This window comes from Caldisericia bacterium, from assembly GCA_030018355.1.
Taxonomy (GTDB): domain Bacteria; phylum Caldisericota; class Caldisericia; order B22-G15; family B22-G15; genus JAAYUH01.
Map to the genome: position 1 here is coordinate 47631 of JASEFN010000003.1, position 57671 is coordinate 105301.

The 57671-nt window shown below is 27.7% G+C and carries 55 protein-coding genes, 2 tRNA genes and 1 riboswitch (1 of these 58 only partly in view); of the genes, 33 read left to right on the top strand and 24 right to left on the bottom strand.

All coding sequences use genetic code 11. From position 1 onward, the window contains the following. A partial coding sequence (locus QMD25_03560) for a YCF48-related protein (GenBank protein ID MDI6861078.1) occupies nt 1-513 on the bottom strand: 513 nt, incomplete at its 3' end. Between the two features lie 72 nt (nt 514-585). Beyond that, on the bottom strand, nt 586-3924 hold the full coding sequence (locus QMD25_03565; protein MDI6861079.1) for a stalk domain-containing protein: 3339 nt from the start codon (nt 3922-3924) through the stop codon (nt 586-588). 142 nt (nt 3925-4066) lie between these two features. On the opposite strand from QMD25_03565, the gene QMD25_03570 reads away from it, so the two are divergent. Continuing rightward, nucleotides 4067-4471 (top strand): NUDIX domain-containing protein, encoded by a 405-nt coding sequence (locus tag QMD25_03570; protein ID MDI6861080.1) that lies wholly within the window; start codon nt 4067-4069, stop codon nt 4469-4471. Nucleotides 4472-4497: 26 nt separating this feature from the next. Here the strand turns inward: QMD25_03570 and QMD25_03575 are convergent, their stop codons facing one another. The 9 genes from QMD25_03575 to QMD25_03615 form a co-directional block, all read right to left on the bottom strand. Beyond that, the gene (locus QMD25_03575; GenBank protein ID MDI6861081.1) at nt 4498-5247 is read right to left on the bottom strand and encodes an SIMPL domain-containing protein; all 750 of its coding nucleotides are present in this window, start codon (nt 5245-5247) and stop codon (nt 4498-4500) included. 60 nt (nt 5248-5307) lie between these two features. Next, nucleotides 5308-5991, bottom strand: coding sequence for a hypothetical protein (locus QMD25_03580; protein MDI6861082.1), 684 nt, complete (start codon nt 5989-5991; stop codon nt 5308-5310). Nucleotides 5992-5996: 5 nt separating this feature from the next. Beyond that, nucleotides 5997-6557, bottom strand: a complete 561-nt coding sequence (locus QMD25_03585) for an RNA polymerase sigma factor (protein MDI6861083.1) — start codon at nt 6555-6557, stop codon at nt 5997-5999. A gap of 77 nt (nt 6558-6634) precedes the next feature. Further along, nucleotides 6635-7990, bottom strand: a complete 1356-nt coding sequence (locus QMD25_03590) for a S1 RNA-binding domain-containing protein (GenBank protein ID MDI6861084.1) — start codon at nt 7988-7990, stop codon at nt 6635-6637. 12 nt (nt 7991-8002) lie between these two features. After that, nucleotides 8003-8359, bottom strand: coding sequence for a 50S ribosomal protein L20 (rplT, locus tag QMD25_03595; protein ID MDI6861085.1), 357 nt, complete (start codon nt 8357-8359; stop codon nt 8003-8005). Nucleotide 8360: 1 nt separating this feature from the next. After that, nucleotides 8361-8561, bottom strand: coding sequence for a 50S ribosomal protein L35 (rpmI, locus tag QMD25_03600; GenBank protein MDI6861086.1), 201 nt, complete (start codon nt 8559-8561; stop codon nt 8361-8363). Next, entirely contained in the window at nt 8518-9087 is a 570-nt protein-coding gene (gene infC / locus QMD25_03605) for a translation initiation factor IF-3 (protein ID MDI6861087.1), read from the bottom strand. The genes rpmI and infC overlap by 44 nt, the downstream gene beginning before the upstream one ends. A gap of 27 nt (nt 9088-9114) precedes the next feature. After that, complete coding sequence (thrS, locus tag QMD25_03610; protein MDI6861088.1) at nt 9115-11031, bottom strand: threonine--tRNA ligase; 1917 nt, start codon at nt 11029-11031, stop codon at nt 9115-9117. Nucleotides 11032-11058: 27 nt separating this feature from the next. Continuing rightward, nucleotides 11059-11133, bottom strand: a tRNA-Val gene (locus QMD25_03615). A gap of 94 nt (nt 11134-11227) precedes the next feature. On the opposite strand from QMD25_03615, the gene QMD25_03620 reads away from it, so the two are divergent. From QMD25_03620 to dnaJ, 4 genes are all read left to right on the top strand, one after another. Next, nucleotides 11228-13648, top strand: a complete 2421-nt coding sequence (locus tag QMD25_03620; GenBank protein ID MDI6861089.1) for a PQQ-binding-like beta-propeller repeat protein — start codon at nt 11228-11230, stop codon at nt 13646-13648. 114 nt (nt 13649-13762) lie between these two features. Further along, complete coding sequence (grpE, locus tag QMD25_03625; protein ID MDI6861090.1) at nt 13763-14269, top strand: nucleotide exchange factor GrpE; 507 nt, start codon at nt 13763-13765, stop codon at nt 14267-14269. Nucleotide 14270: 1 nt separating this feature from the next. Then, nucleotides 14271-16109, top strand: coding sequence for a molecular chaperone DnaK (gene dnaK / locus QMD25_03630; protein ID MDI6861091.1), 1839 nt, complete (start codon nt 14271-14273; stop codon nt 16107-16109). Further along, nucleotides 16109-17200: a molecular chaperone DnaJ gene (gene dnaJ, locus QMD25_03635; GenBank protein MDI6861092.1), complete on the top strand. Its 1092-nt coding sequence runs from the start codon at nt 16109-16111 to the stop codon at nt 17198-17200. The genes dnaK and dnaJ overlap by 1 nt, the downstream gene beginning before the upstream one ends. Here dnaJ and QMD25_03640 read toward each other — a convergent pair. Beyond that, nucleotides 17197-17607, bottom strand: a complete 411-nt coding sequence (locus tag QMD25_03640) for a hypothetical protein (protein ID MDI6861093.1) — start codon at nt 17605-17607, stop codon at nt 17197-17199. The two genes, dnaJ and QMD25_03640, sit on opposite strands and share 4 nt — an antisense overlap. Nucleotides 17608-17696: 89 nt before the next feature. Between QMD25_03640 and mraZ the strand changes: the two genes are divergently transcribed. Genes mraZ through QMD25_03720 form a run of 16 tightly spaced genes read left to right on the top strand, consistent with a single transcriptional unit; the run spans nt 17697 to nt 33070 of the window. Then, nucleotides 17697-18119 (top strand): division/cell wall cluster transcriptional repressor MraZ, encoded by a 423-nt coding sequence (gene mraZ / locus QMD25_03645; GenBank protein MDI6861094.1) that lies wholly within the window; start codon nt 17697-17699, stop codon nt 18117-18119. Next, nucleotides 18119-18994: a 16S rRNA (cytosine(1402)-N(4))-methyltransferase RsmH gene (gene rsmH, locus QMD25_03650; GenBank protein MDI6861095.1), complete on the top strand. Its 876-nt coding sequence runs from the start codon at nt 18119-18121 to the stop codon at nt 18992-18994. Before mraZ ends, rsmH begins: the two co-directional genes overlap by 1 nt. Beyond that, complete coding sequence (locus tag QMD25_03655; protein MDI6861096.1) at nt 18963-19244, top strand: hypothetical protein; 282 nt, start codon at nt 18963-18965, stop codon at nt 19242-19244. Before rsmH ends, QMD25_03655 begins: the two co-directional genes overlap by 32 nt. Further along, a complete protein-coding gene (locus tag QMD25_03660; protein ID MDI6861097.1) occupies nt 19222-20925 on the top strand; it encodes a penicillin-binding transpeptidase domain-containing protein in 1704 nt (567 codons plus the stop codon). Before QMD25_03655 ends, QMD25_03660 begins: the two co-directional genes overlap by 23 nt. After that, nucleotides 20909-22369 (top strand): Mur ligase family protein, encoded by a 1461-nt coding sequence (locus QMD25_03665; protein MDI6861098.1) that lies wholly within the window; start codon nt 20909-20911, stop codon nt 22367-22369. Before QMD25_03660 ends, QMD25_03665 begins: the two co-directional genes overlap by 17 nt. Then, nucleotides 22366-23337: a phospho-N-acetylmuramoyl-pentapeptide-transferase gene (gene mraY / locus QMD25_03670; protein MDI6861099.1), complete on the top strand. Its 972-nt coding sequence runs from the start codon at nt 22366-22368 to the stop codon at nt 23335-23337. The genes QMD25_03665 and mraY overlap by 4 nt, the downstream gene beginning before the upstream one ends. Continuing rightward, entirely contained in the window at nt 23334-24707 is a 1374-nt protein-coding gene (murD, locus tag QMD25_03675; protein ID MDI6861100.1) for a UDP-N-acetylmuramoyl-L-alanine--D-glutamate ligase, read from the top strand. The genes mraY and murD overlap by 4 nt, the downstream gene beginning before the upstream one ends. Further along, nucleotides 24691-25764, top strand: a complete 1074-nt coding sequence (locus tag QMD25_03680) for an FtsW/RodA/SpoVE family cell cycle protein (GenBank protein MDI6861101.1) — start codon at nt 24691-24693, stop codon at nt 25762-25764. Before murD ends, QMD25_03680 begins: the two co-directional genes overlap by 17 nt. Further along, nucleotides 25761-26777 (top strand): UDP-N-acetylglucosamine--N-acetylmuramyl-(pentapeptide) pyrophosphoryl-undecaprenol N-acetylglucosamine transferase, encoded by a 1017-nt coding sequence (locus tag QMD25_03685; GenBank protein ID MDI6861102.1) that lies wholly within the window; start codon nt 25761-25763, stop codon nt 26775-26777. The genes QMD25_03680 and QMD25_03685 overlap by 4 nt, the downstream gene beginning before the upstream one ends. Next, nucleotides 26770-28146 (top strand): UDP-N-acetylmuramate--L-alanine ligase, encoded by a 1377-nt coding sequence (murC, locus tag QMD25_03690; GenBank protein MDI6861103.1) that lies wholly within the window; start codon nt 26770-26772, stop codon nt 28144-28146. Before QMD25_03685 ends, murC begins: the two co-directional genes overlap by 8 nt. Next, the gene (gene murB / locus QMD25_03695) at nt 28127-29071 is read left to right on the top strand and encodes a UDP-N-acetylmuramate dehydrogenase (protein ID MDI6861104.1); all 945 of its coding nucleotides are present in this window, start codon (nt 28127-28129) and stop codon (nt 29069-29071) included. The genes murC and murB overlap by 20 nt, the downstream gene beginning before the upstream one ends. Further along, nucleotides 29065-29646, top strand: a complete 582-nt coding sequence (locus tag QMD25_03700) for a hypothetical protein (GenBank protein ID MDI6861105.1) — start codon at nt 29065-29067, stop codon at nt 29644-29646. Before murB ends, QMD25_03700 begins: the two co-directional genes overlap by 7 nt. Continuing rightward, nucleotides 29643-30761: a hypothetical protein gene (locus QMD25_03705; GenBank protein MDI6861106.1), complete on the top strand. Its 1119-nt coding sequence runs from the start codon at nt 29643-29645 to the stop codon at nt 30759-30761. The genes QMD25_03700 and QMD25_03705 overlap by 4 nt, the downstream gene beginning before the upstream one ends. A gap of 11 nt (nt 30762-30772) precedes the next feature. Continuing rightward, nucleotides 30773-31834, top strand: coding sequence for a cell division protein FtsZ (ftsZ, locus tag QMD25_03710; GenBank protein ID MDI6861107.1), 1062 nt, complete (start codon nt 30773-30775; stop codon nt 31832-31834). After that, nucleotides 31831-32676, top strand: coding sequence for an HlyD family efflux transporter periplasmic adaptor subunit (locus QMD25_03715; GenBank protein MDI6861108.1), 846 nt, complete (start codon nt 31831-31833; stop codon nt 32674-32676). The genes ftsZ and QMD25_03715 overlap by 4 nt, the downstream gene beginning before the upstream one ends. A gap of 10 nt (nt 32677-32686) precedes the next feature. After that, nucleotides 32687-33070 (top strand): cell division protein SepF, encoded by a 384-nt coding sequence (locus QMD25_03720; GenBank protein ID MDI6861109.1) that lies wholly within the window; start codon nt 32687-32689, stop codon nt 33068-33070. 162 nt (nt 33071-33232) lie between these two features. Here QMD25_03720 and QMD25_03725 read toward each other — a convergent pair whose 3' ends face one another. Genes QMD25_03725 through QMD25_03735 form a run of 3 tightly spaced genes read right to left on the bottom strand, consistent with a single transcriptional unit; the run spans nt 33233 to nt 36742 of the window. Continuing rightward, nucleotides 33233-33655 carry a hypothetical protein gene (locus QMD25_03725; protein MDI6861110.1) on the bottom strand — a complete coding sequence of 141 codons (423 nt, stop codon included), beginning with the start codon at nt 33653-33655 and terminating at the stop codon, nt 33233-33235. Nucleotides 33656-33669: 14 nt separating this feature from the next. Beyond that, nucleotides 33670-35166: a DUF2723 domain-containing protein gene (locus tag QMD25_03730; GenBank protein ID MDI6861111.1), complete on the bottom strand. Its 1497-nt coding sequence runs from the start codon at nt 35164-35166 to the stop codon at nt 33670-33672. Continuing rightward, nucleotides 35159-36742 carry an NHL repeat-containing protein gene (locus QMD25_03735; GenBank protein ID MDI6861112.1) on the bottom strand — a complete coding sequence of 528 codons (1584 nt, stop codon included), beginning with the start codon at nt 36740-36742 and terminating at the stop codon, nt 35159-35161. Before QMD25_03735 ends, QMD25_03730 begins: the two co-directional genes overlap by 8 nt. Nucleotides 36743-36907: 165 nt before the next feature. Further along, a riboswitch (cyclic di-GMP riboswitch) is annotated at nt 36908-36997 on the top strand. Nucleotides 36998-37045: 48 nt separating this feature from the next. Between QMD25_03735 and QMD25_03740 the strand changes: the two genes are divergently transcribed. The 8 genes from QMD25_03740 (at nt 37046) to QMD25_03775 (ending at nt 43390) form a co-directional block, all read left to right on the top strand. Beyond that, nucleotides 37046-37546 (top strand): prepilin-type N-terminal cleavage/methylation domain-containing protein, encoded by a 501-nt coding sequence (locus tag QMD25_03740; GenBank protein ID MDI6861113.1) that lies wholly within the window; start codon nt 37046-37048, stop codon nt 37544-37546. A gap of 114 nt (nt 37547-37660) precedes the next feature. Next, nucleotides 37661-38323 carry a hypothetical protein gene (locus tag QMD25_03745; GenBank protein ID MDI6861114.1) on the top strand — a complete coding sequence of 221 codons (663 nt, stop codon included), beginning with the start codon at nt 37661-37663 and terminating at the stop codon, nt 38321-38323. Next, a complete protein-coding gene (locus QMD25_03750) occupies nt 38313-38864 on the top strand; it encodes a prepilin-type N-terminal cleavage/methylation domain-containing protein (GenBank protein MDI6861115.1) in 552 nt (183 codons plus the stop codon). Before QMD25_03745 ends, QMD25_03750 begins: the two co-directional genes overlap by 11 nt. Nucleotides 38865-38897: 33 nt before the next feature. Then, entirely contained in the window at nt 38898-41291 is a 2394-nt protein-coding gene (locus QMD25_03755; protein MDI6861116.1) for a hypothetical protein, read from the top strand. Nucleotides 41292-41338: 47 nt separating this feature from the next. Next, nucleotides 41339-41863, top strand: coding sequence for a prepilin-type N-terminal cleavage/methylation domain-containing protein (locus QMD25_03760; protein ID MDI6861117.1), 525 nt, complete (start codon nt 41339-41341; stop codon nt 41861-41863). Between the two features lie 33 nt (nt 41864-41896). Beyond that, entirely contained in the window at nt 41897-42310 is a 414-nt protein-coding gene (locus tag QMD25_03765) for a HEPN domain-containing protein (protein ID MDI6861118.1), read from the top strand. After that, a complete protein-coding gene (locus QMD25_03770) occupies nt 42307-42657 on the top strand; it encodes a nucleotidyltransferase domain-containing protein (protein ID MDI6861119.1) in 351 nt (116 codons plus the stop codon). The genes QMD25_03765 and QMD25_03770 overlap by 4 nt, the downstream gene beginning before the upstream one ends. Before the next feature lie 70 nt (nt 42658-42727). Beyond that, complete coding sequence (locus QMD25_03775; GenBank protein MDI6861120.1) at nt 42728-43390, top strand: type II secretion system protein; 663 nt, start codon at nt 42728-42730, stop codon at nt 43388-43390. Between the two features lie 252 nt (nt 43391-43642). Here the strand turns inward: QMD25_03775 and QMD25_03780 are convergent, their stop codons facing one another. The 9 genes from QMD25_03780 to QMD25_03820 form a co-directional block, all read right to left on the bottom strand. Then, nucleotides 43643-44422, bottom strand: coding sequence for a DUF4388 domain-containing protein (locus QMD25_03780; protein MDI6861121.1), 780 nt, complete (start codon nt 44420-44422; stop codon nt 43643-43645). A gap of 43 nt (nt 44423-44465) precedes the next feature. Continuing rightward, complete coding sequence (locus tag QMD25_03785) at nt 44466-45218, bottom strand: hypothetical protein (protein ID MDI6861122.1); 753 nt, start codon at nt 45216-45218, stop codon at nt 44466-44468. A gap of 8 nt (nt 45219-45226) precedes the next feature. Next, on the bottom strand, nt 45227-47050 hold the full coding sequence (glmS, locus tag QMD25_03790; protein MDI6861123.1) for a glutamine--fructose-6-phosphate transaminase (isomerizing): 1824 nt from the start codon (nt 47048-47050) through the stop codon (nt 45227-45229). Between the two features lie 158 nt (nt 47051-47208). Continuing rightward, nucleotides 47209-48504 (bottom strand): phosphoglucosamine mutase, encoded by a 1296-nt coding sequence (gene glmM, locus QMD25_03795; protein ID MDI6861124.1) that lies wholly within the window; start codon nt 48502-48504, stop codon nt 47209-47211. Continuing rightward, on the bottom strand, nt 48504-48923 hold the full coding sequence (locus QMD25_03800) for an OsmC family protein (GenBank protein ID MDI6861125.1): 420 nt from the start codon (nt 48921-48923) through the stop codon (nt 48504-48506). Before QMD25_03800 ends, glmM begins: the two co-directional genes overlap by 1 nt. A gap of 114 nt (nt 48924-49037) precedes the next feature. Further along, nucleotides 49038-49823: an ABC transporter permease gene (locus QMD25_03805; protein ID MDI6861126.1), complete on the bottom strand. Its 786-nt coding sequence runs from the start codon at nt 49821-49823 to the stop codon at nt 49038-49040. Continuing rightward, a complete protein-coding gene (locus QMD25_03810; GenBank protein ID MDI6861127.1) occupies nt 49820-50833 on the bottom strand; it encodes an ATP-binding cassette domain-containing protein in 1014 nt (337 codons plus the stop codon). The genes QMD25_03805 and QMD25_03810 overlap by 4 nt, the downstream gene beginning before the upstream one ends. Further along, on the bottom strand, nt 50821-51330 hold the full coding sequence (locus QMD25_03815) for a TetR/AcrR family transcriptional regulator (GenBank protein ID MDI6861128.1): 510 nt from the start codon (nt 51328-51330) through the stop codon (nt 50821-50823). The genes QMD25_03810 and QMD25_03815 overlap by 13 nt, the downstream gene beginning before the upstream one ends. A gap of 58 nt (nt 51331-51388) precedes the next feature. After that, entirely contained in the window at nt 51389-54409 is a 3021-nt protein-coding gene (locus tag QMD25_03820) for a stalk domain-containing protein (GenBank protein MDI6861129.1), read from the bottom strand. Nucleotides 54410-54567: 158 nt separating this feature from the next. Here QMD25_03820 and QMD25_03825 point away from each other — a divergent pair. The 4 genes from QMD25_03825 to QMD25_03840 form a co-directional block, all read left to right on the top strand. Next, nucleotides 54568-54641, top strand: a tRNA-Gln gene (locus QMD25_03825). A 115-nt stretch (nt 54642-54756) separates the two neighbouring features. After that, entirely contained in the window at nt 54757-55689 is a 933-nt protein-coding gene (gene dmeF, locus QMD25_03830; protein ID MDI6861130.1) for a CDF family Co(II)/Ni(II) efflux transporter DmeF, read from the top strand. A gap of 27 nt (nt 55690-55716) precedes the next feature. After that, complete coding sequence (locus QMD25_03835; protein MDI6861131.1) at nt 55717-57252, top strand: FGGY-family carbohydrate kinase; 1536 nt, start codon at nt 55717-55719, stop codon at nt 57250-57252. Nucleotides 57253-57265: 13 nt separating this feature from the next. Beyond that, on the top strand, nt 57266-57671 hold the start of the coding sequence (locus tag QMD25_03840; GenBank protein ID MDI6861132.1) for a RuBisCO large subunit C-terminal-like domain-containing protein. The gene runs 902 nt beyond the window's last position; the window shows 406 of its 1308 coding nt (coding positions 1-406); its start codon is at nt 57266-57268; its stop codon lies off the right edge, out of view.

Genomic DNA, 57671 nt, shown 5'->3' on the forward strand with positions numbered 1-57671 from the left:
TCCATTACTCTTTTTAACCCAATTTTCTCCACCATCAATAGATTTATAAACTCCACAATTTGATCGTAATCCAGCATACAAAATTTTCGAATTATTGGGATTAATTTCTAATGCAAAAATACTTTTATTTTCAGGTAATCCATTACTCTTTTTAACCCAATTTTCTCCACCATCAATAGATTTATAAACTCCAGGACCTGCTGCTACATATAATATGTTAGAATTATTTTGGTCTACAATTATTGAGTTAATATTATTTTCAGGTAATCCATTACTCTTTTTAACCCAACTTTCTCCTCCATCAATAGATTTATACAAATCTTTACTAGTGCCTATATAAAGTTTTTTACTATCTTTATTGTCAATTGCAATCGAATACACTTTTTCACCATAAACTTTATATATAGTTTCCCATTTTTTCTCAAATTTATCGATTTCATTATTAGATAATAAAATATTGAAACTATAAAGGAAGATTATTAAAATTAAACAAAAATTAATTAACTTTTTCATTTTATAAGCCTCCTTTATTTTGTCTCTTTTTTCATTTTAAAAGGGAGGAAAGTATCCTCCCTTTAATAAATTTTATTCCCCAGGATAAGTAATCTTTACTACTTTAAGATTTGGATCCCAATCAACTTTACACCCAAGATTTTCTGCAATGAATCTTATTGGTAACATAGTTCTACCAGGTGGAATTGTTATAGGTTTTACATTTGGATTTGTTGGATCAATCAACTTATATTCACCATTAACTGTTGCAAGATTTTTTCCTATCCAGAGTTCAATAGTTATTCCTTTAAAATTAATTGTGACTTTTTGTTCTTTTGCTTCCCAGCCAACTTTTGCTCCTAATGCTTCAGCAACATATCTAATTGGAAGTAGAGTTCTTCCTTCAACTATCATTGGAGCAACATCCATATTTTTCGTCTCATTATTTTGATAATAAAAAGTTCTACCAATATAAAATCTTAAAATTATCACTTCTATATCTTTCATTGTTTTAATTCTGATTTCATTTGAATAATTTGATTCACCAAAAGAGTTAAATGCTTTAATTCTATAATAATATGTTTTATCTGGAACGAGGTTTTTATCTACATATTTATTAGAATCTTTTGGTAAAGTAGAAATAGTAATATAGATTCCACCTTCTTCTTTTCTTTCTAATATAAATCCATCCTCGTTATCTGAGTTATCTTTCCATGTAAGCGAAATTTCAGATTTTGACACCGCCTCACCCAAAAGGTTCGTTGGTGCATTTGGTTTTGTTCCACATGGTGGAGTTATTACCATAAATTCATTAGAAGATGTAGAAACGCCATATGAATTGAATGCATAAATTATATAATAATATTTAGTATTTCCTAAAACAGTTGTATCAGTATATGTTGTTTTATTTGAAGGAAGGGTTGCGAGAAATGAATAACTACCACCTTCAATTTTTCTTTCCACTTTAAACCCATCCTCATTATCTGAATTATCTTGCCATATAAGAGAAACTTCACTGCATGAAGATGCAGAAGCAATTAAATTTGAAGGAGGATTTGGAGAAACTCCAATTTGTGGAGTTGTTGCATTTGCTTCATTTGAAAAAGGAGAGTATCCATAAGTATTAAATGCTCTTACTCTATAATAATAAGTTGTATTTGGATTAACAATATCTATAAATTCTGTTGTGTTTGCTGGAAGTGTTTTTATTTCACTATAAGACCCTGCTAACTCTTTTCTTTCTATTTTAAACCCATCCTCATTATCTGAATTATCTACCCATGTAACTTTTATTTGAGTTGGAGATAAAACAGTAAGAGTTAAATCATCTGGAGCGTTTGGAATTGTTCCACATGAAGGAGTTGTAACTATTTTTTCATTTGAACTATTTTCTCCATAATCATTAAAGGCTATAACCTTATATGTATATATTTTATTTTCTGATACTGTTTCATCAAGATATGTGGTTGTATCAGAACCAACAGTAACTAATACAATATATGCTCCACTTCCTTCTTTTCTTTCTATTTTAAATCCATCTTCATTATCTGAATTATCTGTCCAATTTAATTGAACTTGGTTACATGATAAAATATTTGCATTTAAATTAGATGGTGAATTTGGTGGATTTCCAAGAGGTAAAGTTGTTGCACTTGCTTCATTTGAAGAAGATTGACCAAAAGAGTTATATGCAATTACTTTATAATAATATTTTGTATTTGGAGAAAGAGAAGTATCATTATAAGAAGTAATATTTGCTCCTAATGTGGCAATTTCTAAATATGAACCACCTTCAATTTTTCTTTGAATTTTAAAACCTGTCTCATTATCTGAATTATCATTCCAACTTAAATTTATCTGAGTTGATGAAATAACATTTAAAGTTAAATTTGATGGTGCATTTGGTGGTGTTCCACATGGTGGAGTTGTAATATTTATTTCATTAGAATATCCAGAGTCACCATAACTATTTTTTGCCTTTACTCTATAATAATATTTTGTATTTTCTGAAACAGAAGTATCTGAATAAATTATAGTATTGGCTGGTAATGTCGCTATTATTGAATAGATTCCTCCTTCAATTTTCCTTTCCACTATATAATTTGTTTCATCTGATGCATTATCAAGCCAAGACATATCTATTTGATTACAGTTAACAGCAGTACCTTGCAAATTTGTTGGTGATGCTGGAGGAGAACCAAGTTGTAAAGTTTTGGCAGAAACTGTATTTGAAAAGGTAGATTCATTTAAATCTCTTTTAGCTTTTATCTTATACCAATAAGTAGTGTTTGGATTACATGTTGTATCTATATAACTTGTATTTGAAGAAGAGATTGATGTTAATCCAAAGAAGGTAATGCCATCTGTGCTTTTTGAAATTGATATTGAAGTTGCATTTGAATCAACTGGATCCCAATTTAATCTAATTGAGTTTGGTGAAAGTGGAGTTGCTGTAAGATTTGTTGGAGTTTTTAAAACATAAACCGTTAAATTTATATTTTCAAAACTATCTCCTGCACTATTATAAGTTCTCACTTGATATATATGAGAACCATAATTTGTTTCAATAAAATTTTTGTTAAAAGTTGAGTTTGAAAGCGTAAATTTTAGATTATAAGTATATATTGGTGGAAGTGGTGGAGGAGGAGTTAATTTAATAACTTCATATATTTTAAAACCCAATATTGTTGTACCTGTTGGATAATTTGTATATGTCCATACAAGGTAAACTGTATTCCCCTGTGCGCTACCTGAAAAAGTGTTTACACCTTTTGGAAATGTTTTAAGAGCAATTTCTGATGACCAACCGCTAAAATCATCATGTATCCCAGTTTCATCATATCTTCTTAATGTTAAAGAGTATTTATATTCTGTATTTGGTAAAACAGTTGTATCTGTATAAGTTGTTAAAGTTTTATCTATTGTCGCAATTTTTAATGGCCAGTCAGGGCCAGGAATTGTGTTTCTCCAAATTTCAATTTTATTAGCATTACTATCAACTGGATTCCATGAAAGTTTTAAATCATACTTTCCAGAAACATGTTCAACTTTTAACCCTGTTGGTGTTACTAAAACATATGTTTCAAGATTTGAAGTATAACTACTATAAAGTATTGTAAATAACCATTTCCATCTTGTTCTAATTCTATAAATATGTTTTCCAACAGATTGTCCTGTAAAAGTTTTTTTGAGATTAGGGTACATAACTTCAGCAACTTTATTCCATGTGATACCATTATATTCTTCAATTTCAAAATAGTAGTCTCCATATGGATATGGTAAAGTGTATTTCCATTCAAGTAATATAGAAGTACCTGATGAATAGGCTACTGGATTTTCGGGTTTATTTAGATTTGTTATCCCAAGAACAGAATGCAAGTTTAAACTTAATAAAATAGTAATTAAAGTTAGTAAAAGAGTTAATTTTTTCAATTTTTTCTCTCCTTTCTCAGAAAATTTTAGAATTTAATTAATTTAGTATTAATCAAATCCAAAATTTTCCGACATATTAGTATTTATTTCATTATATTATAATTTTTATAAATTTTTATAAAAAATTATATAAAATTAAAATATGAAAAACCTTATATCATCTGGTGGAGTAATAATTAATCAAGATAAAGTTTTAATCTTAAAAAGAGATAAAACATGGGTTTTTCCGAAGGGAAAAGTAAAAGAGAATGAAAATTTAATTGAAACTGCAAAAAGAGAAATTTTTGAAGAAACAGGAATCAAAGTTGATGAACCTCTATTTTTTATTGGAACAACAAAATATAAATTTGTAAAGGAAAATGAAATATATAATAAAGAAGTTCACTATTATTTATTTAAAGTTGATACTTTAAATGTAAATATTGAAACTAGTTTTATTGGTTTTGGTTGGTTTTATTTTGATGAAGGATTAAAAATTTTAACTTTTAAAAATGACAAAAAATTATTTAAAAATGCTTTAAAAAAATTAAAGGAGGCCAATTTATAAGGCCTCCCACATTATTTTTAAATAAATTAAAAAATAAATTTAACATTTACAGTAACTTGAATTGATTGTAATCCTTCGTAAATTGGAGTAGTTATTTCAGGTGCTGGCATTGTTTTTAAATCATATCTTATTACTGGAAATGAAATATCTGAAATATTGATTTCTTGAACTCCTTTAATTTTCTCACCAATTGTGTTTAGGGCTGTTTCTGCTTTTTTCTTTGCATCTTCCATTGCAAACTCAATTGCTTTTAGTTTCAATTCATTTTTGTCTAAAATATCAAATGTAATTCCATAAACTACATTAGCGCCATTTGTTGTAGTTGCATCAAGAACTTCCCCAATAAACTTTGTATCAAGTTTTCCATCTTGAGTTTTCTTTGTGATTTTTATATTTAACACATTTCTAACTTTATAACCTGTGACAACTGGTGGCTCATTTTGAGGATAAAAATAAACTGGAGAGATTGAATATTCAACAGTTTCTAACTCATCTTCTTTAACACCTAATTTTAAAAGTGCTTTAACAATTTGATCCATAATTTTTGCATTCTCCTCTGCTGCTTCTTTTGCGGTTTTTCTTTCTATTTCAACTCCTACGCTAATATAAGCAACATCTGGCTTAACATAGACTACACCCTGACCTGTAACTGTTAAAAAATTTTCTGATGATACATTTGACATTTGATTTACTTCATTTTTTCCAAAACTTACACCAAAAAGGGACATCCCTAAAATTAAAACTGAAATCAAAAAAAGTGTTAAAACTTTTTTCATACTTACACCTCCTATTTATTTAAACTGAAATTTTTCAAAAAAGTTTCAAAATGGAGAAACTTAAGAAGGATAAACAAAAAATTGAATTTTATTCACTTCTAAATCAAGGATTATAATCCAAAAACCCCTATTTCCTAAAACTTTTATAAAAAATAAATTATCTTTTATAATTTTTATTAAAGAGAGATTGTTTTCATTTATAAATTCAAATCTTTGATCTTTCTTTAATACATTTAAAATTTTATCAATTAAATTTCTGTCTATAATTTTAAATGTTTCTTCTTTTTGTTCAATTTCATTTAAATCAATATTATTTTCTTTTAAAAAATTTTCATTATAAATTAATTTTTCAAAATTTCCATCCTTTTCAAAAACAATAATTCCACTTTTAAACTTTTTTATTAAAGTTCCATTTTTATCAATTTCTACTTTTTCAATTTCATCATTTGAAATTATTTTATTTATTTCTTCATCATATATTTGATTCATTGTTTTAAATGTTTCGGGTGGTTTAAATAATGCTTTATTTCTTAAAGATAGATTCTTATAAATAAAAATTGTTGGTAAAATTATAAGAATAATTATTGTAGCAAAAGAAAAAACTTTTTTATAAAATAATTTTCTTGCTCTCTCTTTCCTTTTATCATAAAGTTCAAAAAGGCGCTTTTTGAGTTCTTCTTTAAACTCTTCGTCCTTGATTTCAATTTTCTTTACATTCTTTAAGAATTCTTCAAATCTTTCCATCATATTTATAAACTTATATCTTTTAAAAAAGTTTCATCTTCTTTTATAATATCTCTTAACTTCATAAGACCCCTTCTAATTAAAGTTTTTACACTATTCTCATTCATATTTAAAATTTCACTAATTTCTGAAATTTTTTTATTTTCTAAAAATCTCAACGATATAACAGTTTGATATTTAATTGGTAATTTTAAAATAGATTTTTGCAAAAGAAAAAACTTTTTTTCATAAGAAATTGAATTTAAAAAGTCAATTTTTTCCTCACTATCAACATCTTCTTTTAAAAGCAATTTCCCCTTTCTTTTAATAAAATCATTAACAACATTCGTAGAGATTTTAAGTAAAAAAAATAAATATGGTTTTCCAATATCTCTATATTTATCTAATGACAAAAGTGCTCTTGTAAAAACTTCTTGTGTTAAATCTTTTGCATCTTCTTTTGAGCCAATTCTTCTGTATATATAATTCAAAACATCATAAAAATACTCTTCAAATAAAATACCGAAAGCACTTTTATCAAATTTTGCCCTTTCAATTAACTCTTTTTCCTTTTCTCTATCAAACATTAATATATAAAAATAAAAAAATAAATATTTAAAATAAGAATTTGAGATTTAAAACAATATTAATTTTAAATAATTTATTAACCTTTAAGGAATTTGAGTTTTTCTACCTCTTCTTCGTCAACAATGTATTCTGATTCGATCTTTTTTTCTTGTACTACCTTCCTTCTAATTTCTTCTTCAAAAAGCGCTTTAATTGAGAGTCTCATTTTTCTATCTTCTGGTTTAAGTTCAACAACTTTTGCTTCAACTTCTTGGCCAATTTGAAGCGCCTCTTCTGGTTTTTTGATTTTCTTTAATGAGATTTGAGAAACATGAATAAGACCAGTTACTCCTTCTTCAAGTTCAATTACTGCTCCAAAAGGTAAAAATCTAATCACCTTTCCTTTAACAATTGTTCCAACAGGATATCTTTCTTCAATATTATCCCATGGGTGTGGCTTTGTTTGTCTTAAAGAAAGAGAGATTTTTTCTTCTTCTGGATCAACTTTTAAAATTTTTACTCTAATTTTTTGTTTTTTCCTTACCACTTCTCTTGCAGGTTTTCTTGGTCCCCATGTTAATTCTGATAGATGAATTAATCCTTCAACACCTTTGCCAAGATCAACAAAAACACCAAATTCTACAATTCCTACAACTGTTCCAACAACAATTTCTCCTTCTTTTTCTTTAAGTTGGTAAAAATATTCTTTTCTTTCTCTCTCTTTCTCTTCCTCTAAAATAACTCTTCTTGATACAATAATTTTTCTTATCTCTCTATCAAATTCAATTATTTTAACCTTTAGTTTTTTGTTTAAATAATTTGATAAATCTTTCTTTTTTACTATGTCTAATTCAATTTGTGTTCTTGGTAAAAATGCAGGAAGACCCAAATCAATTAAAAGACCACCTTTAACTACTCTTGTAACAGTTCCCTCTATCTCTCTTTTATTTTCATATGCTTCTTTAAGTTCTCTCCATACTTTCTCATAATCTGCTCTTCTTTTTGAAAGAACAAGATCTCCTGTTGGTCCTTCGCTTCTTACAACGTAAACATCAATTTCTTCTCCCTCTTTTACTATATCCTTTGCAGAAACTCCCTTTTCTTTTGTTAACTCTTTAAGTGGAATATATGTTTCAAATTTTCTTCCAACACTAACAAGAGCACCATCATCTTCAACTTTTACAACAATTGCTTTAATTATTTCTCCTTTCTTAAATTTTCTTGGTAGATAATCTTCTGTTATTTTCTTTATTTCTTCAAGTTCTTCATTTGAATTTTCTTCTTCCTCCTCTTCCTCCTCTTTTTCCATTTCAGATAAAATATTTCTAATTTCTTCTTCTCCTAATGATTCTTCCTCTTCTTCCACCTCCTCCTCTTTTTCTTTTTCATTTTCTTCACTCATACTCTCTTCAAACTCTTCATTGTTTAAAAACCTTTCTTCCCTATCCTCCATAAAAACCTCCTTTTAACCTAAATTCTCCTTTGCCTTTTCGACAAGAAAAGCAAAACTCTCCTTGTCATGAATGGCAAGTTCAGATAGCATCTTTCTATTTAAATTTATTGCAGCCTTTTTAAGCCCATATATAAATCTTGAATATGAGACACCAAATTCTTTAAGTGCAGCTGAAATTCTTGTTATCCATAATCTCCTCATATCTCTTTTCTTTAATCTTCTTCCTACATAAGAATAGTGTAGTGCATGTTCTACTGCCTCTCTTGCAACTCTATATCTTACAGATGCTGCACCTCTAAAACCTTTAGCAAGTTTAAGAATCTTTTTTCTCCTTCTTCTTGTATATGGACCACCTTTAACCCTACTCATATTAACCTCCTAAACCAAGTAGTTTTTTTACAAGATTTCTATCTTCTTTAGAAACTTCTTTATACCTCAACTGTTTCACCTTTTTTCTTGAACTTTTCTTTTCAAGGTGGTGTGAATGTCCAGTTCTATTTCTTAATATTTTTCCAGTTGCAGTTATTTTAAACCTCTTCTTTGCTGTTTTCGGTAACTTTATCTTGGGCATCTTTTAAACCTCCTTTTTTGATTGGACCTATTAGACACTCTATTTTTTTACCCTGAAAGAATGGCTCCTTTTCAACCATTCCAACAGGTGATAACTCTTTTATAACTTCATTAATAATTTCAAACCCTTTATCCTTATATGAGAGTTCCCTTCCCCTAAAAATTACACTAACCTTAACCTTATCACCATCAATAAGCCAATCTTTTGCATTTTTAATTTTATACTCTAGATCACCCTTTCCTATAAATGGTCTTAACTCAAGATTTTTAACATCAAAAGTAACCTGTTTCTTTTTGGCTTCTTTTTTCTTTTTAGTCATCTCATACTTAAATTTTCCATAATCCAGAATTTTACAAACTGGAGGATTAGCATCTGGATTGATTTCAACAAGATCAAGTCCTTTATCTTCTGCTATTTGTAATGCTTCTTGAATTGGATAAATGCCTAACTGTTTACCATCACTATCTATAAGTCTCACCTCTTTTGCCTTAATCGCCCTATTAACTCTAAGAGAAAACTCTTTAATGGTAAATCACCCCCCTCTTTTTTTCTCTCACTTTTTCTCTAATACCTCCTTTTTAAGTTTTTCTAAAATTGTATCTAAATCAAACATACCTAAATTTCCTTCGCCTTTCTTTCTAACAGAGATCATTTCTTTTTCTTTTTCTTTTTTTCCTATAACAAATATATAAGGCACCTTCTCTGTTTCTCCTCTTTTGATCTTTTCTTGAAGGTTTTCATCAGAAAAATCAGTCTCAACTCTAAATCCATTTTCAAGAAGTTTATTATATAATAATTTTCCATAATCTTCAACATCTTGAGTAACAGTTATAAGTTTTATTTGAACAGGTGATAGCCAAAGAGGGAAGTTTCCTGCATAATTTTCAATAAGTGCACCAAAGAATCTTTCAATTGAACCAAGAACAACTCTATGTATCATTACAGGTGTATATTCTCTACCATCTTTACCCATATATTTTAAGTTAAACCTCTGAGGTAGATTGAAATCGACTTGAATTGTTGGGCCTTGCCATAATCTATCTAATGAATCTTTAAGTTTTATGTCAATTTTTGGACCATAAAATACACCCTCACCTGGATCAATTTTATAATCTACACCCTTATCTTCAAGCGCTTTTTTAAGTGCTTCTGTTGCTTTATCCCAAAGTTCTAGTGTTCCCACATATTTTTCTGGTCTGGTTGACAAAAATATTTCAAAATTTCTAAATCCAAATGTATTCATCATATAAAGAGCAAAATCTAAAACACCAATTATTTCATCTTCTAGTTGCTCTTCAGTGCAAAATATATGAGCATCATCTTGAGTAAATCCTCTTACTCTTAAAAGTCCATGAAGAACTCCAGATCTTTCATATCTATATACAGTTCCTAGTTCAAAAAATCTTAAAGGTAACTCTTTATAACTTCTTGTTTTTGATTTATAAATCAAAATGTGTCCTGGGCAATTCATTGGCTTTACAAGATATTGGACATCTTCAATATTTATTCCTGTGAACATATTTTCTTTATAATATGACATATGACCAGATATTTCCCAAAGTTTTTCTCTATAAATATGTGGGGTATAAACAAATTGATAACCTCTTTTTAAATGTTCCTCTCTTTCAAAATCTTCAATTATTTTTCTTATCATTGCTCCCTTTGGATGGAAAAATATTAAACCTGGCCCAGCTTCGTCTGGATGAATGCTAAAAAGATCTAACTCTTTTCCTAATCTTCTATGATCTCTTTTCTCAATTTCTTTTAATCTTTCTAGATAATTTGTTAAAGACTCCTCATCAAAAAATGATGTTCCATAAATTCTTTGTAAAACTTCCCTTTTTTCGTCACCTTTCCAATAACTTGATGAAGATGATAAAAGTTTGAAGTGCTTTATAAAACTTGTATTTGGAAGGTGTGGTCCTTTGCATAGATCAATAAATTCACCAACTTTATAAATTGATACAAAATCATCTTCAATTTCATCTATAAGTTCAAGTTTAAATTTCTCATCCTTAAACAAATTTCTTGCAGTTTCTTTATCAATTTGCTCTCTTTCAAATGGAAGAGTGATTTTTAAAATTTCTTTCATTCTGTTTTCTATTCTTTCTAAATCTTCAGGAGTGAATGGGTTATCAACTAAAAAATCATAATAAAAACCATTTTTTATCGAAGGTCCAATTCCAAGAAGTGCATTTTTAAATAGAGATTTAACAGCATATGCAAGAATGTGAGATGTTGAGTGATTTAAAATATCAAGTGCCTCAGGCTCTTGGAGTTTCAGAAATTTTATCTTATCACCCTTTTTTGGAATATAATAAAAGTCAACAATTTCATTATCATTAACCAATGCACCAACAAATTGTGAATTACTATTTAATAGTAAAACGTTTAGCAAATGAAAAAGATTTTCACCTTCTTCAATTTGAAAATTTTCATTCAAGTTTTCAACAAAAATATCTATTTTCATAGGTTTCACCTTTAAAAAAATAAAAAATGGTGGGCGATGGTGGACTCGAACCACCGACCTCTTCGGTGTCAACGAAGCGTTCTACCTCTGAACTAACCGCCCACTCTATAGTTATATTATATTATTTTGTCTTTTTGTCAAGATAGATTTAATCCTAAATTTAATATATAATTAAAAAAAATTATGGAGGTAAATTATGAAAAAAATTTTAACAATCATTTTAATTTTTATAATTTTTCTATCCTTTAAATTATGGGCTAAAGGAGAGACTGAATGGAATACATATAGAGGTAATAATTTAAGATGGGGCTATGGTGAATCGAATTTCTCTCCACCTTTAATGGAAGGGGCTTATTATATTGGAAATGCTACTTTTACATCTCCAATATATGCGGATGGTAAAATTTTTGTTGGTTCAGGAGATAAAAATTTATACTGTTTTGATGAAGAGACACTAAAGCCTCTATGGACATATGAAACAGATGGAGCAATAATTGGTGCACCTGCGTATGATGATGGAAAAATTTATTTTGGAACTGTTGATGGATATTTTTTCTGTCTTGATATAACTAATCCTCAAAAATATCTTTGGAGATATAATACTTATTCAAAAATTTATACATCTCCTTTAGTTTTAGGAAATATAGTCTATTTTGGAGTAGAGACAGGGCTTGTTTATGCATTAAATAAATTTAATGGAAAAGAAGTATGGAATTCACCTTTCACAACAAATGGAAAAATTAATTCTTCAATTGCTGGAGATGATACATCTATATTCTTTATTTCTCAAGACGGATATTTATATGCAGTTCATCCATTAACTGGTGAATTATTATGGAAAAGAACAGTTGGTCCAAATGTTAAAGCAACACCAGTTATAAAAGGTAATTATGTTTATATTTTGAACTTTCAAGGACAACTTTTAGCAATAAATAGATTAACTCGAAATCAAGATTGGTACTACTCTTTAAATCAAGATACAACCACTACACCAGCAATTTCTGGTGATCTTGCAATAGTTGTTGGAAATAATGGAAGGGTAGCCTGTGTTGATTTAAAAACTGGAAAAGCAAGATGGGAGAAAAGTTTGGGAGGCAAGTTTGATACTTCACCTGTTGTTACAGATAGATATATTTTTATTGGAGACAACTCATCAACTTTATATATGTTATCAATTGAGAATGGAACAACTCTATGGTTTACAAAATATGAAAAAGGTTTTTATAATGATTTTTGTATTCAAAATAATAAATTATATACACCCATGCTTGATAATTCATTAAGATATTTTATTTCTCAACCTCCACCATTTTTGACAGTTGAACCATTAACTCTTGATTTTGGAGAAGTTGATGTAAACTCAAAAAAAACTTTAAGTTTTATAATAAAAAATAAAGGAGGAGGAACCTTAACTGGTAAAATTTCTGCTGAGAATTTCTATTGGATTAAAGTTTTTCCAACAGAATTTTCTGCAAATGAGGTTATAGTTAATGTAACAGTAGATACAACAGGATTTTCTATGGAAACAGAATATAAAGGCAAAATCATTATTAAGTCAAATGGAGGAGATGCTGAGGTTTCTGTTATACTAAAGACAAAAAGTTTACCACCAAAGTTAAGTGTTACTCCTAAACTAATTGATTATGGAAATATAAATAAAGGAGATAAAAAAGTTATTCAGATTCAAATTAAAAATTTAGGTGGAGGAAAACTATTTGGTACACTTTCAACTGATGTTAATTGGATTCAATTTGAAACAATAAATTTTGAGGGAAATGATATAAAGGTTAATGTAACTCTTAATGCCGAAAATTTAATTGTTGGTCAAAGATATAAAGGTCTTATTTATGTTGAATCAAATGGAGGGAAAGAAACAATAGAAATTTATATAAATGTGGTTGAACCCAATCCAATTCTTTTTGTTGATACAAACACATTAAATTTTGGAGAGGTTAAAAAGGGTGATTCACCATCAAAAATATTTGTAATTTCAAATAAAGGTGGTGGAACACTGAGTGGAACAATTTCAACATTGGATGATTTTATTATTTTAAGTACAAAAACATTTTCTGGAAATGAAGTTAGAGTAACAGTTACACTTAAAACAGATAACCTCATTGAAGACAAATTATATGTTGGAAAAATTGAAATTAACACACAATGGGGTAAGGCGACCATTGAAGTTTATGTAAAGATATTGAAGAGAGAAGAAACAGTTCAAAAAGTAGTCATAATTTTACAAATTGGAAATAAAGTTATATATGTAAACAATCAACCACAAATTATTGATGTCCCACCACAGATAATTGAAGGAAGAACTCTTCTTCCAATAAGATATGTAGTTGAGCCACTTGGTGCAAAAATTTTCTGGGATGATGTTGAAAAAAGAGTAACAATTGAATTTAAAGATATTACTATAGATCTATGGATTGGAAAAGCACTAGCAAAAGTTAATGGTAAGGAAACTCCAATTGATCCAAATAATCCAAAAGTAGTACCTATGATTATTAAAGGAAGAACAATGCTTCCTGTAAGATTTGTTGCAGAAAATTTAGGTTGTAAAGTGGATTGGGATGGAGCAACAAAAACTATAACAATAACATATCCTAAAGATTAAAACAAAATTAATTAATGTATCGATTTTTCTCTATTGACAAAAAGAAATGATTATATAAAATTTATATTTAGGTTAGCACTCTATGTTTAAGAGTGCTAATTTTAAGGAGGAGACATGGAAAAAAGAGATGATTTAACATATGCTCTTTTTAAAGTTCTAAAAGAAAAAGAGGATGAATTAAGAAAGTTGAAAGAAGAGATTAAATCTTTAACTCTCCTAATTAAAAAAGAGAGGAGAGATCTCGAATATTTTCAAAAAAAATGGCAAGAAGAAGAGAAGTTGAGGGATATCAAAAATAGAGGTGAAATTATATCTTCTCTTTTACATATATATGATAGTATTGAGGGGGCCAAGAGTAAAATTAAAGATGAAAATTTATTAAACGGACTTTTATTAATAGAAAAACAATTTTTGGATTTTCTTAAAAAAGAGGGAGTAGAAGAAATTGGAAATGTTGGAGAAAAGTTTGATCCATCCCTTCATCAAGTAATAAGTATTGATATTACAAATAAAGATGAAGAGGATGGAGTTATAAGTGAAGTTTATAGAAAAGGTTATAAGATAAAAAATTATCTTATAAGACCTGCTTATGTAAAAGTTTACAAAAAGGAGGTAAACTAATATGGGAAGAATAATAGGTATTGATCTTGGAACATCAAATTCATGTGCTGCTGCTATAATTGGAGGAAAACCAACAATTATACCAGCTGCTGAAGGTGTTTCAATTGGTGGAAAAACAGTTCCCTCAGTTGTAGCATTCACAAAAGATGGACAACTTCTTGTTGGAGAACCAGCAAGAAGACAGATGGCACTTAATCCTGAAAGAACAATAACAGGAATAAAAAGAAAAATGGGGACAAACTATAGAGTTAAAATTGATGATAAAGAATATACTCCAGAACAGATTTCAGCATTTATTCTTCAAAAAATAAAAAAGGATGCAGAGGCATTTCTTGGAGAAAAAGTTGAAAAAGCAGTGATTACTGTACCAGCATATTTCAATGATAACCAAAGACAAGCAACAAAAGATGCAGGAAGAATTGCAGGTCTTGAAGTAGTTAGACTTATAAATGAACCAACAGCAGCAGCATTTGCATATGGACTTAATAAAAGTGAAAAAGAGTTAAAGATTCTTGTTTTTGATTTTGGTGGTGGAACTCTTGATGTTACTATTATGGATTTTGGTGAGGGAGTTTTCCAAGTAATTTCAACAGCAGGCGATACTCAACTTGGTGGAAGAGATATGGATGAAGCACTTATGAATTATATAATTGAAGATTTCAAAAAAGAGACTAATATAGATTTATCAAAAGATCCAAAAGCACTTCCAAGATTAAGAGAAGCAGTTGAAAAGGCAAAAATTGAACTCTCAAGTGTGCTTGAAACAGAAATTAACCTTCCGTTTATAGCGATAAAAGATAATGAACCATATCACCTTGTTAAAAGAGTAACAAGAGCACTTCTTGAGGAGTTAGTTAAACCAATTATTGAAAGATGTCGTGGACCTTTAACTCAAGCACTTGAAGATGCAAAACTTACTCCAAGAGACATTGATAATATAATTCTTGTTGGTGGTCCTACAAGAATGCCAATTGTTCAAAGATTCATTGAAAATTTCTTTGGAAAACCTGCTGAAAGAGGTGTTGATCCAATGGAGTGTGTTGCAATGGGTGCTGCAATTCAGGCTGGAATTCTTGAGGGAAGTGTTAAACAAGAAATTGTTCTTCAAGATGTAACACCTTTAACTTTAGGAATTGAGACTCTTGGAGGAATTTTTACAAAGATGATTGATAGAAATTCACCAATTCCAATTAAAAAGACACAAATTTTTACAACTGCTCAAGATAATCAAACATCAGTTGAAATACATATACTTCAAGGCGAAAGACCTCTTGCAAAAGATAATGTTTCTCTTGGAAGATTTATTTTAGATGGAATTCCACCAGCACCAAGAGGAGTTCCAAAAATTGAAGTAACATATGAAATTGATGAAAACGGAATTTTACATGTTACTGCAAAAGATTTAGCAACTGGAAAAAGTCAAAATATAACCATTACTCAAGCAGTTAGACTTTCTGAAGAAGAAGTTGAAAGGATGAGAAAAGAAGCAGAAAGATTTGCAGAAGAAGATAGAAAGAGAAAAGAAGAGATTGAACTAAGAAATATGGCAGATCAACTTCTTTATACTGGAAGAAAGACAATAAAAGAGAATAGAGATAAAGTTAGTAAAGAGGTAATTGATAATGCAGAAAAGAAACTTGATGAACTTGAAAATCTTCTTAAAGAGAATAAAATAGAAGAGATAAGAAAAAAGATAGATGAAGTCAATGAAGCGCTCGCAAAAGTTGGAGAAGAAATATATAGAAAAGCAGGAACTCAAGGAAGTTCAAATGAACCACCAAAAGAGCAGGAGAAAAAAGATGATAAAGGAACAATTGATGGAGATTATGAAGTCAAGTAATGAATAAAGATTATTATGAGATATTAGGGGTGGATAGAAATGCCACCCCTGAAGAAATAAAAAAAGCATATAGAAAACTAGTTAAGCAGTACCATCCAGATTTAAACAAAAATAATCCTGAAGCAGCCAAAAAAATGGCTGAAATAAATGAAGCATATGAAGTTCTTTCTGATCCAGAAAAGAGAAAAAGATACGATTTATATGGTACTGCTGAAGGTGTAGGAGATTATGCTTATCAATATACTTCAGAGTCTCCATTTAGTGACTTCTTTAGAGATTTTGATTTTGGTTTTGAAGATATTTTTGACACATTTTTTGGTGGTGGATTTACAGAAACTCGAGAGAGAAAAAGAGTTGAAAGAGGAAGTGATATATATGGAAGAATTGAAATTGAATTAAGAGATGTTTTATATGGAAAAGATGTTGAAATTGAAGTTGAGAGAAACGAGATTTGTGATGCTTGTAATGGAAGCGGTGTTGAAAGAGGATTTAATAAAGAGAAATGCCCTACTTGTCATGGAACAGGCAAGGTAAAAAGAACTCAAAGTTCAATTTTTGGTCAATTTGTCACAATAACAACATGTCCAACTTGTAAAGGTGAAGGTGAAATAAATACACATCCTTGTAAAGTTTGTAGAGGGAGTGGAGTTGTAAAAAAGAAAAGAATTATAAAAGTAAAAATTCCACCAGGAATTGAAGATGGAATGAGAATAAGGCTTCAAGATGAAGGTAATTCATCAAAGAGTGGATTAAGAGGAGATTTATTTATTGAAGTTAAAATAAAACCACATCCATTTATTAAAAGAAAGGGTACAGATTTAATATATGAGGCTGAGGTTCCTTTGCTTAAAGCAATTTTTGGTGGAGAGATTGAAGTGCCGTATATTGATGGAAAAAAGAGAGTTTATATTAATCCCGGAACTCAATTTAATGATGAGATAAGATTAAAAGGCGAAGGTCTTCCTTATTTAAAGGGGAGAGGAAAAGGGGATTTTATTGTAATTGCAAAAATTAAAATTCCTAATATAAAAAATTTATCTAAAAAAGAGAAAGAACTTCTTGAAAAGTGGAAAGAATTAAATAAAGATTAAATTTTTCTTTCTCTCTCCTCTTTTGTAAAACAAAATCTTCTTACAAAACTTAAAATTCCTACTCCGATAACAGCATAAAGAATCTGCGTCATTGATATACCAGGATGGGTTAAAAGTTCTCTTACAATTATAATAATAAGAGTATCAATTAAAGCAAAAGTTGAAAATCTTACCAAAACTACCATTAACTCTAATAAAATCGCTAATAAAAGAATATAAGATAAGATCGTTTGATAGTGTGTTATTAAATCAAGAGGATTGGCAGTTAATGTATGTGTAATTATAAATGGAAGATATTTTAAAGTCAAAAGAAAAATAAAAAGTGTTAAAAGTGAGAGAAATGTGTCAAGTATTTTAATTATTGTTTTTATATATGTTCTAATAATATTAATTAAATCTGAATTCACTATCCCTCCTTAAATTTATTATACCAATTTGTCAAATTTATTATTTGTGGTAAAATGTGGTAATTTGTGGTAAAATAATAAAAATGTTTATGGGTTGTTTTGAGTATAAAATGGATGAAAAAGGAAGGGTGCTTGTACCACCCCAATTTAAAGAGGAACTTGGGGAAAAATTTATAATTACCCGTGGTTTTGAAAATTGCCTTTTTGTTTATTCAATTAAAGAATGGAATAGAATTTCAAATGAATTAGAAAAAGTTCCCTTATCTTCAAAAGAGTTAAGATTTTTTATGAGAATTTGGTTTTCATCAGCACAAGAAGTGTCAATTGATCAATATGGCAGAATTTTAATACCAAATGATTTTAGAAGATATGCAAACTTAAATCGTGAAATTGTTTTTATAGGTGTTTTAAATAGAGTTGAAATATGGGATAAAACACTTTGGGAAAATTATAAAAATTCAAATGAAATCTCTTATGAAAACTCAATTTTGAAACTTATGGAAGGAAGATGATGGAAATAGTTCATAAACCAGTCTTATTAAAAGAAGTTCTCTCTTTTATAGATTTTGAGAAAGCAAGAATTTTTCTTGATTTAACTGTTGGAGAGGGTGGACATAGTGAAGAAATTTTAAAAAAAGCAAGAGAAGACGCAATTTTAATTGGTTTTGATCTTGATGAAGAGATTTTAAAAGTTGCTGAAAAAAGACTTTCAGAATTAAGCAAAAAATTTTATTTATTTAATGAAAATTATAAAAATTTTCCAGAAGTATTAAAGAAATTAAACATTGACAAGGTAGATTTTATGCTTTTAGATCTCGGTTTTTCTTCATTTCAACTTAAAGAAGGTAGAGGTTTTTCTTTTTTAGATAAAGAAAGTTTGCATATGGGTTATAGCAAAAGTTTTAGAGGAGCAGATTATTATATTAATAAATTGAGTAAAAATGATCTAATTTATATATTTGAAGAATTTGGTGAAATAAAAGATAGTGAAAAACTTGCTTTAAAAATAATTGAAGAGAGAAAAAAGAAAAAGATAGAGTCAAGTTACGAACTTGCAAAAATAATTGAAAAGGTTGTAAAAAAGAGAGGAAAAATTCACCCTGCAACTACAATTTTCCAAGCATTAAGGATTTATGTAAATCGTGAATTGGACAATCTTAGAGATTTTTTATTAATTTTTTCAGATTACCTCAATATTGGAGGAATTGCAGAGATAATTTCATATCACTCTCTTGAAGATAGAATGGTAAAAAGAACTTTTAAAGAACTTGAAGAGATGGAAGTTGTAAAAATTTTAACAAAAAAAGTGATAACACCAACAAAAGAAGAGATAAAAGAAAATAGGAGATCGAGAAGTGCAAAACTTAGAGTTGTTCAAAAAATTTAGTTTTCTTCTAATTTTAATAATAATTCTAATATTTATCTATGGGTTTTTAAATTTTTACAATATGAGTTTGGAAAAAAGGAAAATTGAATTAAAAAAAGAGTTAAACTCTTTTAAAGAAGAATACATAGATCTTGTAATTAAATATGAAAGAGAGTCTAACCCCAAAAATCTTATTGAAACTGCTGTGAATAAATTAAAACTTAAATTTGGAAGTGTTGAGGTGTTAGTTGATACAGGAGAGGGTAACTAATAAAAAAAGAGATTTAAACAACAAAATTTTAAAAATATTTATTGTTATAGTTATATCTTTTACAATAATTTTTTTGAAACTAATATACATTAACATTATTAAAAGCAATGAATACAAAAATATTGCAGAAACACAATGGTTTGAAAATGGAAAAATAGTTAAAGCAAAAAGAGGCACAATTTATGATAGAAATGGAAATATTTTAGCAATATCTGTTTTGAGATATAAACTAATTTTAAATAAAAATCTTGTAAGCAATTTAGATAAGACACTTGAGATTTTGTCTGAAAGATTAAATTTAAATAAGGAAGAACTACTCAAAAAGGTAAAAGATAGTTCTTCTCAAGTTGTAATTCTTAATGACATAAAGGAGAGTGAACTTGAAAATTATAAAGATTTAATTAATGATGAAATATATTTTGAATCATATTATAAAAGAGTTTATCCATATGGAAATTTAGCATCTTACCTTCTTGGTGCAATGGGAGTTGATAAAGGTCTTGAAGGAATAGAATTCCAATTTGATTCAATTCTTAAGGGCGAAGATGGGATTATGGGTTTTGTAAAGGATGCAACAGGTAAAGAGATTCCTGGTTCAGAATTTATAATTAAAAAACCAAAAGATGGAAAAGATATATATTTAACAATCGATATAAATATTCAAGGAATGGTTGAAGGAGAACTTGAAAAAACATTTAAAGAGTATAAACCCAAAAGGGTTATTGGAATTATAGAAAGTGTTGAAACAGGAGAAATTATTTCAATTGCAACTATACCCAATTTTAATCCAGAAAATTTAGAAGAATTTTCTCTTTTTTCATATCCAGATCCATCTTATGGATTTAATTATGAGCCTGGTTCTTCATTTAAACCACTTGTTGCTGCAGCAGCACTTGAAGAAGATTTAATAAAAGAAGATGATAAGTTTTATTGTAAAGGTTATGCTGTTATTGATAATAAAACTTTTAAATGTTTAAAAGCCCATGGAGAACAAACATTAAAAGATTTACTTAAAAATTCATGTAATATTGGATTTATTGAAGTTGGCAAAAAAATTGGAGAAAAACTTTATTACTATCTTAAACTTTTTGGTGTTGGAGAAGAAATTGGACTTGATTTTCCATATGAAGGAAAAGGAGATATTTTGGATCCAAAAGATTGGAGTGCCACAACTCTTCCAACAATGTCGTTTGGTGTAGGAATAACTGTAACTCCACTTCAACAAACCTCTTTTTATCAAACAATTGCAAATGGAGGAAATAGATTAAAACCTCAAATAATTAAAAGAATCGTTGATAATAATGAAGTGGTGTTTGAATCAAAACCAATTTTAATAAAAAAAGTTATTTCAAAAGAGACAGCAGATAAGGTTTTGTCTTATCTTGATTATGTTGTAAATGGTGGTGGTGTGAGAAGTGCTATTATTTCTGGATATTCAATTGGTGGGAAAACTGGAACCGCTGGAGTTGTTGAAAACGGAAAATACAAAGAGGGTTATGCTGTTCTTTGGTTTATTGGAGTTATAACAGCAAAAAATCCAAAATACATAGTAACTGTTGTAGTTGATGGAATTGAAAGCCAAGAAGTATTTGCTGCTGGTATAGCAGCACCAACATTTAGAAGAATTGCTCAATTTTTGATAAACTATTATGGAATAGAAAAGGATGAAAAGATTAAGTGAGATTTTGAATGTTATTGATTATAAAAAGGTTATAAATTTTAAAGATCATGAAATTGAAAACCTCGCTATGAGAATTAATGAAATAAAAGAAAATACTCTCTATTTTCTATTTAAAGGAAGAACTTATGATGGAACTAAAAATTATGAAGAAGCAAGTATTAATGGAGTTAAAGCATTTATTTCTGATAGAGAATTTGAAATAAAGGAAGACACAACTTTAATTGTGGTTAATAATGTAAGAGATGTTCTTTATAAAATTTCATGTTTTTTATATGATAATCCATCTCAAAAGATGAATGTTTTTGGAATAACTGGAAGTAGTGGTAAAACATCAGTTGTTACAATTTTAAAAAATATTTTCCCATACTCTTCATCGATCAGTTCTTTAGGTGTTGAAATTTTAAATGAAAAAGTTTATGAACCAGAGACAACTCAAACTACTCCAGAATCACACTACATTCAAAGGTACCTTAATCTTGCATTAAAAAGAGGTTCAAAAAATTTTATTATTGAAACATCATCTTTTGCTCTAAAAGATAAGAGAGTTTTTGGAATAGATTTTAAGGCTTCAATTTTTTTAAACTTTTCAATTACTCATCATCTTAAGATTCATGGTACAATTTTAGATTATCTAAATTCAAAAATTCTCTTAAAAAGTTTAACAAATGGTCCATTTCTTATTAATTCCGACTCTCCTTACTCATATTTTTTTAAAAAAGATTCAAATAACTTCTATTTTTCATATAAAGAAAAAAAAGATTTTTCTGTTGTAGATTATGAAAAAAATAAAGAGAACTTTAAATTTACAATTAAACTGTTAGAAAAAACCTATAATATAAATTTAAAAGATGAATTTGATATTTATCCAGTTTTACCATCTCTTTCTCTTGCATATCTTACTAATCTTAACATTGAAGAGGCAATTTCAAAAATAGAAAATATGAATCTTAATCCTTCTGGAAGATGGGTAGTTTTGTCAAATGATCCTTTTGTTGTTGTGGATAAATCAAATACTCCTTTATCTATTGAATTTCTTGTTCAAAAAATAAAAAAGATTCCTTTTAAAAGAAAATTTGTTCTTTTTTCATTTTTTGAAGAGGAAGATAAAAGAGAAACATACATCATTTCAAAAATTCTTGCTGAAAACTTTAATTTCATTTTTATAACTCAAGATGATACACAATATAAAAATCCTTTTCAATGTAATATTAATTTTATTAAATTTTTAAGAAAATTTAACTCTAACTTTACTTTTATTGAAGATAGAAAGGAGGCTATAAAAAAGGCTCTTATTTTTACAAAAAAGGGAGATGCGCTCTTTATTTTGGGAAGAGGAGATCAAAAATATATGAAGGTTCGTATGAATAAGAAAATCCCTTTTAATGATATTGAGATTACAAAAGAATTAGTGAATGAAATTTATTTAAAGAGGTATTATTTATGATTGAAACTTTAATTATTTTTATATTTCTTTTTTTGTCTTACTTTCTCTTTAAAATTTTAATAATCTTTCAAAGAAAAAGAAAAAAAGGTCAAGTAGTTAGAGAAGAGGGTCCAAAGACACATCTTAATAAAAGCGGAACTCCAACTTTTGGTGGAGTTATTTTTATAATTTCATTTCTTTTAGTTTACCTTTTTTTGCCAAAAGATAGTTTATTAAATAATTTTCTTCTTTTTGTTTTTCTCCAAAGTTCAATAGGCTTTATAGATGATTTTATGAAAGTTATCTTAAAATCTCCATATGGACTTATTGCAAGATACAAACTTCCGCTTCAATTTATTTTTTCAATTCCCGCCTTAATTTATTTTATAAATACAAAACATAACTTAATTTTATTGCCCTTTACAAATAGATTAATAGAGATATCAATACCACTTTTTACTGGTTTATTTCTCTTTTTTGTAGTGGGAGGAATAAATAGTTTCAATTTTGCAGATGGACTTGATGGTCTTCTTTGTGGATTATCTTTAATTTTATTACCTTTGTTTATCTTTTTATCAAATGGAATTCCAAATTTAAACAAAATTTTACTTGCTATTTTTGGAACTCTTATCTCTTTTTTGTGGTTCAACTTTCATCCAGCAGAAATATTTATGGGTGATACAGGATCAACTTTTTTAGGAGCATTTTTTATGTATCTTATCTTTCTTTTTAGGCTTGAGATTCTTATGCCTCTTATTCTTTTTTTATTTGGGTTAGAAATAGTTTCTGTAATTCTTCAAGTTGGTTACTTTAAAATAACTAAAAAATTATATGGAGAAGGAAAAAGAATTTTTAAGATGGCACCAATACATCACCATTTTGAACTAATGGGAATTCCAGAAGAAAAGGTAACTGTTAAATTTTGGATTATTCAAATTATACTTGTTATAATAACTTTTTCTTTGATCTACTTTGGAGGAAGAATTTGAAATATAAAGGAAAGAAGATTTCAATTATTGGAATTGGTGGAACAAAAAGATCAGGTTTCTATACAGCACTTCTTTTAAAAAAAGAAGGAGCAGAGGTATTTGTTAGTGAGATTAAAAAAGAGGTAGAATTTCAAAAAGAGATAGAGGAGTTTGATAAACTTGGAATAAAGTATGAATTTGGAGTAAATAGTGAAAAGATACTTGATGGAGATATTATCGTACTTTGTCCTGGAGTTCCAAGAGAACACCAAATAGTTCAAAAAGCAAAAAGTTTAGGAAAGATCATTACAGGTGAGTTAGAACTCTCTTTTGAATTTATAAATGGTGATGTAGTTGGAATAACTGGTACTTCTGGAAAAAGTACAACAACTGCTTTAACTTATGAATTGATAAAAAGAAGTGGAGTTAAAACTCATCTTGGCGGAAATATTGGAATTCCACTTTCCTCACTTGTAATAAATGAAAGAGAGGGAATTTTTGTTCTTGAAATTTCTGCTTTTCAACTTGAAACAATAAAAAAATTTAGACCAAAAATTGGAGTTTTTTTAAACTTTCATGAGGATCATCTTGATAGATACAAAAATTTGGGTGAATACTTTTTATTTAAAAAAAGAATTTTTGAAAATCAACTTAAAACAGATTATGCAATTTTAAATTATGATGATGAAAAAATAAGAGATTTAAGTAAAGAGATAAATAGTAAGGTTTTATATTTTTCAATGAAAAAAGATGTTGAGGGTATTTTTTATGAGAAAGGAAAAATATTTTTAAATTTAGATGGTAATAAAGAGTATGTTATAGATAGAGAAGAAATATCACTAATTGGTGATTTTAACACAAATAATATAATGGCTGCCACTCTTGCTTCTTATCTTGTTACAAAAGATCTTAATTCAATAAGAGAAGGTTTAAAAGAGTTTAAGGCTCTTCCTCATAGATTAGAGTTTGTTACAGAAATTAATGGAGTAAAGTTCATAAATGATTCAAAATCAACGAAGCCAGAATCAAGTAAACTTGCTATTTCTTCTTTCCCCCCAAAAAAGATAATTATTATTCTCGGTGGTAGTAGTAAAAAGAGTGATTTTAGAGAACTTTGTGAATTAGTAAAAGAAAGAGCAAAATTTGCTGTTTGTATTGGTGTGACAAAAGATGAATTTGTAAAAATTTTCAATGAGATTGATTTTAAAGATTATGTAATTGCTGATGACCTTAAAGAAGCAATAAGAGTTTCTTATTCAAAAGCTGAGAGAGGAGACATAATTCTTCTTTCACCTGCATGTGCAAGTTTTGATATGTTTATAGATTTTGAGGATAGAGGAGAAAAATTTAAGGGTTATGTTTTGGAGTTAAAAAATGAAAAGGAGGTTTGATTTTATTCTTCTATTTCTTTTTGTAATTCTATATCTTTTTGGAGTCCTATGGCAATTTTCAGCAGGAAGCGTTGAATATTTAAAATTTGGAGAATTTTACACCTTCAAAAGACATTTAATTTTTGCTTCTATTTCATTTATCTTTCTTTTTGTTTCAATTTACATTTCTAAAAAAACTCTTCTTTTTTTAATAAAACCGATTTTCTTTTTATCAATCTTACTTCTTGTTCTCGTTTACATACCATATTTTAATCAAAACACACTTCATAAAAGATGGATTTATTTATTTGGATTGAGTTTTCAACCTTCAGAACTATTTAAGTTAACATCAATTCTTTATACTTCCTTTGTGCTTACTAGAGATTATCTTTTATGGAAAAGATTTACATATCTTCTACCTCTATTCCTTTATATCTTTTTGGGTGTTACCTTAATTTTATTTGAAACAGATTTGAGCACTTCAATGCTTATTTATTTAATTTTCTTTTTAATGATTTTAGTTGGAACATATAAATTTAAACACATTATAATTCCATCTTCAATTCTCATTTTATTTCCAGTGGCTATTTTAATGAAAGAAGAGTGGAGAATTAGAATAATAAGTACACTTAATCCCTTTAAATATATAACCAATGAAGGTTATCAAGTTGCTCAATCTCTTATTGCAATAGCATCTGGAGGTCTATTTGGTGTTGGATATATGAATGGAAAACAGAAATTTGATTATATTCCACTTGTTTCAAAAGATTTTATTTTTGCTTTAATTTGTGAAGAGAGTGGGTTATTGGGTGCATCTATTCTTCTTTTAATTCTTTTTTTAATTTTATATAGAGGTTTAAGAATTTCTCTAAAGGTGAATGATCCATTTTTAAAACTTTTATCATTTGGAATAACTACTCATCTTGTCTTACAATCTTTAACAGTAATTGGAGTGAATATTGGTTTTTTTCCAGTGACTGGCCTTCCTCTTCCTTTTATAAGTTATGGAGGTACTGCACTTTTAATTAATGGTATTGAAGCGGGTTTACTTCTAAATATCTCGAGGTATGTAGAATGAAAGTATTAATTGCTACTGGAGGAACTGGTGGACATATTTACCCAGGTATTTTAGTAGGAAAATATTTAAAAGAAAATGGAATTGATGTTTTATTTACAATTGGTAAAAGAAAAAGAGAAATAGAGATAATGAAAAAGGAAGAATTTCCTTTTGTTTCACTTCCTTTACCCCAGCCTTCCAAAATTTCATTTTATCCATTTCTTTTAATTTCTCTAATTTTTGCTTTAAAAGTAATTATTAAGTTTAAACCAGATAAAATATTTGCAACAGGAAGTTATTCATCATTTCCAATTCTTTTTTGGGCAAACTTTTTGAAAATTCCATATTATTTACATGAACAAAACACAATTCCAGGCAAAGTTATTAAGATTTTTTCGAAAAAAGCAAAAAAAGTTTTTGTCTCTTTTGAGGAGACAAAAAGTTATCTTAAAAAAGAAAATATAATCTTTTCTGGTTTTCCAGTTAGAGAAAATATTGGAAAAATTTCAAAAGATGAAGCAGTAAAAAAATTTAATATTATTTCAAATAAAAAGATATTTTTGCTTATTGGTGGTAGTGGTGGCTCAAAATATCTTCTTGAACTTATAAAAAAATTTGACAAAGAAATAGATTCTTTAAATCTTTTTGGAATTATAATTAAAGGGAATCAAACATTTGATGAGACTCTTTCTTTTGAAAATATAATTTTTGAATATATTGATGAAATTGAATATGCTTATGCTGTATCTGATTTTGTAATTGGAAGGGGCGGTGCAGGAACAATTTGGGAGTGCATAGTTTCAAAAAAGCCATCTCTTATTGTCCCTATTAAAACCAGTAAACATCAAATTAAAAATTCAAAAATAGTGGAGAAATTAAAAATTGGAGAAGTTTTTATTTCAGAAGATGAAACATTCTTTATTGAAAAGTTAAAGAAAATTTCTGAAAATCTTGATTATTATCAAAAAAATTTTTCATATTTAAATCTTCCAAAAACAAAAGATATAATATTAAAGGAGATACTTTATGAGTAAAAAAGTTCATCTAATTGGAATTGGTGGTTCTGGAATGATATCTCTTGCAAATCTACTTTTAAATCAAAATTTTTCACTTTCTGGTTCTGATATTTCAATAAACGAAAAGATTGAAAAACTAATTGAAAAAGGCATATATTTTTATTTAGGTCATAAAAAAGAAAATATTATAGATAAAGATATCATAATTTATTCATCTGCAATAAAAGAGGAGAATGAAGAGTTAGATTATGCAAAAAAACTAAATAAAGAAGTTTATCATAGAGTGGATTTTCTTAAAAAATTAACAGAAAACAAAAAGGTAATTGGTGTAGCAGGAACTCACGGAAAAACAACAACAACTTCAATTATCTCTCACATATTTGATAAAGCGTATCTTTCTCCCTCAATATATATAGGCGGAGAAACAGAAGATTTTTATTTTGGTAGTAAATTAGGAAGTGGTGAGTTCTTTATTCTTGAAACAGATGAACATGATAAATCATTTTTAAAATTTGAGATATATTTGCCAGTCATAACAAATATTGATAAAGATCATCTCTCCTTTGATGGACCATACAAAGGAGATTTTGAATCATTAAAGAAGAGTTTCATTGAATTTATAAATAGATCTCTATCAAAAAAAGTCGTTCTAAATCTTGATGATCCAGTTTTAAGAGAAATTAAAGATTTTTTAAATGTTCAAGTTATCTCATATTCAATTTTAGATAAAAGTGCCACATTTTTTGCAGAAATAAAAGAAGACAAGGGTTTGAGTCAAGTGGTTTCGTTGTATAAAAATAAAAATTTTATTAAAGATTTCATAATACACCTTCCAGGGTTTATGAATGTTTTAAATTCTCTTGCTGCAATTGCTACATCTTTTGAATTTAATATTGATAAAGAAACTATTTTTAAAAATATTGAAACTTTTAAAGGAGTTAAAAGAAGATTTGAAATTCTTTATGATAAATCTTTTACTGTTATTGATGATCATGCAGACCATCCAACTGAAATTAAAACAACTCTTTCTGTTGCAAGAAAAATTTATAAGAATAGAAGAATTATTCTTGTTTTAGAACCACATAGATATTCACGAGTTTTTAATTTAAAAGATGAATATCCTTTAAGTGTAAAAGATGCTGATATTATAATCTATTTGCCAATAGATCCAGCAGATGAATTAGAGACTCTTGGAATAAATGCCGAAATTTTGTATGATAAAACTAAGGTGATATATAAAAATAAAGAAATTTATTATTTTGATAAAAAAAGTGCATTAGATTATTTGATGAAAAACATTAAAAAAGAAGATGTTATTATATTTATGGGACCTGGTAAAATTAAAAATTTAGTTAAGGAGTTTTTAAGTGAGTTTAAGTCTTCTTAATGATTTTAAACTGATAAAAGGTAGAGTTTTTAGGGATTTTGAAATTAAAAATTTAACAACATTTAAAGTGGGTGGAAAAGTTGATTATCTTGTTATTCCAAAAGATGTAGAGGATATAAAAACAACACTTAAAATAGGAAAAGATAAGAATCTCCCAGTTTATATAATGGGCAATGGTTCAAACCTTCTTGTTTCAGATAAAGGCATAAGAGGAATTGTTTTAAGAATTTCAAAAGAAAATTTTAATAGAGTTGAACTGAAAGGAAACTTGATTACTTCTGAAAGTGGAGTTCCTTTAAGTGAACTTATCTCTCTTTCAATTAAAAATGGTCTTTCAGGACTCGAAAATCTTTATGGAATTCCAGGTGTCCTTGGAGGTGTTATTGCTATGAATGCTGGAACTGATGGATGTTCTATTGGCGATTTTATAAAGGAGATAAAAGCAATAGATGCCTCACTAAATCAAAATGTTCTCTCAAAAGAAGAAATAATTTTTTCATATAGAAAATCTTCAATTCTTGAGAAAAAGTTAATTGTTATTGAAGCAAAATTAGAACTTAAAAAAGATGATAAAGAAAGAATATTTAAAACATTAAGAGAGAAGATAAGAAAAAGAAAAAAAACTCAACCAATCAACTTTCCAACAGCAGGATGTGTTTTTAAAAATGAGGGAGAAAATAAAGCAGGATACTTAATTGAAAAAGCAGGATGTAAGGGACTTAAAATTGGAGACGCTGAAGTTTCAACTCTTCATGCAAATTTTATATTAAATAGAGGAAATGCAACATTTAAAGAGATAATATCTCTAATGAAATTGGTAAGAGAAATGGTTTATGAGAAATTTAAAATTACTCTCAATCCTGAAGTTGTAATTTTGGGAGAGGTTGAAGAGGCTCTCCCATTTAATGTGCTTGAGCCATGGTAAAGAAATTAATTTTAGTTTCTATTTTAATTATTTTAATAATTTTTCCTCCAATTTTTCCTAAATCTTTAATTGAAGGAGAAAATAACAATCTAAAATCATACTTTGGTTTTGTTTTTACATATTTTAATAAAGATTTACAAAGAGAATCTATTTTTAAATATAAGGTAAAAGGGTTTGAAAAAAGAGGAGTTGTTTTAAAAAATGAAACCTTAGGTAAATCTTTTATTTTTTCATCAGATGGGAAATTATTAAGTGTGGGAGAAATTAATGGTGCAATAACTCTTTATTTTAAAGAAGAAAAAGAGCCCAAAAAATATTATGAATCTATAAAAAACTTTCACTCACATTTCATCTATTTACAAGATATTTTAAAAGATTTTAACTTGAAACCCTATCTTGATATAGAAAAAGACGAAATTTATTTTGAAAACGAAGAAATTTTAATAAAATTAGGAAGAGAAAATTATAAAGAAAGAATTAAAAATGTTATTAATTTACTAAAGCATGAAAAACTCACAGGAACTATTGATGCAACATTTGATAAAATAATTTTACATAAAGGGTCAAAAAAATGAAAAATTTATCTGTCATTGAATTTTCTCCAAAAGATAAAATAATTTTTAATCTTTTCAGAATTGAAAATCATGATTTAAATTTAGTAGAAAGATATGAATTTGATGATATTAATTATAAAAATGGAAAAATATTGAAGGCTTCTCCTCTAAAAGAGAAAATTCAAAACGAAATTAAAAAGTTTGAAGAACTTATTGGATCATTTCAAAATATTATTACAATTTATGATAAACCAACAATTTTAAAAAAGAAATTTTTAATTAAAAGTAAAGTTGAAAGAAAATTTAGACAGATTGATATTGATAATATGTTAAACATAATAAAAACTTCTTTAGAAAAAGAAGGGAAAGAAATAGTTCATATTTTAAAAAATGAGTTTTTTATTGATGATAAAAGAGCGAGTAATCCACTTGGACAAAAAGGGAAAAATCTAATTGGTATTTTTATAATTTGTGCTATTGAAAAAGAAAAAATTAAAGTTTTAAAATCTCTTTTTGATAAAAAAGATTCACTTCTCGGAATACATTTTTCACCTCTCTTAATTCCTTATGGACTTAAAGATAGTTTTTCAAAAAATTTCATAATAGATATTGAAGATAAATTTACATATGTTCTTTTTGGTTATGAGAACACAATACATCAAATTGAATATTTAGATATTGGTGTAATGGATATATTAAGAGATCTCTCGTATGTTCTTGAAATTCCTCCAAGAGAAACAGAAGAGATTGTTTTTAAAAAAGGTGCTCTTGACTCAAGAGTTTTTTTGGATAGTGATTATCCAATATCAATTGAGAAAAAAGTTGCTTCAATGAGAGTATATGAGATTCTTGAACTTATTGAAAAAAAAGCAAAACGTCTTCCTTTTAAATTTTATCCAGAAGAGATTGTATTATGTGGAGAAGGTGCTAAAATAAAAAATATTAAAGAATTTACAAAAGAATTTTTTAATTTGCCAGTTTCAATAGGAGAGCCTGTGGAATTTAAAAGTGAATTAAAATTTGATGGTATTGATTTAATACATGTAATAGGTGCTATAAGAACTCTCTTTGAAGAAAAAGAGAGAGTATCGTTTTTTTCAAAATTTTTTAGGCTTTTTGAAAAAATTTTTGATTGAGGAGGAAGAAAATGGGTAATGCTTATGATCCATGGCAAGAAACAAAGCCAGTTATAAAAGTTGTAGGTGTTGGAGGAGGCGGTACAAATGCAGTAAATAGAATGATTGAGAGAGATATAAAAAATGTGGAATTTATTGCTATAAATACAGATGTTCAAGTTTTAAAACTCTCTAAGGCACATAGACTTGTTCAAATTGGTCCAAAAACAACAAAAGGTTTAGGTGCTGGATCAGATCCAGAGTTAGGAAAAAAAGCAGCAGAAGAGAGTAGAGAAGCAATAAGAGATGCTCTTATGGGAGCAGATTTAATTTTTATAACTGCTGGAATGGGGAAAGGAACTGGAACTGGTGCATCTCCTGTTGTTGCAGAAATTGCAAGAGAAATTGGTGCTCTAACTATTGGGGTAGTTACAAAACCATTTAACTTTGAAGGAAGAAGAAGAATGCAGGTTGCAGAAGAAGGGATTTCTCTTTTAAAAGAAAAAGTTGATACTTTAATTATTATTTCAAACAACAGACTTCTTGAAATTACAACACCAAAAACGAGTTTACTTGATTCATTCTCTTTAGCAGATGAAGCACTAAGGCAGGGAGTTCAAGGAATTTCAGATTTACTCACTCAACCTGGCCTTATAAATGTAGATTTTATGGATGTTGCAAAAATTATGAGAGGAGCAGGGAATGCTTGGCTTGGAATTGGAATAGGTTCTGGAGAGAAAAGAGCAGAAACAGCAGCAAAAAATGCTTTAACAAGTCCACTTCTTGAAATGTCACTTTCTGGTGCAAAAGGAGTTGTTGTGAACATTTCTGGTAATAAATCTCTCTCTATTCATGAAGTAAATAATGCAATGAAGATAATTAGTTCTAATGCAGATCAAGATGCAAATATAATCTTTGGAGTAACAATTGATGATGAATTAGGCGATCAAATAAAAATTGTTGTGGTTGCTACAAACTTTCAACCTAAATTTGGTCCACAAGGAAAATTTGAAGAGTTAGAAAAGGAGATAATAACTGCAGAGGATCTTAGGATTCCTTCATTTTTAAGGAAGAAAAGAGAAGAAAAAGATTGAAAAGATTAAATAGAATTATAATACTTTTTTTAGTTATTATTTTTCTTTTTAATTACAAAAAAGTTTTTTCTCTATTTATACTACCTCAAACATATAAAATTGAGAAGATCACTGAGTCAATATTTATAAGAAAAGAAGGAATAGTTTTATTCAATGAAGATATAATCTATTCTCCTTATGATGGAAGGATAAAACTCCTTTTTAATCATGGAGATAAAATAAAGAAAAATTCTCTTGTTGCAACAGTTGACACACTTGAAGGAGAATTTAAATTTTATTCAAATCTTTCTGGAATTCTTTCGGTCAAATTTGACAATTTAGATTTTTCTCAAGATGAGATTAATAATTTAAATTTCAAAACCCTTCTTTCAAATTTAAATTCTAAAAAAATTCAAAATGGCGATGAAATAAAGATTGGTGAGCCAATTTTTAAAATAATAGATAATCTTTCTGCGTTTATATATTTTGAAAATGATGAAAATCTAAAGAATTTTATCTCAGGAAAATATATTTATCTTAAAAATATCTATAATGGAGAAATCTTTAAAGGCGAAATTGTTGAAAACACCTCTTTATTAAAAATTAAATTTAACAAATTTTTAGAATATTTTTTAGATGAGAGAGTTCATCCATTTGAGATTATGATTTTTGAGGGTGAAGTTATTAAAATAAAAGAAAGTTTTATAAAAAATGGAGGAATTTATTTGAAAGAAGATCTTAATACAAGTTTTGTTTCAATTAAGAATTTTAAATATATTAAAATTGGTGAATTTTTAATTTTTCCTCTTATTGAGGAAAATAAATCTCTTTTTGATCTTATAGGAAAAGTGATAATAAAGTAAAGGAGGAGATATGGGTTTTTTGGATGGTTTAAAAAAGTTTTTTGGTTTTGAGGAAGAAGTACAAGAAATTCACGAAGAGGAAGAAGGAATTGTTATTGGTGAGGATACAGGAGTTAAAGTTGTAGTAATTGAGCCTAAATCTTTTGATGAAGCACAAGAAATTATAGATGATCTTAAAGATGGTAGACCAGTAATAATTAATTTTGAAGATACAGATAGAGAACTTGCAAGAAGAATAATTGATTTCATAAGTGGTGGAGCATATGCTTTGGATGGTTCAACAGAAAAAATTTCAAATTATGTATTTTTGTTTGTTCCAAAAGGGGTTGAAATAACAAAAGAGAGCAAAAAATTTTGGAAGAAACACCTCGATAAAGAAGAAAAAGAAGAGTAAAATTAAACCTAATTTATTCACAATGTTTGAATTTGAAATAATTTTAGAAGTTTGATATAATTTTATTTGCTCTGACTCTTACGTTATCTCGTAAGTATCTTCCTAAAAAATGGGAAGACCAGAGATAACGGAGAGTTGGAGCAAAATCTCCTTAAACATTAATTATTTTATAAGTTTTTCTATTAAATTGTTATCCTCTTTACTTTTAAATATAATTTTTATTAGTAATCTTAATGAATTGCTTAAATTTTTAGATATTTTAACTTTCTTTAATAAATAAGGCAATCTTCTTATTGATTCCTTTCCCTCTTTTATATTTAAAATTGATATAATTTTTTTCCTTTCATCTTTTGAATATTTTTCATTTATATCGAGTTCAATTATTCTATTTATTGGAAGTTGATTAATTATACTTGCGAATACCTCATCTGGAGCATCAATTAAATTAATTATTTCCCAATCATAAATAATTTTTGAATCATAAGAAAGTTCTTTAGATATAAAAGCAATACTTTTGTATTCCCACGCGCCAAAATCATTTTTAGTAAGAACTCTATAACTTTTTGAAATATTGTTATTCTTCATAAAATTATTTTACACTATTTTTTAGTTATAATATACCCTTTTACAAAAATATAATCAAAATCTTTGGGTATTTCATAAGATATAATTGTAACCCCTCCACCTTTTAAACTTCCTTGACTTTCTTCAATTTTTATTCCCTCAAGCATAAGAATTTCTTCAAAGTCTCTTGGATGATCACATATAAATATTATCTTGTTTACATATTCATCAATTTTAATAACATTTCCTTCATAAATTTCCATTGGCTCTCTTTTATATTGAACAATATATCCATTCTCAATATTCCATTCACAAATGTAATTACTTAGTGGTGAAATAAAATAAATTTTATTGTTTGGGAAATAATATGCAAACCTAAATAAATCTACACTTTCATCTGAAAGAAAAATTACAGTTTGCTTATCATTTTGAATTGCTTTTTTAATTTTAAGAATTATTTCATTTATATTATTTATTTGAATATCTAATTTATTCCTTAATTCAAAGAATCTTAAAGTAAAGTTTACAATTAATATTGATATTAAAATTATTAAAAAAATTTTCTTACTTTTTATTTTAAAATAAAACAATTTATAAAAAAGAAAAAGATAAAGAGGAGGAATGACGGTTAAATAATAACCAACTTTTGGTGCATGAATTAAAAAGTAAAATAAAAGTGAGGGAACTATCCATATTAATAAAAAATTTAAATTATCTTTTCTTTTTATAAACATATAAATTAAAATTATGATTGAAATAAGTGTTTCTTTTAAAAACAAAATAAATGTTAAAAATGTATTTTTAATCCAATAATAGTTATCAAAAAAAATAGATGTTCCTAAAACCCATGTAAATAGCGTTTTTGAATGAAATGAATGAATTTTGATTCCACCACCAGAATAAATTGTGGGAATATACCAAATTAAAATAAAAATTAAGATTAAAAGTAAATTTATTAAAATTTCTTTAAATTTTAATTTTATTTTGATAAAAATATATAAAATTAATGGAAAAAAGAAAATTAAACTATTAAATCTTATTCCACCACCTAGCCCATAAAATATTGATAAAAGATAACTCTTTTTCTTATCAAATAAAGTAAGAAAAGATAAGAAACCAATTAAAAGAGTTAAGAATACTTCAGATACATAGATATCTTCAACAGTTCCATAAAAATAAAAAATAGATGAAAAAGAAAATATTATTGTTCCAAAGAATGAATATTTTTCATTTTTTGTTAAATATTTAAGAAAATAATAAAAAATAATTACTCCTAATATTGAAAAAATAACTGATAGAATCTGTAAACTCCTTAATTCATCTTTTATAAATATATAAATTAATTTACTCATTAATACTAGTATTGAATATCCTGGTGGATGTGGTTGGTCTGCATAAATGTTAAATTTTTTAATTGCCAAAGCAAAATTTATCGAATCCCACTCATGAAAAAAATTTTTAAATAGGAACACTCTTGTTAAAATTATTAACAAAATCAATATTATAATTTTATAATCAACTTTTTTACTCATAAATATATCCATTAATTATAAAAAGGCTTCCATTAATTCTATCAATAAGAAAAGTTTTTTCATTAAAAATTAATAAAGAGTATGGTTTTAAACTTTTTAATTTTTCAAAATAGTTATACGAAAAAGAAAAAATTGGTAAAAATTTATTATTTTTAAATAGATAAACATATTTCCATCTGGAACCAAGAAAGTATAAATTTTCTTTTAAATCAAATATACTCGTCATAATATCATCTAATTTTATTTTTTTTATTTTTTTGCCTTCAATAATTATTAATTTATAATTTTTTTTATCTGAGATAAAAATATTTTCTTTTTTTACAAAAAATTCATTAGGTTCAAATAAAATGCTTTTTGGTTTTATCAAATTCAATAGATATTTATAAGTTGATTCTCCAATTGAATATTTGTAATTTCCATTTAAATCAAAAATTTTCAATTTATGATTATAAACATCCAAAACATAAATTAAATCATTATAAACTTTAATCTTTGATGGATATGAAAATTCATTTTCCTTATTTCCAAAAGTTCCAAATGAAAATATTAAATTCCCTTTTTTATCAAAAACCCTTATTTTATTATTCCATGAATCAGCAACATATATTTTCCCTTTATAATAAAAAATACCATTTGGATATTTTAAAATCTCTTTACCAAATTTATTTTTAAATTTAAGATTTTTATTAAATATTACTATTTCAGAACTTTTAGTGTTTAATAAATATATATTTCCATCTTCATCTATTGTTATATCAGAAGGGTATTCTAAATTTTCAATAACTTCAAATTCAAATTGTGGAGGTAAAACTTTTATTCCCTCATTTTTAAAATATAAAACAACTGCCCTTGATAAGTCAAAAAAAATTTCATCACCCTCTTTTTCAAGTTTTATCTCTTTTAAAAATTTTAAATTTTTATCAAAAACCAAAATACCCTTATCACTTAAAAAATAAATTTTATCATCAATATCAATATCAAAAGATTTAATTTTATAATTTGGAATAGTTTTTTCATTAATTTTCTCTCCTTTTGAATCTATAATTAAAATTTCATTTTCATTTATAAGATAAATTTTATCTTTTCTAATTTTAAATTTTAAATAATTATTATTTAATTTAATTTCTAATTTATTAAATTTTGAATCATAAATTAAAATTTCTTCACCATTTAAAAAATAAAAATTATCTTTATAAATTTTAAAATCTTTAACTTTATATAAATTCAACTTTTTTAAAAAATAAAATTTTTTTCCATTATATTTATAAATTTTGCTACTTTCTCTATCAAATAGGTATAAAAATTCATAATTACTTTCAATTAATGCATCTTTTGTCCTTATTTTTATTTTTTTAATTGGAATATAATATCTACTTAAAACAACAATATAACTTTTATTTACTGAATATATACAACCATCGTAATTTACAAAAGAATGATTATCATTTAAATATTCCTCATAGTCAACTCTTGGTGATTCATAAATAAATAAACTATTTTCGATTTGTTTTCCTTTTACGCCTTTTATAAAAATTATTAAAAAAATAAATAATAAAAGAATTACTTTTTTACACATTTAATAAAATATTATACCATATAAATTCAATAAATACCATGCAAAATTTTCGGCAATATTTCTTTTTATTTAATTTTTTAAAAAATTATAAAAATTTAACCTCTTGACAAAATAAAAAATATTATCTATATTAGAATTAGAAAAAAGAAATTTAGTTTTATATTATATAGACCAAGAAGGCGAAGATGTCTTCTCTCAAAAGATGGGCGCCATGGGAGAGGACGGAGCCAAGTGGCGCAACCGGCTTGGTCAATTTATTTTTGATTAAAATGGCGCCAAATTTGAAAAAGGAGGTAGAAAACTATGTGGAGAAGAGGAAAGGGTTTTACCCTTATTGAGTTAATGGTTGTAATCGCAATTATCTTGATTCTTGCTCTTATTGCTATTCCAGCTTATAGGAATATGCAAAATAGAGCAAGGAAATCAAGAGTTCAGAGTGATTTAAGGACACTCGCAAATGCTCTTCAAATGTTTTACACTGACTGGAATACTTATCCTGTTCAAGAAACTGCTGATAGATTAGTTGCAACCTCAGGTCCAGGAGCAGAACTTACAGGGAGTACTGCTGCAACAATTAATGTTTCTACAGCGGTAAGTGCAACAGGTGAAAGAGGTGGAATAGTATATATAGAGAAACTTCCAATTGATCCATTTGATCCAGGTAATGGTTCTTATTATTATCAAAGTAATCCTAGTGGTACCTCATATGTGTTATATTCTCAGACATCAGCACCTAACGAATATATATATAGAGATTCTGTTGGAAATGCTGGTGTAACGACTACAGCTCCAACACCTCCATAATAATTTTTGTTAACTTTTAATACTTGTTGAGTTTAAAGGTTATCGGAGGAGAGAGATATCTCTCTCCTCCAGTTTAAAAAATTTTAAAGGGGAAATTAAAAGAGGAATTTAATTGTGATAATTTTTAAGTTATTTAGAAACAAAAAAGGAATTACCTTAATTGAAGCAATACTTGCTATTGTAATTTTTGTTTTTCCAATCTTTGCTACTCTATCTACTATAACTTTTTTATATCAACAAACACGTAATAGAAATCTTGAATTACTTGCTGAAAATTTATGTAATTATATTTTAGAGGATTTGAGGGGTAGAAAATTTTATTATTATGAGGGAGAGGTGGGAGTAACTGAACAAAATAATCTTCAAAGGTTATATGAAGTTTTACCACAAGAAGAAATTTTGCCAGACGGTTCTGATCCTTTTGGTTATCCTGGAGAAAGAATAATGAAATATTCATGTATTAATGATACAATTTATGATACTGCTATTTATAATGAGAATAATCCATCATATACTTATCCATATGTTATTTTTCCTTCTGATGATTCAAGAAAATTTTATAATATATTTAAAGTTGAACTTTATATAACAAGATTTATTAATGCCAATGTAAATGAACCAATCGAAAATGTTGATCCATATAAATTCATTTATAAAATAGATGTTGTTTTATTAATTGAAGATCCTAAAAGTTCTTATACAAATTTAAAAGGAACTGTGTATGGTTGGAAAAGATTCACAGTAGCATCAACTGAGGTAACATACCATGATCCGTAAAAGACTTGGTTTTACTTTGATAGAACTTATGATATCTATTGCAATTTTTTCTGTAATTTTAGTTGGTATATATCCTATTTTTACTCAAATTACTACATTTAATCAAGAGAATTATATAAGAACTGCTCTTATAGATAATTTAAGAGCAGGGATGGATAGATTGATAAGGGAATTAAGAGAAGCAACATCGGTAGAATTAGAGAATAATTTAATTCAAGATAATTATATAATATTTTCTCACCCAAATCCAAATTCTCCAAGTGGGATAGAGACAGTTAAATATGAACTTACCACATCATCTTATTCAATCAGTTTTTTTCCTCAAGGAAAAGAGATCAAAAGATATGTTTATAATAGTACAACCAATTCATGGGAAGGTGGAAATCCAGTTACTGAACCTACGATTTACTCATTAAAATTTTTAAGAGTTGGTCAAATTATTAAGATAGAAATAATTTCAAAAGTGCAATTAAGACTAAAAAAAGCACCACAAGATTATATTTATTTAGCTAATGTAACGGTTAGAAACCCATTACCTTAATATAAATTTAATTATAAAGAAAGGAGGAAAGATATGTATAAAAAAAGAAATGGATTTGCATTAATTACTGTGTTAATCATATCAACTATTCTATTTGGTGTAATAGGCTTCACTTTTATTGCTGCTAATAGAAATTTAAATTTAAAAACAATTCTTCATCTTTCAAAAACCTCTTTAACAACCGCTGATGCTGGACTTGAAGAGATCATAAGAGAGATTCAGAGTAGTCATTTTGATAACATAGGATTATATTTATTAACACAATATATAAAAGGTTTAGATTCAACACCAGCCCTTTATAATTACTATCCTGATTTCTTCAAAGATCCAAGAAATGGTAATTACATTTTAACAAGAGCAAAATATTTTATGGATTTTGATTATTATACACTTGATAGCGTAGGTAATCCTGTTCCAATGAAAATTGTTAATTGGAACGATTCTAATTCAAATGGACTTGCAGATGAAGGTGAATATATTTCTAAAGTGGTTGTAGAACCAAATGAAATTAAAGTTGTGGAAAGTGTCACAAGATTTATAGAAAATTTGGCAAGACCTCAAGATGATTCAAAAATAACTGAAATTACTAATGATATTCAAAATGCATATAACACATGGATGACATATCTATGGGGTCTAAACTGGAATGAGGGGTTTAAAACAACTGACACAGGCGTAAATCTTGGAAAAATGGAAGAGATGATAAGTAAAATTGGTGGTAATGATTTAGTTGCTGATTGTTCAGGAATTAATATAAATGATGTAGTTAAACCATATGATATTGATCATCCAGCAACAGGTGATACATATGAAGGAATTATTATTCAAACTGCTGGAAAAATTGACAGTTCAACAAGTTCGCCACAAAGAGGTTTAATAATTATAACAGCAATTGGTTATTCATTTAGTTCACCAATTCCAAAAGTTGATTATGAAAATATAATTAAACCAAGACTTACACTTGTATGTCCAAGACCAAGTGACCCCGAATATCCAGATCACTATTTAAATGTTCTTGATATCGATGCTATTAATAACTCTCTCAAACTTGCAGGTGTTAGATATAGAATTACTCCGATGAAAAGAGGAATTAGGGGTGAATTTGAAGTAAAATATGAGGCGCCACCAAATTCAATAATTCAATTATTAAGAGAATCAGAGACAGTGCAAACAATATCATATCAAGACCAGGTTAGTTTTTCAGATTATCTTGTTGCATCAAATGACACAATAAATTTTGGATATGATGAAGAAGTTCATGGTCCAATTAGAAGTAATGGCAACATAAACTTTTCTGGAGAAATTTGGGGCACAATAACTGCAAATGATTATGTTTGGGATTATATAACATTTGGTCCTTATGCAAATCAACATACAGGTGGCTTTCATTTTTATTATAATGGTACAGAATATAAAGTGGAACCTTTTAAAAATACAACCCAAAATAATCCTTCGTATACTATTGCAAATATTTATCCTTCATTAGTTTATAATGGGGTGACATATACCACTGTGAAAATTGTTCAAGCACCAGACCAAAAGACATATTATGTAGATTTACCACCATTTAATTCACCATTAAACAATATCGGACCTGAAGATGTAAAGGTTTATTCACAATTACAACCTAATATGGATTTTTCAAGAGTTCAAACATCTGGAAATCAAATAAAAACAATTGCACAACAAACTGGTTATTATTTTAACGGAACAAGTACACCAGTTGAGTTGCATTTTCTTGAAAATGGCACAATTCAAATAAAAGAGGGGAATGGACCAACAAGAATAATTCCAATGCCAACAAATTATCCTGTTACCCTTCCAGATGGAACAGTATATCAAGGAGGAGTTATTTATGTTCAAGGTGATGTTACTGTTAGAGGCAAAGTTAATGGAAGAGTAACTGTTTATGCATCGGATGATATATGGATAATGTCTGATTTAACATATGTTCACCCTGCTGTTACAGATCCAAATCAAGTACCAAATTATATTCCTGATGCACTTGGTTTAATTGCTTATGATGATGTCTTTATACATAAAAATGCTCCAGAACACTTAAGAATTGATGCAGCAGTTTTAGCACAAACTGGTTCTTTTGGGATAGATCCAAACGCTAATTGGCATCCATATAATCCAAATGGACATGTTCTTGATTTTAGAGGTTCTCAAACTTTCTATTCATCAGATAATGCACCAGCGATTGTAAGTGGCAGTAGAGTGAAAGGATATGAAACTCAATTGACTTATTATGATTATAACTTACAAAGAGCAAGACCACCCCTATTCCCAACTATTGGAGATGAAGTTATAACAAGAATAGCAATTACCAACACTCAAACATACGATGAAATAAATTTAGTTGGACCACTTAAATCAACACTTTTTGGTAGAATTCTCTGGCGTGAAATGGTAAACCCTCCATAAATATAACTTTTAGGGGGTGATAAATTTCACCCCCAGTTTAATAAGAAATGAATAAAAAAGGATTTACAATAATTGAATTAGTGGTAACTTTAGCAGTTCTACTTGTTTTAATAGGTGGAGTTGTATATATTTCTCCAAGATTTATAATGAGGCAAAAATTAAAAAATAATGCATGGCAAGTTTTAAATGATATTAAAGAGGTTCAGGAAAGAGCAAGGGCACAACTTGAAAGATTAAGAATTGAATTTGATATAGATAATGGAACTTATAGATATGAAAAAAGGAAAAATGCTTTTGAGAGTGGATCAAATGAGAATGTTGTGACTAAAAAACTTGATTTAAGAATAAATTTTAAAAGCATAAGAATTGGAAATACTACCTATGGAGCAGGAATTGCAACTTATATGTATGATGAATGGGGGGCACCAAAAAAAGTTGATAACACAGATCCTGGCGAAATTTTAATTATTATAGAGACCCCAAGTTTAAAAAATAGTGAAGGACAAAATTTATCTATTGAAATAACTGTTGCCCCAGGAACAGGTGCTCTTCGCATGTTTGGTCCAAAATAAGTCATATTAAATTTAGGATGTTATAATTTATTTGTGAGAAGAGATAAAAAAGAAGAAGCAAAAAGATGGATTTTACAAGCAATAGATGAATATAATGATGCAGAAGAATTAAGAAAATTAAATAAATTTTATTTAGCACTTTTTCATTTTCAACAAGCAGTTGAAAAAGCGCTAAAAGGATTTTTATATTTTAAAACTGGTTCTATTCATCACTTTTTTACACACTCGATTGATGATTTATTAATACAAGCAATAAATTTTGATAAAGAATTTGAAAATTATAAAGATTCAAAAAAATTAGATAAATATTATATACCTACAAGATATCCTAATGGTCTTCCTGGTGGAATTCCTTCAAGATTTTTTGATGACCCTGAAGAAGCACTTGAAGCATCTAAAATTGCAAAGAAAATTATTTATTTTATTAAGGATAAATTAGATTTATGAATCTTTTAGATTTTATAAAAAAAGAGAAATTAAAAAGAAAAAAGTTATTAGAAAAAAATTTAAAGAAGATAATTTCACAATTAAAAAAAATAGGTGCATTAAAAATTTATCTTTTCGGTTCTTTTTCAAGAGGTGATATAGATATTTATAGCGATATTGATTTATTTATTGTTATGCCTGAAGATAAAAGTGGAAAAGAGTGGTTAGATATAATATATGAATCTATTGAAAAAGATGTTGCAGTTGATTTTATTGTTTTCAATAAAAAAGAATTTGAATATGAAAAAGATTTTAATCCTTTAATAATTAATATACTTGAAAATGGCAAATTAATTTATTCAAAATGATAAAATAACATCTTGAAATAAAAATTCAATTTTTGTTAAAATAATAAAAATAATTTTTTGGAGTTATTTTGTGTTTAAAAAATTTAATGGATTTACAATAATAGAACTTATTGTTGTTATTACAATTCTTTCGATAATTTCAATGGGTATAATTTATCTTTCTCCAACTCTTATTGCTACTCAAAAATTAAGAAATGATGCATGGCAACTTGTTAATGATTTAAGAGAGGTTCAGGTAAGAGCAATGGCACAACTTGAAAAGTTAAAAATCAATTTTTATGTTTATAATCCAAGTACACCAGAATTAAATAATATTTATGTATTTGAATTAAGAGAAGGTGCAATTCAAAATGCATATAATGTGGGAAAAGATATTGTTTATATTATTAATCATCCAGGCGAGTTTCCAAATATTGTTGTAAGAAAATTTAGCAAAAATATAGGTTTTCCATACTCATTTGGATATACTCAGGGAATTACAACAGACGATGGTTTAGGTAGTGCAAATTCTGTTGTTTTTGGAACTCAATCATCTCCAATCTCTTATTTTGTTTCATTTTCTTTCAATGAATGGGGAAATCCATCTCAAGGAGGTCATATAAATTTAATTTCTAATAATTTACTTGGAAAAACAAAAGATTCAAAAGGCAACAGATTACCAAAAGTTATAACAATTTACATAACACCAGCAACTGGTCGCATAAGATTTGTTGGACCTCGTGATTGGAATTAATCATGTTACAAAGGTGCCTGACACCATTGTAACATGGGTTTTTATTGACAAAAGCGTAGTTTATGATATAAAATGAAGTTGGGTGCGGGGTCAAGGGGAGCCCGACTTTAGGGATGAGGTCTTTGGAAAAAAAGATAAGTGACCTTCCGCACCCTTAAATATTTTTAGTTCAAGATTTTAAAAAATGTTAAAATTGTGTCTGACACTTTTGTAACATGATGTTAAAATCGTGTCTGACACTATTGTAACATGTTAGATTTCGAGATTGAGAGATTTTAATATAAATTTTATAACATCATCTGCTTTTCTTTCATCAGAAATAGAAATTAGATCTTGTTTAAGTTTTTTTAAATTTTCTCTAAATAGATTAAAATCTTGCATACCCTTTGGAATATGATATGTAAGATAATATAGACCCTTTGGCCCAATATTTTTATCTATATATTCGGAGAATTTTTCATAAAGGTAATTTGGTATATTTATTAATTTGTCTGATTTTTTAAGTAAACCAACTGAAAGGAGAGCATAAAGTATCTTTATAACTTTTGTTTCAGGCAAAATTGTATTTTTCATTGCATCTTCTATACTAATTGGATTCATAAATAGATACATTACATGCCACTCATCAGGAGAAAGTTCAATGTTGTTTTCAGGAGCATTTGGATTCATTTCAATTATTGTATATCTTGGAGGTATCTTTTTATAAAGATCTTTTGTCTCATCTGCAGTTCTTATTGCATCAATCATTAGAACATCAATTGATTTTGTAATTTTTTGAGGGGTATCAATTTCTTTTAATTTAAATGAAAAAGTCCCCTCATCTATTAAAAAAAGTGAATAAAATGCCTCTTCACCAGTTAAATTTCCACAAAATGCATCATAAACTTTTCCTTTTACAATATGAATTTCACCCTTTATCTCCTCAACCCCTTTTTTACCTTGAATATATAATATACCAGTTTTTCCTGAATTAGAAAGAAGTGTTAAAACATCAACAATAGGAAAAGTTTCAATATTTCCCTCAATAGCCATTCTGATAACCTCCTTTTTAAATTTCAATTTTATTATAACAAAATTATTTTAAATATTTTCTTACAAATTCAAGATCTTCCTTTTTATCAATATCAATCGCAATTTCTGGATAAGGAATTGGGACTGCCCTCCCCTTTAATTTAATTTTATCAACAACAACTTTCTCGCAATCAGAGAGGGTTACTTGGTGAAATGCAGCTTTAATTATAAACCAAATTGGAAAAAGAGAAGCAAGACGAAGAGCGGATTTTCTTGCTTCAAAAACAAGTTTTCCAAATTCAATTACCTTAGGATATAACTCTTTTCTAATTAAAAAGATATTACCCATTTTAAAATATCCGCCTTTGAGTTTCCAATATGTTCTTTTTGTACCAGGATACTTTTCATCAACATCCTTTTTATTATTTACAAGCACATAAAGATAGCAATCTGGGCAAAATTCAAAGCAATAATTTAGAGTTTTTTCATAAATTTCTGATGTAATTAGAGGAACATCTATTGGAGTAATTAAGGAAAAGGGAAGAGATGCAACATCTGAAATTTTCATTAAATTAAAAATAAAATCATGAGTATCTTCTAAAAAGAGATCGACTTTATTAATGTAATCTTTAAAAATCTCTCTATCGCCAATAAGGACTAATTTTTTAATTTGAGGAGTTTCTCTTAATGAATCAATAACCCAATCAATCATTTTTTTTGATCCAATTTGAAGGAGTGCCTTATGTGGCACTCCTTCCTCTTTTACCCAATCTTCAAGCCTATCTTGGCCACCTAAAAGTATTGCTTCAACTTCCATTTCTCACCTCACTCAACTGTTACAGATTTTGCTAAATTTCTCGGTTTATCCACATCAAGACCTCTTAAGTCTGCTGTATAATAAGCAATAAGTTGCAATGGAACAACTGATAAAATTGGTGAAATATATATATGTGTTCTTGGAATAATTATTGAATCGTCTGATTCTTCAATTATACCTTTAAAATCTTCTCTAACAATTGAATAAACATTACCTTTTCTTGCTTTAACCTCTTTTATATTTGATTGCATTTTTTCAAAAACTCTCTCATCAGTAGATATAGCAAATGTTGGAACACTCTCTTCAATGAGAGCAAGTGGTCCATGTTTAAGTTCTCCTGCAGGATATCCTTCGGCATGAAGATAAGAAATTTCCTTTAATTTTAGAGCACCCTCAAGAGCAGTTGGATAATCAAGTAATCTTCCAATATAGAATGCATTATTAAGATTTACAATTTTTTCAGCAAGTTCAAATGGTTTTTTAGTATCACTCAAAATTCTATTTACAAGGTCTGGCACTCTCTCTATTTCTTTAACAATATAGTCCTCGAAATCTTCAAAAATTACTCCTCTTAATTTTCCTATATGGATAGAAAATAAAAGAAGGGTTAAAATTTGAGCAACATATGCTTTTGTAGATGCAACAGCAATTTCAGGTCCTGCATATATTTGAAGCACTTCATCACTCTCTCTAAAAATTGTGCTTCCATTAACATTTACTATACCTAAAGTTTTTGCTCCCAAATTTTTTGCAAGGCGAAGAGAGGCGATTGTATCTGCAGTTTCACCTGATTGAGAAACAAGAATAACAAGAGAATCTTTATTTATATTTGGATTTTCATATCTAAACTCAGATGCTGTATCACATTTTATGGGTATATCAAGAAGGTCAGTTAAAATATATTTTGCAACTAATCCAGCGTGATATGCAGTACCACATGCAACAATATGTATATTTTTAACTCTTTTTAAAAATTCATTATCTTTTATTTCAGTGAGAATGACTTTTCCATTTTTTATTCTTCCTCTTAAGGTATCTTTTAAAATTTCTCCTTGTTCCATTATCTCTTTCAACATAAAATGTTTATAACCTTTTTTCTCAGCCTGCTCAATATTCCACTTTACTTCCATTTTTTCAAGTTTAATTTCTTCACCGTTCATATTTACAACTTTAACAGTATCTTTTTTAATAAGCGCAATCTCGCCATCTTTAAGAATTACAACATTTTTTGTATAAGGTAGAAGTGCTGGAATATCTGATGCAAGAAAATTTTCATTATTACCAAGACCAATAATTAATGGTGATTCTTTTCTTACTGCAACTATTTTATCTTTTTCTTTATTTGAAAAAATTGCTAGAGCAAATGAACCTTTAAGAAATTTAACTGCTTTTAGTGTTGCTTCAAAAATATCTCCATCATAAAACTCTTCAATTAAATGTGGAACAACTTCTGTATCTGTTTCAGATTGAAATATGTGTCCTTTTGATATTAAATCTTTTTTAATTTCATCATAATTTTCAATTATTCCATTATGAACAACAATAATCTCCTTTTTACAATCAAAATGCGGATGAGCATTAATGTCAGATGGTGGACCATGCGTTGCCCATCTTGTTTGACCTATTCCAAGAGAATATTCTCCATTTATACATGAATTTTTAATTTTTTCTTCAAGAAGAGATATTCTTCCTTTTGTTTTCATAAGGTAAAGTTCTTTTCCACATAATGCAATTCCTGCTGAATCATATCCTCTATATTCTAATCTTTTTAAACCATCTATAATAATTGGAAGAATATCTCTATCACCAATATATCCAACAATACCACACATAAATTTCTCCTTTTGCCTGGTCTTCCCTTTGTTCACAGGTTACCCTGTGTTTTTGAGGAAGACCTCAAAGGACGGCAACATCCTTGAGGGCATCCGCCGAATGGTTCGATTTTACCCCTTTTAAATAAGGGGAACCCTCTTCCTCGTCACCCAGATTTTTATATCTGGGCCAGGCGCTTTTTTAAAAAGTTTTCTAAGGAGAGTGCTATCTCCTTAATCTCTTCCTCTTTTTCACCTTCCACCATAATTCTAATTAAATTTTCTGTTCCTGATGGTCTTACCAAAACCCTTCCTTTTCCATTTAATCTTTCATTCCATATCATCACCTCCTTTTTAAATTCTTCGTCATTCATAACTAAATTTTTATTTGAAACTTCTACATTTCTTAAAATTTGAGGATATCTTATAAATTCTTTTTTCAATTCAGAAAGTGGCTTGTTTTCATTTAAAATAACTCTCAAAAGTAAAAGTGAAGTTATTATTCCATCTCCAGTTTTACTTTGTGGGAGAAAAATTATGTGACCAGATTGTTCTCCACCAATTGGAGCATTTACTTCAAGCATTTTATAAAGAACATTTCTATCACCAACTGGAGTTTCATAATATTTTATCTTATATTTTTCAAGAAGAATTTTTAACCCAAAATTACTCATTACTGTTATTACAATGCTATCTAATTTTAGGTATTTAACGAGAATAAACATTATTATATCTCCATCTACAACTTCTCCCTTATCATCAACTGCAATAACTCTATCTCCATCTCCGTCAAAAGAAAATCCTATATCAAAGTTACTCTCTTTCTTTTTTTGAACAAGAAAATTAATATTTGTAGAGCCACAATTTACATTTATTTTATTTCCATCTGGAATTTCATTATAAAGAATGAGATCTGCATTAAGTGATGAGAAAATAATTGGAGCAACAACCGTTGTTGAGCCATAAGCAAGATCCAAAGCAATTTTCATTCCTTTTAAATTTAATTTATTATTTTTTATAACCTCACTAATATATTGATGTTTACCTAAAAGAAATTCAAAATTTTTTCCGAAATTTTTACTTAATTTAATTTCACTATCAATTAATTTTTCTATCTCTTCTTCCTCATCTTCTGAAAGTTTAATTCCACTTCTGTTGAAAAATTTTATTCCATTATACTCAATTGGGTTGTGAGATGCAGAGATCATTCCTCCCCCACTTTTTCCATTTATTTTAAGAAGAAGAGAGAGTGCTGGTGTTGGAAGAATTCCAGTTGAATAAACATTAACACCAGTAGATAAAATTCCTGAAATTAAAGCAGCCTCAAGTGAATCAGATGATAAACGAGGGTCTTTTGAAACAATTAAATCTCCTTTAAAAAATAATCCTGCTGCTTTGCCTACTTTTAAAGCAAAATCTGGTGTTAGATCTTCATTTGCAATGCCTCTTATACCATCAGTCCCAAAGTATTTCATTATTTTTTAATTTCATATGAATAATTTACTTTTGCACCACTTTTTTTAAGGGTTGCTGCAGCAGAGCAATATTTATTTTGCGAAAGTTCTATGGCTGTTTCAACACTTTTTTCGTCTAAATCCTCTCCTTCTAAAATATATTTTAAATTTATATCTGTCCAAACCTTTGGATGTGTTTCCGCTTTTGTTGCATCAACTTCTATTTTAAATGATTTAACATGCTTTTTCATTTTAGTAAGAATTGAAATAACATCCATTGCAGTGCATCCCATTAAACCAATTATAAAAAGTTCCATTGGTCTCGGACCTTTATTTTCTCCACCAACATCTTCACTTGCATCTAAAGTTATTTTGTGTTTTGAGTGTGTCTCCCCTTCGAATCTCATCTTTTCAATCCAATTTAATTCAAAGTGTTGCATACATCACTCCTTGATTATCTTTAATTTTTTACATTATACCACACATTGAAAAAATGTTTTTTAAATCAAATTCTATTAACATGTTACTATGGTGTCTGACACCATTGTAACATGTTATTCACTGGTTAATCTTTTGTAGGTAAAGTACATTAAAGAAAATATAAAAACATCAAAAAGAAAAATAATGAATAAACCCTGTATTAATGGTAAAATCTCCCATCCCTTGATTGTTAGAATTCTAATTGGATTTACTGCATAAGAGAGTGGATTTATTCTTGCAATTACTTGTAACCACTTTGGCATCGCTTCAAGTGGAAATAGTGCTGTACTTGAAAAAGTTATTGGAAGAGTGAAAAAGTTAATTATTGTAAAAAATGTTTCAATTGTTTTTATTGTTGTTCCAATTATTAATGAAAATCCTGCAAAAATAAATGTAAAAAGCATACAAAATAAAATTATAACAATGACTCCTAAAATTCCTGTTGAAAATCTAACCCCAAAAATATACGCAATAAAGAGTATAATGCTACTTTGAAGAGCGGTTGCAATCATACTTGAGAGTGCTTTCCCAACAGGAATTGCAACTCTATTAATTGGTGATGTTAAAAGTTTATCAAGATATCCAATTCTTCTATCCCAAATTATAGAACTTCCCCCAAAAATTCCACCAAAAAGAGAGGTCATAATTACAATTCCAGGGGTCATAAATGAAAGATAGTTTGATGTCCCAAAAATTTGAGAAGCAAAAGGATTGTTTGTTAATCTACTCATTGTATTACCCATAAGACCTAACCAAATTAATGGTTGAAATATAGTTGCCAAGATTCTTGCTCTTTGTCTGAAGAATTTAATTAACTCTCTTTTACATATAGTAAATATATCTGAAATAAAGATACTCATCTTCTAGCCCTCTTTATTGTAAGATTTCTTCTAAATACATCTTCTTTGCTTTCTTCACTTTCTCTGATTGTTTTACCCGTGAAATGAAGATAAACATCATCAAGAGAGGGTCTTTTTGATCTAATTGAATCAATTTCTACTTGAAATTCTTGTGCAATTTTAAATATTTCAGGAATCAATCTATCACCATTTTGATTAACAATTACTTGATATATACCATTTTGTAGAAGTTTTACATTTGATACACTTGATAGAGTTTTAATTCTATCAAGAAATAAATTTTTATTATCACTCTCTTTTAAAGTAAATGTTATTATATCTCCTCCAATTATCTCTTTGAGTTTTCCTGGTTTGTCAATTGCTTTTATTTCACCCATATCAATAATTGCAACTCTATCACAAAGTTCATCAGCCTCTTCCATATAATGAGTTGTTAAAAAAATTGTCATTCCAAAATCATATCTTAGTTTTCTTATATATTCCCAAATAGATACTCTTGTTTGAATATCAAGACCAAGAGTTGGTTCATCAAGAAAAAGAATTTTTGGTCTATGAATTAATGCAAGAGAAATATCTAACCTTTTTCTCATTCCTCCAGAATATGTTGAAACAAGATCAAATCTTCTATCCCAAAGGTTAAAAAGTGTAAGAAGATCTTTTCCTCTCTTTTCAATTTCTTTAATTGGAATATGATAAAGTTTTCCTTGAATATATAAATTTTCCCATCCAGTTAAATTGTCATCTACACTTGTTTCTTGAGATGCATAGCCAATTAAATTTCTTACACCATTAGGATTTTTTGATATATCAATTCCATCGACATAAACTTTTCCAGATGTTAATTTCAAAAGACCAATTATAACCTTTATTGTTGTTGTTTTTCCAGCACCATTTGGACCTAAAAAGCCAAAAATTTCACCCTTTTCTATTGAAAAAGAAATTCCTTTAACCGCTTCAACTCCGTTTGAATATATTTTTTTAAGATTTTCAATTCTAATTATTTCTTCCATAAATCCTCCTCAAATAATCTTTTAATTAAATTTATAAACTTCTTATCATCTCCTCCTCTTCTTAAATGAAAAAAAATCAGATTAATAAAAAGTTCTGCTAAATAATCATCTTTTATTTCAAAATTTTCTTTAACAAAATTAATTAAATTTACATTTTCTAGCAATTTTTTAGGTTTTTCTCCTTTTAAAATAAGAGAATTAAAAATAACCTTCATTGAAGTTTTGTATTTTTCTAAAAACACTCTTAAATTTTTTAAAGTAATTTCAACTTTTTCTTCAAATTCTTTATTTTTAATTGAATTTTCAATTTCTTTTAATGTTTTGTTCCAATCATCTAAAAAAATTTGGCAAAAAAGGTCTTCTTTTGACTTAAAATAGTTATAAAAAGTCCCAATTGAAATTCCGAGACTCTTTACAAGTCCTCTTATTTCAAAATTTTCAAATCCCTTTTCTAAAATATATTCTTTGCATTTCTCAAAAATAATATCCTTATTCATAATGAACAATGTTCATTATAATTGTTAATTTATTTTTGTCAATATTTAACTCAATTATTTATGGTTTATAGTTTTTTTCATACATTGGTGATGAAAATTCCTTTTCTATATCATATGCTTTACAATATATAGGGCTTTTATTGTAAACTCTTACTTTACCTTTAGCGATTCCGTAAAAAATACAACCTTTTACAAATTTTCCAGTAAAATTTCCTGTAACAATATATCCATAATTATCATTAGTCATTGAATCCTTCCATGTAAAACTAAAACTTACATTTCCATCCTTATCATATGTTCCTGAAACTTCTTGATAAGAATTGTAACAAGTGTTGCCGTCTCCCTTTATCTTTCCATCTTTAAATTGAAGACATAACCTAATTAATCTATTAGATGTTTCCCACTTGCAATTAATATCACTCCAACTTGGAGCTGTTCCATAAACTTCATAAAAACCATCACATTTTAGAAGAGTAGTAAATAACACATCTTTATTTGATTCATATTCATATTTTTCACCTGTATATACAACTACAGGCCCACTTTCAATATTTTGAGGAAGTTTTCCTTTTATTTCTTTATCACTCCAACTTAAAATCTCAATTTCTTTATTTCCAATAAGCACTTTACTTTTTGTTGTTTTATTTTTACCAAAAGAAAATCCATTTATTGTTATTGTATCTCCACCTTTTCCAGTTGTTGGGTTTATTGAAGAAACCTTTGGTAATATATTTAATGTTACTTTTATAATAAAATAATCTCTTAAAGAAGACTCTTCCCAAAGTGATGCATGAATAATTATATTTTGTTTACCATCTTTATCAGAAAGTAAATAATCTCTTAAATCTTCAACTTTATATTCATATGCATATTGAACAGATGATGCACTGTTTAATTTCGCTTCTGTAATAGAATATTTTTGAGTATCTTGTTTTATCTTTTTTCCAGGGTTTCCATTTTTATCTTCTTCTATTGCAGTTTGAATTTCGATATCTTTCTTATAATTTGAACCATTATAAGCATTCAATTTTAACTTAAGAAGTTCTGCATCTTGAGGAATAAAGAGAGTTTTTTCTTTTGTTTGAACATTTAACCAAATATATCCTTTCTCATCCGAGGGTTTAATCTGTAACTCATAAAAATTTGTGAGTTTTTTTGTATTTGGATTTGTTATATAAAAAGAAATTTCACCTGCTGACATTGAGTTTATTTCATCATTACCAGGACACATTAAAGAAAGAGAGGGATTTGCCGCAAAAGTTCCTTCTGGATAAAGAATTAAATATTTTTCTGTTGCAACTTTGTGTCTTCCTTTAATCCAATCCCAATCTCTTACTGTATACATTGTTCCATTTTCACTATTTGCAGGTGAAATATTTTGTGGGTCATGAATTATTATTTCTTCTCCATTTTTTGTATATCCTAAAACTAAAACAACATGTTTTACCCAATTTAAAATAACTATATGTCCTTTATCAAGTTCTGATAAGATTCTCCATTTTAGATGTGCAATTGCAAAATAAGGTATATGATTTACTGTATAATCAATTTTTTGACTTAAAAAATTTCTTAAATTATATGAAAAAAGTTCTTGATTTAATCCAAAATCAGAATCTTCAACTTTTAGTTCTTTAAGAATATCAAAAAGTTCTATATCTAAACCACTATATTTTATTAACATTTGGGCTGAAGTTGAGGCACAAGAACCACCAATTTGTTCATAATATGGCATTCTTATAATTTTTTCATTTGATTTTGGGGTATAATAAGGAGTCCATCCAATATAAACTGATAATTTTTCTTTAAAATCTAAAATATTTGAATATAAATCTATAACTTTTGATGAAAAAATGTGATTTATCTTTTTACTTAATAAAGATTCTTGAGAAATTTTAACTTTAAATAAACCACTGTTTGAATCATACTCAAATTTAAAATCATATTTTTCTTCTCTTTCTATATCATATCCAAAAATTTGTAGTTCTTCATTTTTTAATCCTTTTGGTCCATTTGCCTGTAATTCAATCTCTTTTTTAAGTTCTTTAAGGCCAGTTATTTCAAATCCTAATGTATCAACTGTTGAAAATGAAGGATTTATAATTGATCTTAAAGTGATTTTTGTATCTTGTGAAAATGAATTTTCAGGTATAATAAGTTTTGTTCCATCAGAAAGAATAAGTTCTCCTCCCAAGGTAGTAAAAACTTTTTCTCCTTCCGCTAATATTTTATTTATTTCAGAAGGAACTTCTAAATTATATGTTATTGTTATTGTCTTTGTATTACCATCCCACTCAATAGTACAACCCAATTCTTCTGTAACAAATCTTAATGGGAGCATTGTTCTTCCATTTATTATTTGAGGCGGAACATCAAGTTCTTTAAGAATTCCATTTACTTTTGCGCTTTTTCTCTCAATCCAGAGTTCAAGAGTTTTTGCTTTAAGTTTTATTGTTACTTTTCTTGTAGTGCCATCCCACTCTATGGTTCCACCCATCTCTTCAATTATTGCTCTTATTGGAACAAGAGTTCTTCCTTTAACAATAACTGGAACTGTCTTTCTTCCTGGGTCTATCTCTTTTTTAACTCCATTAACTGTCATATAAGGGTTATTTATTTGAAGAATGATTGTTAAAACTCCCTCTTGAGTTTTGGTGTTATCTTGAGATGGAACTTCATTAGATATTTTAGTTCCTGTTACACCAAGAGCCCAGCCACTTGTTGGTCCTCTTCTCCATTTTCCAGTAAAAGTTTTACAATCTGAAGAAATTACGAATTCTATTTCGCCTGCATCATAGGGTAAACTATAATTTGGTGCTTCTGCCCATGTTCCTGATAAAATATTTTGAGTAACTACACCTTCTATTTTTCCATTATCATATTCATAAGTTCCTGTAACTCTATCTCCCTTTTGAATAAGATACATTTTTCCCCAACTTGTATCCCAAATTCCAGTCCAAGTGCAATTTGCTTTAACCTCTTTTTTGTTATTGAAAGAGAAGTTAATAAAAGATATAAAAAGGAAAGAAAAAATAATAGTTACAAAAAATATTGTTTTCAATCTGAGTAATAATTTATACATAAAAAACCTCCAAAAGAAAATTTGATAATTATGTGATTAAGTAAATTTTTTAATTTCTACTATCAAATAATTATCATTTTTTAAATTATAACATAATTTAATTTTTAGTTTTATTTAATTGACTTAAATAAATAAAATAGTAAAATATATTATGATTTTGGGGAGTAGCCAAGTGGTAAGGCAGCGGACTTTGGATCCGCGATCGGTGGTTCGAATCCACCCTCCCCAGCCAATCTTAAAAATCCACTCCCTCATACAATATTCAAACACAAATCACAACTTAACCCTTGAAAGGAGTTGTTAATAAGATAAAATAATTTTAAAATTTATTTTGGAGGTTAAAAGTTATGCATCAAACAGAAATACAGATTTTTAAACACCATCATAACTTTAATTTAGAGAAAAAATCTTTGGAAAAAAGAACATTTTTAGTTGTTCTTTTAACATTGTTTACAATGATTGTTGAAATTATAACTGGGTGGATTTATAATTCAATTGCACTTTTTTCAGATGGATGGCATATGAGTACACATGCAGCTGCTTTAAGTATATCTTTATTTGCATATATTCTTGCTAGAAAATATTCAAATGATGAGAGTTTTACATTTGGTACATGGAAAATTGAAATATTAGGAGCCTATACAAGTGCAATTCTTTTAGGAATAGTTGGTATTTTTATTTTATTTGTATCCATAGAAAGAATTTTTAATCCTTTAAAGATAAATTATGAATATGCTTTAATTGTTGCAATAATAGGTCTATTAGTAAATTTAATAAGTGCATTTATTTTGGGGTATGATCATGAAAATTATACTATTTCGGAAGATAAAGATAATGAGGCTCATCAATTACATAAAAAAGATTTAAATCTTAGATCTGCTTATTTACATGTTGTTGCTGATGCAATGACTTCTTTTTTTGCAATATTAGCACTACTTGGGGTTAAATATTATAATTGGAAAATACTTGATCCAATAGTTGGTGTAATTGGCTCTATTTTAATATTTAGATGGACTTATTTACTTATAAAAGATTCCTCAGGAATTTTATTAGATAGAGAGACGAATTCTAAAATAATAAAAGAGATAACAGAAAAAATAGAATCTGATGGTGATAGTAAAATTTGTGATTTACACCTTTTAAGAGTTTCGCAAAATAAATATGCTTGTATTTTAAGTATTATTGCAAAAAATCCATCTTCAGTAGATGATTATAAAAAAAGATTAAAGGATATTGAGGAGTTAGTTCATTTGAATATAGAGATAAATTTATGTAAATAAATCTAATTCTTAATTCTGGAGGGAGAAATGGGTGAGTACATAATTGCGTATGATGTTGGGACAAGTTGTAATAAAGCACTTCTTGTTGATGCTAATGGCACACCAATTGCAAGTTCAATTAGTTATTATGAAATAAAGTATCCAAAACCAAATTATGCTGAACAAGACCCAGATGATTGGTTAAGATCTATTTGTAAAACAACAAAAGATGTGCTTGAAAAATCAAAAATTAAAAAGGAGGAGATTTTAGGAATAACATTTTCAAATCAAATGCTTGGAATAATTCCTGTTAATAAAGATGGAAAATTAAGAGATGCAATAATATGGCTTGATAATAGAGCAATAAAAGAAGCGGAAAATATGATGAGAAAATTTGTAAGTCCCAAAATTTTTGCACTTCTTGCAGGTGCACCTCTTACTGGAAAAGATGGAATACCAAAACTTCTCTGGCTTAAAAATAATGAGAGAGAAATTTATGAGAAAATGGAATATTTTCTTGATGTTAATGGATATTTGATATTCAAAACAACTGGGAATATGGTTATGGAACTTTCTAATGCCTCTGTTTTTGGTTTAGATCTAAAGAAAAAAGATTGGCTTAAATGGATTTTTGAGTATGTTGGAATTGATACAAAAAAACTTCCTCCACTTGTAAAATCTACTGATATAGTTGGCAAATTACGAAAGGATTTGGCTAATGAATGTGGACTTCTTGAAGGAACTCCTGTCATTGCTGGTGCTGGAGATGCACTATGTGCTTCTGTTGGAGCAGGTGCTGTATTAGAAGGTGATGCTCATTTTTATTTAGGAACATCTGGGTGGGTGGGAGTTATAACCAAAAGGCATCCTACTGGAAAATGTGGCATTGCAGTGATTCAATCTGCAGATTATGAAAATTCTTTTCTTTTTGCTGAAACAGAAACAGCAGGTGAGTGTTTAAGATGGATTAAAAATGAATTTTATAGAGAAGAATCTCAAGATCCAAATATAAAAAATGTTTATACTCTAATGGATGAAGAAGTAAAAAAAGTGACACCTGGATCTGGATTTTTAATTTTTACTCCATATCTTTTTGGGGAGAGGGCACCAGTGAATGATTGTTATGTAAGAGGAAGTTTTGTTAATTTGTGTATAAATCATAAAAGAGAAAATCTCTTAAGAGCAGTTTATGAGGGTGTTGGTTATAACATAAGATGGATTCTTAATATTATAGACGAAAAATTTGGTTTTAAAATTCCCTCTTTAAGAGTAATAGGTGGAGGTGCAAGAGGAGATATTTGGATGCAAATAATATCTGATATTACAGGGAAAAAAATAGAAACTTTAGAGTATCCACAAGAAAGAGGAGCAATTGGAGCAGCCTATATTGGTTTTATTGGTTTAGGATTGATAAAAGATTTTAAATCTTTAAAAGAATTAATAAAGCCATTTAAAATTTTTGAACCAAATTTAAATAACAAAAAAATTTATGATTTTCTTTTTGATAAGTTTAAAGATGTATATAAAAATTTAAAAAAATTTTATAAAGAATTAAACAAAAAAATTGAGGAAATGAAATTTTAAAGAGGAGGTTTTTATGAATTTAGATCCATTATCATTGCCAATTGCCTTACCTGAGGGTGTAGATTATGATGATTATCTTGTGGCAACATATCTTGCAATTTTTCCAAAAGAGATACCAGTGAGAAAACTTGCACCTGCTCTTGCAATTGAGCAAAGTACAGGAACATGGGTTCCTGTTCCAGGCGAGACCCCAGAAGTTAAAAGAAAACATATTGCAAAAGTTATTGGAGTTTATGAAATTCCAGATTATGAATTTGAAATTCCAAAAGAAGTAACAATGAGAAATTACATAATTCAAATTGCTTTCCCTGAAATAAACATTGGAGAGCAAATTCCAATGCTTCTTACCACTATTGTTGGTAACATATCTATGGGTGGGAGAATTAAACTTCTTGATATCCGATTTCCAGAAAAATTTG

Coding starts and splice junctions, on each gene's coding strand:
- QMD25_03570 (MDI6861080.1), top strand. CDS start 4,067: ATGAAAAACCTTATATCATCTGGTGGAGTAATAATTAATCAAGATAAA.
- QMD25_03575 (MDI6861081.1), bottom strand. CDS start 5,247: ATGAAAAAAGTTTTAACACTTTTTTTGATTTCAGTTTTAATTTTAGGG.
- QMD25_03580 (MDI6861082.1), bottom strand. CDS start 5,991: ATGGAAAGATTTGAAGAATTCTTAAAGAATGTAAAGAAAATTGAAATC.
- QMD25_03585 (MDI6861083.1), bottom strand. CDS start 6,557: ATGTTTGATAGAGAAAAGGAAAAAGAGTTAATTGAAAGGGCAAAATTT.
- QMD25_03590 (MDI6861084.1), bottom strand. CDS start 7,990: ATGGAGGATAGGGAAGAAAGGTTTTTAAACAATGAAGAGTTTGAAGAG.
- rplT (MDI6861085.1), bottom strand. CDS start 8,359: ATGAGTAGGGTTAAAGGTGGTCCATATACAAGAAGAAGGAGAAAAAAG.
- rpmI (MDI6861086.1), bottom strand. CDS start 8,561: ATGCCCAAGATAAAGTTACCGAAAACAGCAAAGAAGAGGTTTAAAATA.
- thrS (MDI6861088.1), bottom strand. CDS start 11,031: ATGAAAATAGATATTTTTGTTGAAAACTTGAATGAAAATTTTCAAATT.
- QMD25_03620 (MDI6861089.1), top strand. CDS start 11,228: ATGAAAAAAATTTTAACAATCATTTTAATTTTTATAATTTTTCTATCC.
- grpE (MDI6861090.1), top strand. CDS start 13,763: ATGGAAAAAAGAGATGATTTAACATATGCTCTTTTTAAAGTTCTAAAA.
- dnaK (MDI6861091.1), top strand. CDS start 14,271: ATGGGAAGAATAATAGGTATTGATCTTGGAACATCAAATTCATGTGCT.
- dnaJ (MDI6861092.1), top strand. CDS start 16,109: ATGAATAAAGATTATTATGAGATATTAGGGGTGGATAGAAATGCCACC.
- mraZ (MDI6861094.1), top strand. CDS start 17,697: ATGGGTTGTTTTGAGTATAAAATGGATGAAAAAGGAAGGGTGCTTGTA.
- rsmH (MDI6861095.1), top strand. CDS start 18,119: ATGGAAATAGTTCATAAACCAGTCTTATTAAAAGAAGTTCTCTCTTTT.
- QMD25_03665 (MDI6861098.1), top strand. CDS start 20,909: ATGAAAAGATTAAGTGAGATTTTGAATGTTATTGATTATAAAAAGGTT.
- mraY (MDI6861099.1), top strand. CDS start 22,366: ATGATTGAAACTTTAATTATTTTTATATTTCTTTTTTTGTCTTACTTT.
- QMD25_03680 (MDI6861101.1), top strand. CDS start 24,691: ATGAAAAGGAGGTTTGATTTTATTCTTCTATTTCTTTTTGTAATTCTA.
- QMD25_03685 (MDI6861102.1), top strand. CDS start 25,761: ATGAAAGTATTAATTGCTACTGGAGGAACTGGTGGACATATTTACCCA.
- murC (MDI6861103.1), top strand. CDS start 26,770: ATGAGTAAAAAAGTTCATCTAATTGGAATTGGTGGTTCTGGAATGATA.
- QMD25_03700 (MDI6861105.1), top strand. CDS start 29,065: ATGGTAAAGAAATTAATTTTAGTTTCTATTTTAATTATTTTAATAATT.
- QMD25_03705 (MDI6861106.1), top strand. CDS start 29,643: ATGAAAAATTTATCTGTCATTGAATTTTCTCCAAAAGATAAAATAATT.
- ftsZ (MDI6861107.1), top strand. CDS start 30,773: ATGGGTAATGCTTATGATCCATGGCAAGAAACAAAGCCAGTTATAAAA.
- QMD25_03720 (MDI6861109.1), top strand. CDS start 32,687: ATGGGTTTTTTGGATGGTTTAAAAAAGTTTTTTGGTTTTGAGGAAGAA.
- QMD25_03725 (MDI6861110.1), bottom strand. CDS start 33,655: ATGAAGAATAACAATATTTCAAAAAGTTATAGAGTTCTTACTAAAAAT.
- QMD25_03730 (MDI6861111.1), bottom strand. CDS start 35,166: ATGAGTAAAAAAGTTGATTATAAAATTATAATATTGATTTTGTTAATA.
- QMD25_03735 (MDI6861112.1), bottom strand. CDS start 36,742: ATGTGTAAAAAAGTAATTCTTTTATTATTTATTTTTTTAATAATTTTT.
- QMD25_03740 (MDI6861113.1), top strand. CDS start 37,046: ATGTGGAGAAGAGGAAAGGGTTTTACCCTTATTGAGTTAATGGTTGTA.
- QMD25_03750 (MDI6861115.1), top strand. CDS start 38,313: ATGATCCGTAAAAGACTTGGTTTTACTTTGATAGAACTTATGATATCT.
- QMD25_03755 (MDI6861116.1), top strand. CDS start 38,898: ATGTATAAAAAAAGAAATGGATTTGCATTAATTACTGTGTTAATCATA.
- QMD25_03760 (MDI6861117.1), top strand. CDS start 41,339: ATGAATAAAAAAGGATTTACAATAATTGAATTAGTGGTAACTTTAGCA.
- QMD25_03770 (MDI6861119.1), top strand. CDS start 42,307: ATGAATCTTTTAGATTTTATAAAAAAAGAGAAATTAAAAAGAAAAAAG.
- QMD25_03780 (MDI6861121.1), bottom strand. CDS start 44,422: ATGGCTATTGAGGGAAATATTGAAACTTTTCCTATTGTTGATGTTTTA.
- QMD25_03785 (MDI6861122.1), bottom strand. CDS start 45,218: ATGGAAGTTGAAGCAATACTTTTAGGTGGCCAAGATAGGCTTGAAGAT.
- glmS (MDI6861123.1), bottom strand. CDS start 47,050: ATGTGTGGTATTGTTGGATATATTGGTGATAGAGATATTCTTCCAATT.
- glmM (MDI6861124.1), bottom strand. CDS start 48,504: ATGAAATACTTTGGGACTGATGGTATAAGAGGCATTGCAAATGAAGAT.
- QMD25_03800 (MDI6861125.1), bottom strand. CDS start 48,923: ATGCAACACTTTGAATTAAATTGGATTGAAAAGATGAGATTCGAAGGG.
- QMD25_03805 (MDI6861126.1), bottom strand. CDS start 49,823: ATGAGTATCTTTATTTCAGATATATTTACTATATGTAAAAGAGAGTTA.
- QMD25_03810 (MDI6861127.1), bottom strand. CDS start 50,833: ATGGAAGAAATAATTAGAATTGAAAATCTTAAAAAAATATATTCAAAC.
- QMD25_03815 (MDI6861128.1), bottom strand. CDS start 51,330: ATGAATAAGGATATTATTTTTGAGAAATGCAAAGAATATATTTTAGAA.
- QMD25_03820 (MDI6861129.1), bottom strand. CDS start 54,409: ATGTATAAATTATTACTCAGATTGAAAACAATATTTTTTGTAACTATT.
- dmeF (MDI6861130.1), top strand. CDS start 54,757: ATGCATCAAACAGAAATACAGATTTTTAAACACCATCATAACTTTAAT.
- QMD25_03835 (MDI6861131.1), top strand. CDS start 55,717: ATGGGTGAGTACATAATTGCGTATGATGTTGGGACAAGTTGTAATAAA.